The 55,141-nt window shown below is 59.5% G+C and carries 64 protein-coding genes and 1 tRNA gene (2 of these 65 only partly in view); 18 read left to right on the plus strand and 47 right to left on the minus strand.

Translation table 11 applies throughout. The annotated features are described in order from the left end of the window. The 16 genes from tolQ to GH784_RS01105 all read left to right on the plus strand — a co-directional run. Positions 1–74 carry the final stretch of a protein TolQ gene (gene tolQ / locus GH784_RS01030; RefSeq protein ID WP_003511390.1) on the plus strand. 646 nt of this gene lie to the left of the window's left edge, so 74 of the gene's 720 nt are visible here — the last part of the coding sequence; its start codon lies beyond the left edge, outside the window; its stop codon occupies positions 72–74. A gap of 46 nt (positions 75–120) precedes the next feature. Next, the gene (gene tolR / locus GH784_RS01035; RefSeq protein WP_003511389.1) at positions 121–579 is read left to right on the plus strand and encodes a protein TolR; all 459 of its coding nucleotides are present in this window, start codon (positions 121–123) and stop codon (positions 577–579) included. An 8-nt stretch (positions 580–587) separates the two neighbouring features. Further along, positions 588–1,757 carry a hypothetical protein gene (locus tag GH784_RS01040; protein ID WP_013761817.1) on the plus strand — a complete coding sequence of 390 codons (1,170 nt, stop codon included), beginning with the start codon at positions 588–590 and terminating at the stop codon, positions 1,755–1,757. Between the two features lie 20 nt (positions 1,758–1,777). After that, positions 1,778–3,085, plus strand: coding sequence for a Tol-Pal system beta propeller repeat protein TolB (tolB, locus tag GH784_RS01045; protein ID WP_003511387.1), 1,308 nt, complete (start codon positions 1,778–1,780; stop codon positions 3,083–3,085). Positions 3,086–3,295: 210 nt separating this feature from the next. Continuing rightward, positions 3,296–3,829: a peptidoglycan-associated lipoprotein Pal gene (pal, locus tag GH784_RS01050; protein ID WP_003511386.1), complete on the plus strand. Its 534-nt coding sequence runs from the start codon at positions 3,296–3,298 to the stop codon at positions 3,827–3,829. 158 nt (positions 3,830–3,987) lie between these two features. Beyond that, the gene (ybgF, locus tag GH784_RS01055) at positions 3,988–4,980 is read left to right on the plus strand and encodes a tol-pal system protein YbgF (protein WP_003511385.1); all 993 of its coding nucleotides are present in this window, start codon (positions 3,988–3,990) and stop codon (positions 4,978–4,980) included. Positions 4,981–5,010: 30 nt separating this feature from the next. Continuing rightward, a complete protein-coding gene (tilS, locus tag GH784_RS01060) occupies positions 5,011–6,348 on the plus strand; it encodes a tRNA lysidine(34) synthetase TilS (protein WP_035199648.1) in 1,338 nt (445 codons plus the stop codon). Between the two features lie 154 nt (positions 6,349–6,502). Continuing rightward, on the plus strand, positions 6,503–8,467 hold the full coding sequence (gene ftsH / locus GH784_RS01065) for an ATP-dependent zinc metalloprotease FtsH (protein WP_013761814.1): 1,965 nt from the start codon (positions 6,503–6,505) through the stop codon (positions 8,465–8,467). Between the two features lie 188 nt (positions 8,468–8,655). After that, the gene (glmM, locus tag GH784_RS01070; protein WP_003511381.1) at positions 8,656–10,008 is read left to right on the plus strand and encodes a phosphoglucosamine mutase; all 1,353 of its coding nucleotides are present in this window, start codon (positions 8,656–8,658) and stop codon (positions 10,006–10,008) included. A gap of 188 nt (positions 10,009–10,196) precedes the next feature. After that, positions 10,197–11,042, plus strand: a complete 846-nt coding sequence (locus tag GH784_RS01075) for an outer membrane protein (RefSeq protein ID WP_003511380.1) — start codon at positions 10,197–10,199, stop codon at positions 11,040–11,042. A gap of 215 nt (positions 11,043–11,257) precedes the next feature. After that, the gene (locus GH784_RS01080; protein ID WP_003511379.1) at positions 11,258–12,436 is read left to right on the plus strand and encodes a phosphoserine transaminase; all 1,179 of its coding nucleotides are present in this window, start codon (positions 11,258–11,260) and stop codon (positions 12,434–12,436) included. Between the two features lie 83 nt (positions 12,437–12,519). After that, a complete protein-coding gene (gene serA, locus GH784_RS01085) occupies positions 12,520–14,115 on the plus strand; it encodes a phosphoglycerate dehydrogenase (protein WP_003511378.1) in 1,596 nt (531 codons plus the stop codon). 225 nt (positions 14,116–14,340) lie between these two features. Then, entirely contained in the window at positions 14,341–15,423 is a 1,083-nt protein-coding gene (locus GH784_RS01090) for a Tim44 domain-containing protein (protein WP_003511377.1), read from the plus strand. Positions 15,424–15,912: 489 nt separating this feature from the next. Next, positions 15,913–17,103, plus strand: a complete 1,191-nt coding sequence (locus tag GH784_RS01095; protein WP_035199646.1) for an OpgC family protein — start codon at positions 15,913–15,915, stop codon at positions 17,101–17,103. Positions 17,104–17,308: 205 nt separating this feature from the next. Continuing rightward, a complete protein-coding gene (gene mnmA, locus GH784_RS01100; protein ID WP_035199644.1) occupies positions 17,309–18,505 on the plus strand; it encodes a tRNA 2-thiouridine(34) synthase MnmA in 1,197 nt (398 codons plus the stop codon). 135 nt (positions 18,506–18,640) lie between these two features. Beyond that, positions 18,641–18,717 (plus strand) — tRNA-Met (locus GH784_RS01105). Between the two features lie 616 nt (positions 18,718–19,333). Here the strand turns inward: GH784_RS01105 and GH784_RS01110 are convergent. Together GH784_RS01110 and GH784_RS01115 are read right to left on the minus strand one after the other, a co-directional pair. After that, the gene (locus tag GH784_RS01110) at positions 19,334–19,747 is read right to left on the minus strand and encodes a hypothetical protein (protein ID WP_153793134.1); all 414 of its coding nucleotides are present in this window, start codon (positions 19,745–19,747) and stop codon (positions 19,334–19,336) included. 128 nt (positions 19,748–19,875) lie between these two features. Beyond that, positions 19,876–20,385, minus strand: a complete 510-nt coding sequence (locus GH784_RS01115; RefSeq protein WP_153793135.1) for a hypothetical protein — start codon at positions 20,383–20,385, stop codon at positions 19,876–19,878. 184 nt (positions 20,386–20,569) lie between these two features. Here GH784_RS01115 and GH784_RS01120 point away from each other — a divergent pair, with 184 nt between their 5' ends. Continuing rightward, a complete protein-coding gene (locus GH784_RS01120; protein WP_153793136.1) occupies positions 20,570–20,860 on the plus strand; it encodes a hypothetical protein in 291 nt (96 codons plus the stop codon). A gap of 92 nt (positions 20,861–20,952) precedes the next feature. On the opposite strand, the gene GH784_RS01125 is transcribed toward GH784_RS01120, so the two are convergent. From GH784_RS01125 to GH784_RS01310, 39 genes are all read right to left on the minus strand, one after another. Continuing rightward, positions 20,953–22,377, minus strand: coding sequence for an SGNH/GDSL hydrolase family protein (locus GH784_RS01125; protein WP_153793137.1), 1,425 nt, complete (start codon positions 22,375–22,377; stop codon positions 20,953–20,955). Further along, positions 22,377–22,643 carry a hypothetical protein gene (locus GH784_RS01130; RefSeq protein WP_153793138.1) on the minus strand — a complete coding sequence of 89 codons (267 nt, stop codon included), beginning with the start codon at positions 22,641–22,643 and terminating at the stop codon, positions 22,377–22,379. The genes GH784_RS01125 and GH784_RS01130 overlap by 1 nt, the downstream gene beginning before the upstream one ends. After that, entirely contained in the window at positions 22,640–23,218 is a 579-nt protein-coding gene (locus GH784_RS01135) for a DUF4376 domain-containing protein (RefSeq protein ID WP_153793139.1), read from the minus strand. Before GH784_RS01135 ends, GH784_RS01130 begins: the two co-directional genes overlap by 4 nt. 11 nt (positions 23,219–23,229) lie before the next feature. Continuing rightward, entirely contained in the window at positions 23,230–25,065 is a 1,836-nt protein-coding gene (locus tag GH784_RS27595; RefSeq protein ID WP_153793140.1) for a glycine-rich domain-containing protein, read from the minus strand. Next, a complete protein-coding gene (locus GH784_RS01145; protein ID WP_323131460.1) occupies positions 25,065–25,661 on the minus strand; it encodes a YmfQ family protein in 597 nt (198 codons plus the stop codon). The genes GH784_RS27595 and GH784_RS01145 overlap by 1 nt, the downstream gene beginning before the upstream one ends. Before the next feature lie 14 nt (positions 25,662–25,675). Next, positions 25,676–26,815, minus strand: a complete 1,140-nt coding sequence (locus GH784_RS01150; RefSeq protein ID WP_153793141.1) for a baseplate J/gp47 family protein — start codon at positions 26,813–26,815, stop codon at positions 25,676–25,678. Further along, entirely contained in the window at positions 26,815–27,279 is a 465-nt protein-coding gene (locus GH784_RS01155; protein WP_153793142.1) for a phage GP46 family protein, read from the minus strand. Before GH784_RS01155 ends, GH784_RS01150 begins: the two co-directional genes overlap by 1 nt. Before the next feature lie 54 nt (positions 27,280–27,333). Then, on the minus strand, positions 27,334–27,855 hold the full coding sequence (locus GH784_RS01160) for a phage baseplate assembly protein domain-containing protein (protein ID WP_153793143.1): 522 nt from the start codon (positions 27,853–27,855) through the stop codon (positions 27,334–27,336). Continuing rightward, positions 27,852–29,054, minus strand: a complete 1,203-nt coding sequence (locus GH784_RS01165) for a phage baseplate assembly protein (RefSeq protein ID WP_153793144.1) — start codon at positions 29,052–29,054, stop codon at positions 27,852–27,854. The genes GH784_RS01160 and GH784_RS01165 overlap by 4 nt, the downstream gene beginning before the upstream one ends. Beyond that, positions 29,054–30,298, minus strand: coding sequence for a DNA circularization N-terminal domain-containing protein (locus tag GH784_RS01170; RefSeq protein WP_153793145.1), 1,245 nt, complete (start codon positions 30,296–30,298; stop codon positions 29,054–29,056). Before GH784_RS01170 ends, GH784_RS01165 begins: the two co-directional genes overlap by 1 nt. After that, on the minus strand, positions 30,298–32,871 hold the full coding sequence (locus GH784_RS01175) for a phage tail tape measure protein (RefSeq protein ID WP_153793146.1): 2,574 nt from the start codon (positions 32,869–32,871) through the stop codon (positions 30,298–30,300). Before GH784_RS01175 ends, GH784_RS01170 begins: the two co-directional genes overlap by 1 nt. An 82-nt stretch (positions 32,872–32,953) precedes the next feature. Next, positions 32,954–33,091: a hypothetical protein gene (locus GH784_RS01180; RefSeq protein ID WP_153793147.1), complete on the minus strand. Its 138-nt coding sequence runs from the start codon at positions 33,089–33,091 to the stop codon at positions 32,954–32,956. Continuing rightward, positions 33,088–33,561 carry a hypothetical protein gene (locus GH784_RS01185; protein ID WP_153793148.1) on the minus strand — a complete coding sequence of 158 codons (474 nt, stop codon included), beginning with the start codon at positions 33,559–33,561 and terminating at the stop codon, positions 33,088–33,090. Before GH784_RS01185 ends, GH784_RS01180 begins: the two co-directional genes overlap by 4 nt. Next, positions 33,561–33,923 carry a phage tail tube protein gene (locus GH784_RS01190; RefSeq protein WP_153793149.1) on the minus strand — a complete coding sequence of 121 codons (363 nt, stop codon included), beginning with the start codon at positions 33,921–33,923 and terminating at the stop codon, positions 33,561–33,563. Before GH784_RS01190 ends, GH784_RS01185 begins: the two co-directional genes overlap by 1 nt. 16 nt (positions 33,924–33,939) lie before the next feature. Further along, entirely contained in the window at positions 33,940–35,427 is a 1,488-nt protein-coding gene (locus tag GH784_RS01195) for a phage tail protein (protein ID WP_153793150.1), read from the minus strand. Further along, entirely contained in the window at positions 35,427–35,609 is a 183-nt protein-coding gene (locus GH784_RS01200) for a DUF2635 domain-containing protein (protein WP_153793151.1), read from the minus strand. The genes GH784_RS01195 and GH784_RS01200 overlap by 1 nt, the downstream gene beginning before the upstream one ends. Before the next feature lie 8 nt (positions 35,610–35,617). Next, on the minus strand, positions 35,618–36,196 hold the full coding sequence (locus GH784_RS01205) for a hypothetical protein (protein ID WP_153793152.1): 579 nt from the start codon (positions 36,194–36,196) through the stop codon (positions 35,618–35,620). Then, positions 36,196–36,633: a gp436 family protein gene (locus tag GH784_RS01210; RefSeq protein WP_153793153.1), complete on the minus strand. Its 438-nt coding sequence runs from the start codon at positions 36,631–36,633 to the stop codon at positions 36,196–36,198. Before GH784_RS01210 ends, GH784_RS01205 begins: the two co-directional genes overlap by 1 nt. A gap of 62 nt (positions 36,634–36,695) precedes the next feature. After that, entirely contained in the window at positions 36,696–37,205 is a 510-nt protein-coding gene (locus tag GH784_RS01215; RefSeq protein WP_153793154.1) for a hypothetical protein, read from the minus strand. 80 nt (positions 37,206–37,285) lie between these two features. Next, a complete protein-coding gene (locus GH784_RS01220; protein ID WP_153793155.1) occupies positions 37,286–38,179 on the minus strand; it encodes a Mu-like prophage major head subunit gpT family protein in 894 nt (297 codons plus the stop codon). Positions 38,180–38,188: 9 nt separating this feature from the next. Then, entirely contained in the window at positions 38,189–38,578 is a 390-nt protein-coding gene (locus tag GH784_RS01225; protein ID WP_153793156.1) for a hypothetical protein, read from the minus strand. A gap of 1 nt (position 38,579) precedes the next feature. Further along, positions 38,580–39,662, minus strand: coding sequence for a phage protease (locus GH784_RS01230; RefSeq protein WP_153793157.1), 1,083 nt, complete (start codon positions 39,660–39,662; stop codon positions 38,580–38,582). Between the two features lie 73 nt (positions 39,663–39,735). Then, on the minus strand, positions 39,736–40,245 hold the full coding sequence (locus tag GH784_RS01235) for a phage virion morphogenesis protein (RefSeq protein WP_153793158.1): 510 nt from the start codon (positions 40,243–40,245) through the stop codon (positions 39,736–39,738). 106 nt (positions 40,246–40,351) lie between these two features. Then, positions 40,352–41,434 (minus strand): phage head morphogenesis protein, encoded by a 1,083-nt coding sequence (locus GH784_RS01240; protein ID WP_323131461.1) that lies wholly within the window; start codon positions 41,432–41,434, stop codon positions 40,352–40,354. A gap of 131 nt (positions 41,435–41,565) precedes the next feature. Next, on the minus strand, positions 41,566–43,185 hold the full coding sequence (locus GH784_RS01245; protein WP_153793160.1) for a DUF935 domain-containing protein: 1,620 nt from the start codon (positions 43,183–43,185) through the stop codon (positions 41,566–41,568). After that, positions 43,185–44,795, minus strand: coding sequence for a hypothetical protein (locus GH784_RS01250; protein WP_246670442.1), 1,611 nt, complete (start codon positions 44,793–44,795; stop codon positions 43,185–43,187). The genes GH784_RS01245 and GH784_RS01250 overlap by 1 nt, the downstream gene beginning before the upstream one ends. Positions 44,796–44,859: 64 nt before the next feature. Beyond that, positions 44,860–45,036 (minus strand): hypothetical protein, encoded by a 177-nt coding sequence (locus tag GH784_RS27070; protein ID WP_194842939.1) that lies wholly within the window; start codon positions 45,034–45,036, stop codon positions 44,860–44,862. After that, the gene (locus GH784_RS01255; protein ID WP_153793162.1) at positions 45,033–45,698 is read right to left on the minus strand and encodes a DUF3486 family protein; all 666 of its coding nucleotides are present in this window, start codon (positions 45,696–45,698) and stop codon (positions 45,033–45,035) included. The genes GH784_RS27070 and GH784_RS01255 overlap by 4 nt, the downstream gene beginning before the upstream one ends. A gap of 1 nt (position 45,699) precedes the next feature. After that, the gene (locus GH784_RS01260) at positions 45,700–46,011 is read right to left on the minus strand and encodes a VpaChn25_0724 family phage protein (RefSeq protein WP_153793163.1); all 312 of its coding nucleotides are present in this window, start codon (positions 46,009–46,011) and stop codon (positions 45,700–45,702) included. Then, the gene (locus GH784_RS01265) at positions 46,008–46,382 is read right to left on the minus strand and encodes a DUF2730 family protein (protein WP_153793164.1); all 375 of its coding nucleotides are present in this window, start codon (positions 46,380–46,382) and stop codon (positions 46,008–46,010) included. The genes GH784_RS01260 and GH784_RS01265 overlap by 4 nt, the downstream gene beginning before the upstream one ends. Beyond that, on the minus strand, positions 46,379–46,597 hold the full coding sequence (locus tag GH784_RS01270) for a TraR/DksA C4-type zinc finger protein (RefSeq protein ID WP_087745987.1): 219 nt from the start codon (positions 46,595–46,597) through the stop codon (positions 46,379–46,381). Before GH784_RS01270 ends, GH784_RS01265 begins: the two co-directional genes overlap by 4 nt. Then, a complete protein-coding gene (locus tag GH784_RS01275; protein WP_153793165.1) occupies positions 46,594–46,791 on the minus strand; it encodes a hypothetical protein in 198 nt (65 codons plus the stop codon). The genes GH784_RS01270 and GH784_RS01275 overlap by 4 nt, the downstream gene beginning before the upstream one ends. 16 nt (positions 46,792–46,807) lie before the next feature. After that, positions 46,808–47,173, minus strand: a complete 366-nt coding sequence (locus tag GH784_RS01280; protein ID WP_153793166.1) for a hypothetical protein — start codon at positions 47,171–47,173, stop codon at positions 46,808–46,810. After that, complete coding sequence (locus GH784_RS01285) at positions 47,170–47,463, minus strand: NAD(P)+ transhydrogenase beta chain (RefSeq protein ID WP_087745983.1); 294 nt, start codon at positions 47,461–47,463, stop codon at positions 47,170–47,172. The genes GH784_RS01280 and GH784_RS01285 overlap by 4 nt, the downstream gene beginning before the upstream one ends. A gap of 5 nt (positions 47,464–47,468) precedes the next feature. Continuing rightward, positions 47,469–48,212, minus strand: a complete 744-nt coding sequence (locus tag GH784_RS01290) for an NlpC/P60 family protein (protein ID WP_246670440.1) — start codon at positions 48,210–48,212, stop codon at positions 47,469–47,471. A gap of 107 nt (positions 48,213–48,319) precedes the next feature. Further along, entirely contained in the window at positions 48,320–48,691 is a 372-nt protein-coding gene (locus tag GH784_RS01295) for a sigma factor-like helix-turn-helix DNA-binding protein (protein ID WP_153793168.1), read from the minus strand. Then, a complete protein-coding gene (locus GH784_RS01300) occupies positions 48,691–49,341 on the minus strand; it encodes a regulatory protein GemA (RefSeq protein ID WP_153793169.1) in 651 nt (216 codons plus the stop codon). The genes GH784_RS01295 and GH784_RS01300 overlap by 1 nt, the downstream gene beginning before the upstream one ends. Further along, entirely contained in the window at positions 49,338–49,532 is a 195-nt protein-coding gene (locus GH784_RS01305) for a hypothetical protein (protein ID WP_153793170.1), read from the minus strand. The genes GH784_RS01300 and GH784_RS01305 overlap by 4 nt, the downstream gene beginning before the upstream one ends. Continuing rightward, on the minus strand, positions 49,516–49,779 hold the full coding sequence (locus tag GH784_RS01310; protein WP_153793171.1) for a hypothetical protein: 264 nt from the start codon (positions 49,777–49,779) through the stop codon (positions 49,516–49,518). The genes GH784_RS01305 and GH784_RS01310 overlap by 17 nt, the downstream gene beginning before the upstream one ends. An 80-nt stretch (positions 49,780–49,859) precedes the next feature. On the opposite strand from GH784_RS01310, the gene GH784_RS01315 reads away from it, so the two are divergent. After that, positions 49,860–50,609, plus strand: a complete 750-nt coding sequence (locus GH784_RS01315) for a hypothetical protein (protein ID WP_153793172.1) — start codon at positions 49,860–49,862, stop codon at positions 50,607–50,609. Between the two features lie 7 nt (positions 50,610–50,616). On the opposite strand, the gene GH784_RS01320 is transcribed toward GH784_RS01315, so the two are convergent. The 6 genes from GH784_RS01320 to GH784_RS01345 all read right to left on the minus strand — a co-directional run. Next, on the minus strand, positions 50,617–51,276 hold the full coding sequence (locus GH784_RS01320; protein WP_153793173.1) for a DUF3164 family protein: 660 nt from the start codon (positions 51,274–51,276) through the stop codon (positions 50,617–50,619). Between the two features lie 33 nt (positions 51,277–51,309). After that, entirely contained in the window at positions 51,310–51,672 is a 363-nt protein-coding gene (locus GH784_RS01325) for a hypothetical protein (protein WP_153793174.1), read from the minus strand. Beyond that, positions 51,656–51,982, minus strand: coding sequence for a hypothetical protein (locus GH784_RS01330; protein ID WP_060642438.1), 327 nt, complete (start codon positions 51,980–51,982; stop codon positions 51,656–51,658). The genes GH784_RS01325 and GH784_RS01330 overlap by 17 nt, the downstream gene beginning before the upstream one ends. Further along, complete coding sequence (locus tag GH784_RS01335; protein ID WP_153793175.1) at positions 51,979–53,010, minus strand: AAA family ATPase; 1,032 nt, start codon at positions 53,008–53,010, stop codon at positions 51,979–51,981. Before GH784_RS01335 ends, GH784_RS01330 begins: the two co-directional genes overlap by 4 nt. 78 nt (positions 53,011–53,088) lie before the next feature. After that, positions 53,089–55,107 (minus strand): transposase domain-containing protein, encoded by a 2,019-nt coding sequence (locus tag GH784_RS01340; RefSeq protein WP_153793176.1) that lies wholly within the window; start codon positions 55,105–55,107, stop codon positions 53,089–53,091. Beyond that, positions 55,104–55,141, minus strand: partial view of a hypothetical protein gene (locus GH784_RS01345; RefSeq protein WP_112285854.1) — the end only. It continues 427 nt past the right edge of the window; only the last 38 of its 465 coding nucleotides appear in the window; its start codon lies off the right edge, out of view; it ends in the stop codon at positions 55,104–55,106. Before GH784_RS01345 ends, GH784_RS01340 begins: the two co-directional genes overlap by 4 nt.

Below are 55,141 nucleotides of genomic sequence, written 5' to 3' on the forward strand. Positions count from 1 at the left end.
TCGCCGACGAGTTCTCCGCGATCTTGTCGCGCCAGATCGATGAAAAACTTCAGACGCGGCAGGCAGCCCAATAAGCGCGCCGCGCAGTAATTTGCCGCAAGGCAAAATGGAGTAGATGTTATGGGTATGTCAGCAGGTGGCAGCAGCGGCGGTTCCGGTGGACGCCGTGGGCGCGGCGGACGTCGCAGGGGCGGCGCGATCAGCGAAATCAACGTGACGCCACTGGTTGACGTCATGCTTGTGCTTCTCATCATTTTCATGGTGGCCGCACCGATGATGACGGTCGGCGTTCCGATCGACCTGCCGCAGACATCTGCCAACGCGCTGAATTCGGATACGCAGCCGATCACGATTTCCGTCAATGCCAATGGCCAGATCCATTTGCAGGAAACGGAAATCCAGGCGGCCGAGGTGGCCGACAAGCTGCAGGCAATCGCCACGACAGGTTATAACGAACGCATCTTCGTGCGCGCGGATTCCGTTGCCGCCTACGGCGTCGTCGCCGACGTGATGGCGCGTATCCAGGCAGCGGGCTTCAAGAATATCGGCCTTGTGACCCAGCAGAAACAGGATAATTGACGTCAGCGATGAAGGGCAGCCTTACCACATCCGCGATCGTGCACGCATCGCTTCTGGCTTTCGCCCTCGTTTCCCTGGGCTCGCCGGAGCCTCTTGACGTGTCGCAGGCTGAGGCACTGCCTGTGGAGCTGGTGCCAATCGAGGAATTGAGCCAGATCCAGCAAGGCGACAAGAACGCGCCGAAGGCGGAAAAGTCGGCCCCGGTTCCGACTACACGTCCGGATATCGTTCCGAACGCTCAGAATGTCGGCAACAACGTGGCCGATATAGAAGCGCCGCCGACGCCTACTACAAAGCCGAACGACAATATCAGTGCGGCCGCTCCGCCAAAGCAGGAAAAGCCGCAGCCGGTTGTCGACACCAAGGCGAATGAGGTGAAGGAAATCGTCAAGGAAGAGACCTCGGCTCCGAAGCCGCAGGAAATGGCCGCCTTGCCGCAGACCAAGCCCGAGATCGCGCCGCAACCGAAGACGGAGCCGCCGCCGCAGGAAACGAAAGCGGAAGAGCCACCCCCGGTGCAACAGGAACCGGCCGAAATTCCCGTGCCGCCGAATGTGCCGCGCCCGAATTCCCGCCCGGAGCCGCCGAAGCCGGAAGTGCCGAAACAGGCTGAGACCAAACCTGCCGAGCAGAAGCCCGCTGAGAAGCCTGCAGAGACCAAGCCCGATCAGGCAAAGTCCACGGACAAGCCTTCCGACAAGAAGCCGGGTGAGAAAAAGCAGGAAACGGCGAAATCCGCTTCGTCGAAGGAAAGCGATTTTAACGCTGACGATGTTGCCGCGCTTTTGAACAAGCAGGCGCCCTCCGGCGGTGGTGCAAAGCGCTCCACCCAGCAGGCATCGCTTGGCGGCAAAAAGACCACGGGCGGTTCGACGCTCAGCCAGACGGAAATGGATGCGCTGCGTGGCGCAATCCAGAAAAACTGGCAGATCATTCCCGGCATGGCGGATGCCTCGGACGTTCGCGTTCGGGTCACCATGAAGCTTGACCGTGATGGATCCATCATCGGCCGACCCGAGATCGAAGCAACGGGTGGTTCCGAGGGAACGCGTCGCGCCCTTTCCGGTGGTGCCTATCGTGCCATCATGCGTTCTGCTCCGTTCACGAACCTTCCTGCCGACAAATATGATGCATGGAACGAAGTCGTAGTGAATTTCGATCCCAGTGAATTGCTATGAATGCTGAAAGGCCTGGCAACATGAAGATATTTTCGCCGATCCGGCTGGTGCTCGCTGTCGCGGCCCTTATGTCGGTTTTCTCCGCACCGGCTTTTGCGCGGGTGGAAATCAACATCAACAAGGGTAACGTCGAACCCTTGCCCATCGCCATCACCGACTTCATCTCGGGTGACGGCATCGGCGCGCAGGTATCGGCCGTAATTGCTGCCGATCTGCAGCGTTCCGGCCTGTTTGCGCCAGTCAACAAGAGTGCCTTCATCGAAAAAATCGCCAACCCGGATCAGCAGCCGCGTTTTGAGGACTGGAAGGTTATCAACGCGCAGGCACTCGTAACGGGCCGCGTGACGCGTGAAAGCGACGGCCGTCTGCGTGCCGAGTTCCGCCTTTGGGATACTTTCGCAGGCCAGCAGATGACCGGGCAGCAGTTTTTCACGCAGCCGGAAAACTGGCGCCGTGTCGCCCACATCATCGCGGACGCCATTTATGAGCGCGTCACCGGTGAAAAGGGCTACTTCGATACCCGCGTCGTTTTCGTCTCCGAAAGCGGCCCGAAGACAGCCCGCAAGCGTCAGCTGTCGATCATGGACCAGGACGGCTTCAACGTCCGTAACCTCACCAATTCGAACGACATCGTTCTGACGCCGCGTTTTTCGCCGAACCGTCAGGAAGTCACCTACATGTCGTTTGAAGGCCAGCAGCCGCGCGTTTACCTGCTGCAGCTGGAAACCGGACAGCGCGAAGTGGTCGGTAATTTCCCCGGCATGACATTCTCGCCGCGCTTCTCGCCGGATGGCCAGAAGGTCATTATGAGCCTTCAGCAGGATGGTAACGCCAATATCTACACCATGGACCTGCGCTCACGAACCACGACGCGCCTGACGAACACGTCCGCGATCGATACTGCACCGTCATTCTCCCCGGATGGGCAACGTGTTGCCTTTGAAAGCGACCGTGGCGGCCGTCAGCAAATTTACGTAATGAATGCCGATGGTTCAGGACAGCAGCGTATTTCGTTCGGCGACGGGTCGTATTCCACGCCGGTCTGGTCGCCACGCGGCGATCTGATCGCCTTCACCAAACAATCGGGCGGCAAGTTCTCGATTGGCGTGATGAAAACCGACGGTTCGGGTGAGCGCATTCTGACCAGCGGCTTTCATAATGAAGGCCCAACATGGGCGCCGAACGGCCGTGTGCTGATGTTCTTCCGCCAGAACGCTGGTGCTGGCGGTCCGCAGCTCTATTCGATCGACTTGACCGGCTACAACGAACAGCTGATCAAGACTCCCACCTTCGCTTCAGACCCGGCCTGGTCGCCGCTTCTGGACTGATATTGACTGCCATGACGGCGCCGGCCCAACCGGCGCCGTCATGTTTTTACATATGCCGTACGGGAAACTGCCTCTTTCTTGCCGCAAAGTGTTGTGAGGGAGCAAAAAAGTGGGACGTTTCCTTTCTGTTAACCATAAGCGTTTGTCGGCTATTAACCTCGATCCGTTAGTGTCTGGCAACGTTATTGCAATCCCAAGGAGAGACCGGCGATGAGCCGTACACACACTTCGGCACTCAGCCCGATGCAGAAACTGGCCCGTAATCCGGCTGTTATCGCCATGACGCTCGCTCTTGCTCTCGCAGGCTGCGCGAACAAGAAGAACATGCCGAACAGCGCCGGTGAGCTCGGTCTCGGCGGTGCGGGTTCTGCGACGCCCGGCTCCCAGCAGGACTTCACGGTTAATGTTGGCGACCGCATCTTCTTTGATACGGACTCGACGTCCATCCGTGCAGACGCGCAGCAGACGCTGCAGCGCCAGGCACAGTGGCTTGCCCGTTACCCGAAATACGCCATCACCGTCGAAGGCCATGCCGACGAGCGCGGTACGCGTGAATACAACCTGGCGCTCGGCGCCCGTCGTGCCGCTGCAACCCGTGACTTCCTGGCGTCCCAGGGCGTTCCGGCAAGCCGCATGAAGACGATCTCCTACGGCAAGGAAAAGCCGGTCGCCGTCTGCGATGACATTTCCTGCTGGTCGCAGAACCGCCGCGCTGTGACGGTTCTCGGTGGCGCAGGCATGTAATCGCCTGACGCTTTTGTGATCTCGAATGGAAGGCGGTCTATGGGCCGCCTTTCGTTTTTTTCATAGTTTGGCCGAAGTTAAGTTGCTTTTTCGGTTGATATGGAAAAAATCCGGCTTGCGCCATTCCGGTGCAAATCAGTTAAGGCAGGGCAAATGAGATGAAGAAACTTGTCGTGGCGGGAATGCTGGGGCTTGCAGCCTGCACCGGCTTGAGCGGCACAGCCGTTTCGGGTCCGCTGTTCGGTGCGGGGGGTAGCTTCGGCACGATCAACTCTCAGCAGGTCCCAATTGTGCGGGTTCAGGCCAATGAAGCCTATAAGGTTCAGCAGCTTGAAGAACAGATCCGGCAGCTCAACGGCCGTATCGAAGAAATGAGCTTCCAGCTTTTGCAGATGCAGGAAACGATCCGCAAGGCGCAGGAAGACAATGAATTCCGCTTCCAGGAACTGGAAGGCGGCAAAGGCGCGAGTACCACCGCGCCGAAAAAGAAGGCGGAGGCCACTCCGGCCGCTCCGCCGAGCGACGACGTTGCAACGATCATCGAAACGCCACCTCAGGGTGGCGCTTCCGTTTCGCCGTCCTCTTCCGCGAACGCGCCGACGAGTGCACCGGGAGAGACGACGCTTGGCTCCATCGAGCTTGATTCCAAGGGCATGCCGATCGGTGGCTCATTGAACCAGGGTGCCAACAATTCTTCCGGTAGTCTTCCGGGCGTTACCACCGGCAACGGTTCGCGCAAGACCGATCCGGTCAACACCGCAGCACTCACCAGCGAGGGCGATATCTATCAGGCTGCTTACGGTCATGTTCTTTCCGGCGATTACAAGCTTGCGGAGCAGGGGTTCCAGCAATATCTCCAGGGTTACCCGAAAGGCACCAAGGCCGCCGATGCCAGCTTCTGGCTGGGCGAGGCACAATATTCGCAGGGCAAGTTCAACGAGGCCGCAAAAACTTTCCTGAACGGCCATCAGACCTATGGCAAGTCTCCGAAAGCACCGGAAATGCTGATGAAGCTCGGCATGTCGCTTGCAGCTCTGGACAACACCGAGACCGCCTGCGCCACGCTGCGCGAAGTGCCGAAGCGTTATCCCAGTGCTTCAAAGACTGTGCTGAACAAGGTTGCCAGCGAACAGAAGCGGCTGAGCTGCTGATCTTGCTCCTGCCATGGCGGCGGTCTTTCCATGCCGGTTGATGTCCGCATTTTGAACGAAAAGACGGTTGCGCCGCTCGCTGCGGCTAGGTCCTTCGTCGAAAATCTTCGCAAACCCGTCCATATTCTCATCGCAATCTCCGGCGGTAGCGATTCCACCGGTCTGTTGCTGGCAATGCATGAGGCGAGGGCGGAGGCAGACCCCGACCGGGTGCGGCTTTCCGCCGTCACGGTTGACCATGCCCTAAGGGCGGAATCCGCTGATGAGGCTCACAAGGTCTCCCTGCTCTGCGCGGAACTCGGTATCCCGCATACCGTGCGCCGATGGGATGATCCCAAACCCGCTTCCGGCATTTCCGAAGCCTCTCGTCTTGCCCGATATAGTCTGATCGCCGACGTTGCGAGCGACATTGGCGCCGATCTCATCGTGACAGGGCATACTCTTGGCGACCAGCGGGAAACCGTGGCGATGCGTGCCGCCAGAAGCGGCAGCAGCGAAAATCTCGGCCTCGCCGGCATGGCGGATGCTGTATTATACGGTGGACGCCACTGGATCATGCGGCCGTTTCTGACCTGTGAAAGACAGGAGATCCGCGATTTCGTATTATCTCGCTCGCGTGGCTGGTCTGACGACCCTAGTAATGACAACGCGCGCTACGAGCGGGTTCGTGTGCGGCAGTCGCTTTCCGACTCTCCGCCGCCGTTTGATGCGCAGGCCGCCGTCAAACGACAGGCATATTCCGAGAAAACCGCCTTTTTTCTCCAACAAAACGTAGAAGTCTTTCACGCCACGCTCGCCAGATTGTCGATTGAAGGCCTGATGCCCGATCTTCCCGAATTTCGGCACGGGCTAGCGGTGCTCATCGCTAATCTCGGTGGAAGGGCCTATTTCCCGGCGGCCAGCAGCATGGATCGGGTGTTGCAGTTTCTCAAAACCAGCGAGAACGGACGGATAACGGTTGGCCGCGTTCTTTTCGATCGCCGAAAGGACGGGCTTTATCTTTTCCGCGAGCATCGGAATATGCCGGAACTGCAAGTCGAGGCTGGCGGGCAGGGCCTCTGGGACGATCGTTTCTTTGTGAAAAACACATCGGCTTTTCCGGTCAATATTGCGGCGGGCAGGACGGGTGGCATTGCGGATGCGGCAGCGCTTTTTCCAGCGGTGCCGCCAGGGATTGCAAAACAGGCGATGGCGATCCTGCCGCAAATTGCCGCGTTGGTTCCCGGTCGAGCCTCTCCGGAAGGTGCCATCAGTATCGTGCCGAGGCTTGCCCCCTTCGATCTTTTTCTGCCGCGCTTCGACCTTGAGTTGGCGAATGCCATCGCGGTTTCATTCGGCCGTGCGGCCTATCCACAGCCGCCGGTTTAAATCCGGCCTCTTTTTCGTGAATTGCCTTGGAATAGTTTTTACACCAAAACGCATCAGATAACGCCCTTTGCCTTGGCAACGGCAGATGTCGTCCTTATGTTAGGGTCGAGTAATAGCGGGCAGCAAACATGTCCGTGTGAGTTCGGGGAGTTCGATGAACCCAAATTTCAGAAATTTCGCCTTGTGGGCCGTGATTGCCCTCTTGCTGATCGCTTTGTTCAGCATGTTCCAGACTTCGCCGACGCAAACGGGTTCGCGGGAAATTCCGTATTCCCAGTTTCTCCGCGATGTGGATTCCGGGCGAGTTCGCGACGTGACCGTCACCGGTAACCGGGTTCTCGGAACCTATACCGAGAACGGCACGGCCTTTCAGACCTATTCCCCAGTAATCGACGACAGCTTGATGGAGCGCTTGCAGAGCAAGAACGTCACCATCGTCGCGCGTCCCGAGAGCGACGGTTCTTCCGGTTTTTTGAGCTATCTCGGCACGCTTTTGCCGATGTTCCTCATCCTCGGCGTCTGGCTGTTCTTCATGCGGCAGATGCAGGGCGGTTCGCGCGGCGCGATGGGCTTTGGCAAGTCAAAGGCCAAGCTTTTGACGGAAGCGCACGGCCGCGTGACGTTTGACGACGTCGCAGGTGTGGACGAAGCCAAGCAAGACCTTGAGGAAATCGTGGAATTCCTGCGCGATCCGCAGAAGTTCCAGCGACTCGGCGGCAAGATCCCGCGCGGCGTGCTGCTGGTCGGCCCTCCAGGTACTGGTAAGACGCTACTGGCGCGCTCCGTCGCGGGTGAAGCTAATGTGCCGTTCTTCACCATTTCCGGTTCTGACTTCGTGGAAATGTTCGTCGGCGTCGGCGCAAGCCGTGTGCGTGACATGTTCGAGCAGGCCAAGAAGAATGCGCCGTGCATCATCTTCATCGACGAAATCGACGCTGTCGGTCGACATCGCGGCGCCGGTCTCGGCGGTGGCAATGACGAACGCGAACAGACGCTCAACCAGCTGCTGGTCGAGATGGACGGCTTCGAGGCGAATGAAGGTATCATCCTCATCGCCGCCACCAACCGTCCGGACGTTCTCGATCCCGCACTTCTGCGTCCCGGCCGCTTCGACCGTCAGGTCGTCGTGCCGAACCCGGATATCGTCGGCCGTGAGCGCATTCTCAAGGTTCACGTTCGCAACGTGCCGCTGGCTCCGAATGTCGATCTCAAGGTTCTGGCCCGTGGCACCCCCGGTTTCTCGGGCGCTGACTTGATGAACCTCGTCAACGAAGCCGCCCTGATGGCTGCTCGCCGTAACAAGCGCGTGGTTACCATGCAGGAGTTCGAGGACGCCAAGGACAAGATCATGATGGGTGCGGAACGCCGCTCCTCCGCCATGACCGAAGCGGAAAAGAAACTGACCGCTTACCACGAGGCGGGGCATGCGATTACCGCGCTGAAGGTTGCTTTGGCTGATCCGCTGCACAAGGCGACAATTATTCCGCGTGGCCGTGCACTCGGCATGGTCATGCAGTTGCCTGAAGGTGACCGCTACTCCATGAGTTACAAATGGATGGTGTCGCGTCTGGTGATCATGATGGGTGGCCGCGTTGCCGAGGAGTTGACCTTCGGCAAGGAAAACATCACCTCCGGCGCATCTTCGGATATCGAGCAGGCCACCAAGCTTGCCCGCGCCATGGTAACGCAATGGGGCTTCTCCGACGCTCTCGGCCAGGTCGCCTATGGTGAAAACCAGCAGGAGGTCTTCCTTGGCCATTCCGTCTCGCAGTCCAAGAATGTCTCCGAGGCAACGGCTCAGACGATCGACACCGAAGTCCGCCGTCTGATCGACGAGGCCTATACAGAGGCACGTCGTATCCTGACGGACAATCACGACGGGTTCGTTGCTATTGCCGAGGGTCTTCTGGAATACGAAACCCTCACGGGCGACGAGATCAAGGCTTTGCTGAGGGGCGAGAAGCCGGCACGCGATCTGGGTGACGATTCTCCTGGCAGCCGTGGCTCGGCTGTTCCGAAAGCAGGCACCAAGAAGGACGGCCCAAGCGAAGTCAAGGGTGACGGCGAAGCCAAGGGCGACGGCGAGGCTGAAGGCGGCATGGAGCCACAGCCGCACTGATTGCCTGGCCAAGACGACTATTGAAAAAGGTCATCCGGTTTTCCGGGTGGCCTTTTCAGTTTGGTAACAAGATATAAGCCATTTTTGCGGTAATTTACGTGCTGTTTATCGTGGTTTGTGGCATTTAGCCAAAAACGCTTCCGGTAGTTTTATGCTATGCCGGAATGCCCGAAAGATTTGGAGTTCAAATGGCACGCCGTTATTTCGGAACCGATGGTATCCGCGGACAATCGAACGTCTTCCCCATGACGCCGGATCTGGCGATGCGTGTGGGCATTGCGGTCGGAACGATCTTCCGCCGGGGCCATCATCGCCATCGTGTCGTGATCGGCAAGGATACCCGGCTTTCGGGCTACATGCTGGAAAACGCGCTGGTCGCAGGTTTCACCGCGGCCGGCCTTGATGTCTTCCTGCTCGGGCCCATTCCAACCCCCGCTGTTGCCATGCTGACCCGCTCGCTGCGGGCCGATATCGGCGTAATGATCTCGGCGTCGCACAACCCATTTTCCGATAATGGAATCAAGCTTTTCGGACCCGACGGATACAAGCTTTCCGACGAGCTTGAGCTGGAAATCGAAGATCTTCTCGACAAGGATCTCTATGCCCAGCTCGCCAAGCCGAGCGAGATCGGACGCGCCAAGCGCGTGGATGGCGATATCTACCGCTATATCGAATTCGTCAAACGTACCCTGCCGCGTGATGTGACGCTGAGCGGGCTCAGGATTGCCATCGACTGTGCCAATGGCGCTGCCTACAAGGTGGCTCCCGCAGCGCTCTGGGAACTGGGCGCCGAAGTCGTTACCATCGGCAACGAGCCGAACGGCATCAATATCAATCTCGAATGCGGCTCCACCCACCCGGAAGCCCTGCAGAAAAAGGTGCATGAGGTGCGGGCCGATATCGGCATCGCGCTCGATGGCGATGCGGACCGTGTCATCATCGTCGACGAACGCGGCGAGATCGTCGATGGCGACCAGCTCATGGCGGTGATTGCCGACAGCTGGGCTTCCGACAATACCCTGCGTGGTGGCGGCATCGTCGCAACCGTGATGTCCAATCTCGGTCTTGAGCGTTTCCTTGGCGACAAGGGTCTCACCCTTGCCCGCACCAAGGTGGGCGACCGTTATGTTGTCGAACATATGCGCAACCACAATTTCAACGTCGGCGGTGAGCAGTCCGGCCACATCGTCTTGTCGGATTACGGCACGACTGGCGATGGGCTGGTGGCAGCTTTGCAGGTTCTCGCCAAGGTCAAACGTTCGGGCCTCACCGTCAGCGAGGTTTGCCGCAAGTTCGAGCCGGTGCCGCAGCTTTTGAAGAACGTCCGTATTTCCGGCGGCAAGCCACTGGAGAATCCGATCGTGCAGCAGGCGATCGCGGATGCGGAAAGCGCATTGGCCAATAATGGCCGCCTCGTCATCCGCCCTTCCGGTACGGAGCCTTTGATCCGCGTCATGGCGGAGGGCGACGATAGTGCGAAGGTGGAGCAGATCGTCAACGATCTCGTCGGGGTCATCACCAATGCCCGCTCGGCTGCATAAATTGCGCCACCAAATGTGAAAAGAAAAAGCCGGCTTTCGAGTCGGCTTTTTCTTTGAGTATTGCCTAATAAATATAGTGAATGATCGTGGTTAATCGGGACTTAACCATTTTACGCCAATCTCCGTGACTGAACAGTTCACTGGCATTTGCTGCCGCAACGGCAGGTGCCTCTTCTGGAGTGGAAGTCATGAAAAACGCTTTGGCCGGCATTCTGGCCGTTCTGATGACCGGCACGAGCGCCTTCGCTGCCGATCTTTATCAAGCTGAACCTGCACCTGCCTATGTAGAGGCACCCGAAGTGCAGATCACGCAGGCAAGTGGTTGGTATCTGCGCGGCGACGTCGGTTATTCCTTCAACAAGCTTCGCGGCGCCAACTATTATCAGGGTGGACCGGGTGGTTATCTCGCCGATTTCGATACGGCTAATGTCAAGGATAGCTACATCGTCGGCGCCGGTGTCGGTTATCAGTTCAACAACTATTTCCGCAGTGACGTAACCTTCGATTACATGGGTAAATCGGATTTCCGCGGGTCTACCATCGGCGGCTGTGGTTCCGTGCCCGGTCCCTGCGTTTCAGCGGATCTCAGCTCGCTTAGAGCATACACGCTGATGGCAAACGCCTATGTCGACCTTGGTACCTATGGCCGCATCACGCCTTATGTTGGCGGCGGTATCGGCGGCTCCTACGTCAAATGGGATAAGCTGCGCAATACTTCGTGCAGCACCAATGGCCTTGGCTGCGACCCGACCACCGAACACGGCGGCAGAGGCAAGTGGCGCTTCGCCTATGCCCTGATGGCCGGTGCGTCGATCGATGTTACCTGTAATCTGAAGGCAGATGTCGGTTACCGCTTCCGCCAGATCAACAAGGGCGACATGTTCGATTTTGCGAATGGTGGCGGTCCTGGCCGCGACAAGGGTCTGTATTCGCATGAGGTTCGCGTCGGTGGCCGTTATGTCTTTAACGGCTGCGATACCGCGCAATACATGCCGCCTGCCGATATTCCGCTGCAGCCTGCCGTTTATAAATAAACGTCACGCCCGACTGTTAGCTTCAGCCGTTCGCATCCTCCTCCGGTGCGGGCGGTTTTTGTTTTCAGCGGTATCCAGTTCGTCGCATGACGCATATGGACTAAAATTCTCATGCGTAGCGACATATTCCGCTTGACGGAGGCCGGTGAGAGGAATAGCAACGGCGTCAGGACACCTCTCCCTAACGAGAGGCGCCTATCTGAAAGGGTAGTCAAATGACAGATATAGTGAAGCCGGACCTCCGTCCGGGCAATACGCATTTTTCTTCTGGTCCCTGCTCGAAGCGTCCCGGTTGGTCGCTAGATGCTCTCTCCGATGCACCGCTCGGTCGCTCGCATCGCGCCAAGGTTGGCAAAGCCAAGCTGAAGCAGGCCATCGATCTCACCCGTGAAATTCTCAATGTTCCCGCCGATTATCGCATCGGTATCGTTCCCGCGTCTGACACCGGCGCCGTTGAAATGGCCCTTTGGTCGCTGCTTGGTGAACGCGGCGTCGATATGCTTGCCTGGGAAAGCTTCGGTGCCGGCTGGGTTACCGATGTCGTCAAGCAGCTGAAGCTGAAGGACGTACGCAAGTTGGAGGCCGATTACGGCCTGCTGCCGAACCTGGCGGAAGTCGATTTCGACCGCGATGTGGTTTTCACCTGGAACGGCACCACCTCCGGTGTCCGCGTTCCCAATGCCGATTTCATTCCTGCTGACCGCAAGGGTCTGACGATCTGCGATGCCACCTCGGCGGCCTTCGCGCAGGATATGGACTTTGCAAAGCTCGACGTCGTAACCTTCTCCTGGCAGAAGGTTCTGGGCGGCGAGGGTGGCCACGGCGTCATCATCCTTTCGCCGCGCGCTGTCGAGCGTCTGCTGAGCTACGCGCCGGCATGGCCGCTGCCGAAAATCTTCCGCATGGTCTCCGGCGGCAAGCTCATCGAAGGCATCTTCACTGGCGAAACCATCAACACCCCGTCCATGCTCTGCGTTGAGGATTATATCGACGCGCTGCTGTGGGCGAAGAACCTTGGTGGCCTGAAGGCGCTGATTGGCCGTGCTGATGCCAATGCCAAGGTCATCTACGACTTTATCGAGAAGAACGACTGGATCGCCAACCTGGCCGTCAAGCCGGAAACCCGCTCCAACACCTCCGTCTGCCTGAAGATCGTCGATCCCGACGTACAGGCGCTGGATGCTGCTGCGCAGGCGGATTTCGCCAAGGGCATCGTTGCCCTGCTTGAAAAGGAAAATGTCGCCCTCGATATCGGCGCTTACCGTGACGCACCGTCCGGTCTGCGCATCTGGGCCGGCGCAACCATCGAGACGGCCGATATGGAAGCCGTCATGCCCTGGCTCGCCTGGGCCTACCAGACGCAGAAGGCAACACTTTCCAAGGCTGCCGCCTGATTTTGATACCGGCCCTGCGTTGATGCAGGGCCGCCGATTTCCCGCTTTTAAAACTGCACCGTTTTTCAAGGAGCCCCTGAACCATGGCACCTCGCGTACTCGTATCCGACGAACTGTCGGAAACCGCCGTCCAGATTTTCCGTGATCGTGGCGTCGAAGTCGATTTCCAGCCGAAACTCGGCAAGGACAAGGACAAGCTGGCTGAAATCATCGGCAATTACGATGGTCTTGCCATTCGTTCCGCCACGAAGGCGACCGAAAAGCTGATCGAAGCGGCGACCAATCTCAAGGTCATCGGCCGCGCCGGCATCGGCGTCGATAACGTCGATATCCCGGCCGCTTCGCGCCGCGGTATCATCGTCATGAACACGCCGTTCGGCAACTCTATCACCACTGCCGAACATGCGATTGCGCTGATGTTCGCCGTCGCGCGTCAGCTTCCGGCTGCCGATAGCTCCACGCAGGCGGGTAAGTGGGAAAAGTCGAAATTCATGGGTGTCGAAATCACCGGCAAGACGCTCGGTGTCATCGGTGCCGGCAACATCGGCTCCATCGTCTGCTCGCGCGCACTTGGCCTGAAGATGCACGTTCTGGCCTACGATCCCTTCCTGTCGCCGGAGCGCGCGCAGGAAATGGGCGTGACGAAGGTTGAGCTGGATGAGCTGTTGGCGCAGGCCGATTTCATCACCCTGCATGTGCCGATGACCGACAAGACACGCGGCATCCTCAATGCCGAAAACCTTGCCAAGACCAAGAAGGGCGTACGCATCGTCAATTGCGCCCGTGGCGGTCTGGTGGATGAGGCGGCTCTTGCCGACGCCATCAAGTCCGGCCATGTCGCCGGTGCAGGCTTTGACGTTTTCGAAGTCGAGCCCGCCACCGAGAGCCCGCTTTTTGGTCTTCCCAATGTCGTCTGCACGCCGCATCTCGGTGCTTCGACCACGGAAGCACAGGAAAACGTTGCACTTCAGGTTGCCGAGCAGATGTCGGATTATCTGGTCAAGGGTGCCGTCTCCAACGCCATCAACATGCCATCGATCACGGCGGAAGAAGCACCGCGCCTGAAGCCTTTCATCCGTCTGGCGGATGTTCTCGGCTCCTTCGTCGGTCAGGTGCAGGAAAGCGCCACCAAGGAAATCGAAATCCTTTATGATGGCGCAACCGCCAACATGAACACCAAGGCGCTGACCAGCGCGTTGCTGGCGGGCCTTATCCGCAGCCAGGTTGCGGATGTGAACATGGTTTCCGCGCCTGTTATGATCAAGGAAAAGGGTGTTATCCTGTCCGAGGTCAAGCGTGACAAGACCGGCGTTTACGACGGTTACATCAAGTTGACGGTCAAGACTGAAAACCAGGTTCGCTCGGTTGCTGGTACGGTGTTCTCGGATGGCAAGCCGCGCTTCATCCAGATCAAGAACATCAACATGGATGCGGATGTTGGATCGCACATGATCTACATCACCAACACCGACGTTCCCGGCATGATCGGCTTCATGGGCACCACGCTTGGTGAGGCTGGCGTCAACATTGCCAACTTCCAGCTCGGTCGTGAAAAGGAAGGCGGCGACGCCATCGCGCTTCTTTATGTCGATGGTCCGGTTTCCGAAGACGTGCTGGACAAGCTGCGCGCCAACCCGGCAATCCGCCAGGTCAGGCCGCTGACATTCAACATCGACTGATACCTATCGTTCCTCCCAAGGGGACAATAAGGGCCGGTGCAGGGGAAACCCTGTGCCGGTTTTTTTGTTTCTGAACCGCCGGTTTCACCGAAATGTGTGCGTGTTTCTCTCTCTGGTTGCATATCACGAAAAATTTAAGGCGGGCATACTAAAAATGATGATCATGAGTTGCTATATCGCGTGCTGATATGCCGCTCATGGGAGGGTGGCCAACAGGAGATAGTGATGTTTGCTGCCTTTCGGCGCTTCAAAGGTTTGTTCGCAGTCGCCGCGCTTGGTATCGCGGTATCTTTCGTAGCCGTCGATATGGCGGAAGCACGCCGTGCGAGCGGCGGTTTCGGTAGCCGCGGCACAAGGACGTTTTCCGCGCCGCCGTCGACCAGCACCGCCCCCGGCCAGACCGCGCCGATCAACCGCAGCATGACTCCTAACACCCAGCAAAACCAGGCGACGCCCGGTGCTGCACAGCCGGCGCGTCCCGGTGCGCAGGCACCGCAGCAGAGCCGTGGCCTGTTTGGCGGCATGATGGGTGGCTTGATGGGCGGACTGCTGATGGGTGGCCTGTTCGGCATGCTCATGGGTGGCGGTTTCGGCGGTATGGCCGGTTTCTTCGGTATGTTGCTGCAGGTGGCGCTGATTGGCCTTCTGGTCATGTTCGCCATGCGTTTCTTCGCATCGCGCCGTCAGGGCCAGCCGGCTTTCGGTGGCGCAGGCGGATCGCAGCGCACGGATCATTCCGGCTCCTCCTTTAATGGCGGCCCGCAGGCAGGTCCTTCCGCATCCTCGTTCAAGATTCCGAAGATCGGCGCGCTTGCCGGTGCTGCGGGCGGCGCAGCCGCGGCCACTGCCGCAACCGCAAAGCCGGTGGCACATGCCAATGCTATGTCCGAAGGTGACGAAATTGGCATTACCCAGAGCGATCTCGAAGTCTTCCAGAAAATGCTGCAGGATGTTCAGGCTGCCTATGGGGCTGAAGATTACGGCACGTTGCGCAAGCTGACGACGCCGGAAGCCATGTCCTATCTTGCTGAGGAACTGAGCGACAACGCGACGAGCGGCGTGAAAAACGACGTGCGCGACGTAACGCTGCTGCAGGGCGATGTTGCCGAAGCCTGGCACGAAGAGGGCCAGGACTATGCAACGGTAGCCATGCGCTACTCCGCCATCGACATTATGCGCGACCGCACCTCCGGCAAGGTGATCGAAGGGGACGAGCAGCATCCGTCCGAAGCGGTGGAAATGTGGACCTTCGTGCGCCGTGGCGGTAACGACAACTGGCAGGTCGCCGCCATTCAGGCCGCTGCCTGAGACGACGCGTAGTCTTGTCTGAATGAAACAGCCCGGAGGTTTTACCAACCTCCGGGCTTCTGCGTGCCGCGATGCGTGATGCCGCGACATTGTCTTTCGTCGATAATTCAGTGATCGCGGTGGCAGATCACAACTCTCCAAAAAAATGACTGATAAATCTAACGGGTGATATCTGTATCGTCCCGCGAGTGGCTGTCCGCGTTTTCCCTGCCATGCAGGGGTTTGCGCCCTCTTCGTCGAGGTTTGGCGCTGACGCATAGCTCTTTTGCTCCACGGAATTGCCGTTTTTCATTCATCCGGTGTTCAGTCCGCGCATCCTAACCAGCATGCGTACACGTCAATGTTACTTTTCGCGCCGGTTCTAAACCGCTTTGGGAAGGGAACCACAGGCGCAAAACAGCGTTGACAATCCAATTCCCGGCCCGCCTCCCGCAAGCCGGGCTGGGTGGCCGGGCAATGCACGGCCCGCGAGAACGGAGAGCTATCGAGATGAAACGCTTTGACCTGATCGACGGGATGCGTGGTTACTTCCTCGTCTTCATGCTGATCAACCATCTGGTGTTTGCAGGCGGTTTCTGGCTGGTGGAAATCAATCACCGCCAGTTTGCCTTCGTGGAAGACGCGCAGGGTTTCGTCTTTCTGTCTGGTCTGCTGATCGGCATGGTCTATGCCCGCAAGATGATGAAATATGGCTATGACGCCGGAAAACAGATGATCTGGAACCGGGCGATGGAGCTCTATCGCTATGCGATGGGTCTCGTCATCGCCGTGCTGTTCTTCCGCATGGTCATCCCGCATGCGCCGTACATCTGGTACAACTGGCTGGGCATGACTTCGTTCGACGATCCGCTGCGTCTGGCGGCGATCGCCACATTCCTCTTCCAGCCGACATTCATGGATATTCTGCCGCAGTACATTGTTTACATGCTGTTCGCACCCGTCCTCGTTAAACTCTGCCTCGACGGCAAATGGGCTTATGTCATGGCAGGCTCGCTGCTGGTCTGGATGGCCGGCCAGCTCGGTCTTCAGCAGATCGTGACGACGCCTCTCAATGAACTCGTCAAGGGTGCCGACGAGCAGGGTATCCGTGTCAGCTTCAACCTTCTCGGTTGGCAGCTTGTATTCTACTCGGCGCTGGTGCTGGGCGCGATGACGGCGCAGAACCGCATTCCGTGGAAGGCGATCTTCTCACCGCAACAGACATGGCTTCCGAAGGCGGCACTTCTCATCTGCCTGTTTTTCATGCCGCTTCGTATTGCAACCGCCTGGGGCCTGATGCCGGAATTCGTGATGGGCAAGTTCTCCACGATGGAGATCCGTGCCGATTTCGGCCCGGTCTACCTCATCAATTTCCTTGCTGTTGGTGTGGGTCTCACTTGGCTGGTGATCGCCGGTCCGAAGCATCACCGCCCGATCGTCCGCTCGATTGCGCAGGGCGTGATCTGGGTGCTCTCGCTGAAATTCCTGCAGCTGCTCGGCCGCCATTCGCTTCAGGTCTATGTCTGGCACGTGGCTATCGTCTATGGCGTCTATTATCTGGATGGCCGTACGGCCGAACTTTCGCAGGTCAGCAAGACGCTGATCGCCCTTACCGCAATAGGCTTGCTGGCTTTGCCGGCCCTGTGGAGGGAGCGCGACAAGTGGATTGGCAGCAGCGGCCAGAAGACGGCGGGCGCTTAACAACCGGTCACCACTTCACTCTGATTGCTTTACGGGGCGGTTTTCCGCCCCGTACTTGCGTGCGCGGCCATTCCTTTCTATATGCAGCCCTTAAATCCGCATGGTGGCGAGGCCGGACAGTCTTTTTCGACTGAGGCTTCCCGCAGCGGATGACCGACAGGCGGCGGGGCCTTTACCCCCGTTATGACTGACGATGGGAAAAAACGTGAATACGCTCGATTTTGACAAGAGGCCGGAAGACACCCGGATCGTTGTCGCCATGTCCGGTGGCGTCGATTCTTCGGTTGTGGCCGGTATCCTCAAGCGCGAGGGCTATGACGTCCTCGGCATAACTCTCCAGCTTTACGACCACGGTGCGGCTGTGCACCGCGCCGGCTCCTGCTGTGCGGGACAGGATATTGACGATGCGCGCAGGGTCTGCGAAACGCTCGGCATTCCCCATTATGTGCTGGATTATGAAGCGCGGTTCCGCGAAACCGTCATCAATCCCTTTGCCGAAGCCTATGCGATGGGTGAAACACCGATCCCCTGCGTTGCCTGCAACCAGACGGTAAAATTCGCCGATCTGCTCGCCACTGCTCAGGAACTCGGCGCAGATGCGCTGGCGACCGGCCACTACATCCGCTCGCGTCCTAATCCCGTTGCCGGCCAACCGGGACGCCGCGCGCTCTATCGCCCGATCGACAGTGATCGTGACCAGAGCTGGTTCCTGTTTGCAACGACGCAGGAGCAGATCGACTATCTGCGGTTTCCGCTCGGCGGCCTCTCAAAGGCCGAAACACGCGCGCTGGCGGAAGACATGGGTCTCGTCGTCGCCAAGAAGGCCGACAGTCAGGACATCTGTTTCGTGCCGCAGGGCAAATATACCGATATCATCAACAAGCTGAAGCCAAATGCGGCGTTGGCGGGCGATATCGTCCATCTGGACGGGCGTGTACTCGGCCGCCATGACGGTATCGTGCATTATACCATCGGTCAGCGCCGGGGTATTGGTGTCGCGACTGGAGAGCCGCTGTACGTCGTGCATCTCGATGCGCGTGGCCGCAGGGTTATCGTCGGTCCGCGGGAGGCGCTGGAGACCCGCCGTGTCTATCTGCGAGACATGAACTGGCTTGGCGATGGCGCGCTTGCGGACGAGGCCGGGCAGGGCTTTGCATGCTTCGCCAAGGTGCGCTCTACCCGCCCGCCAACCGAAGCGATGTTGCATGCCGATGAAAACGGCATCTACGTGGATTTGATGACCGGCGAGGCGGGTGTCGCTCCCGGTCAGGCCTGCGTGCTCTATTCTGCACCGGGCGCTGATGCCCGCGTTTACGGTGGTGGTTTCATCGAACGTTCGGAACGCTCGGTGGACGCCGAGGCTTCGCTGAAGGCGCTTTTGGAAAAGCCGGTTGCTGCCTGAAACAATTCGGTTTTCACCGCCGTGTGGAAAGCGAATTTTTTGCGCGTCATGCGCTTGACACTTTGGGGAGCGGCACCTTATAAGCCGCTCATCCTGATGGAGCGGACGGTCACATGGCTGTCACGTTTTCCCTGTGGCGGGGTAGCTCAGGTGGTTAGAGCAGCGGAATCATAATCCGCGTGTCGGGGGTTCAAGTCCCTCTCCCGCTACCATTCATCTTCAATGAGAAAAGCAAAGTTTGCGTCGTCTTCTGGACGTACGTTGAGAATTTGCGGCATTCCTCGCACTGCCTGTGGCTGGCCGGACGCCAATGTACCCTGTAGCGCGATTTCGGAATTTTGACACGAGAAATCGGAATTTCATCCGTTTCCGATCGTAGTGTCAAATTGGCGCTTGGCGCTAATTCCCGCATCGCTGTTTTCATTACAAGTTGTTCTCTGTTAGCGTCTATGCCGAAGCGGTAGCAGGGGAGAATGACGAGATGAGAGTTCAAAAGCGGTCGGTAGTTGCATTGTCCGCGCGAAGTAGGGTGATTGCCACTTTGGCTCTGATTGCGAATTGTGCGGCTATATCGAGTGCGTTGGCTCTCGACAGTGATCAAAAGCAGATAGCACAAGGTCTAGCTAATATCCTATCCAGCGCGCCCTCTTGTGGCTTCGAAGTCGATACACCTGCGCTTGAGGCGTACTACGCAAAAACCGGCTTGGACACGCCTGAGGGTCTCGCCTACTTCAACCATATGATGACAGTAGTTGCCGGAAGCGGGGGGGACAAAAACGCCTGCGCCCTAGCGAAGACCACAGCCAAATCCATCGGCATACTGCAAAATTAATCTCCGCCACCAAACATCGGCTTCAGGTTGATCGCATCGCTCGGCTTGTAGGTCCACCGCCATTTATCCGATAGAGCCTTTGCCAAACGCGCCGCAATCTCGTTGCGAGCAGGCTCCGAATAGAGGGTGAGTTTGTTGGCATAGGTCTTTGCGAGATCGTCAGGCACAGCCGTCAATTCACCAGCGAGGAAAATTTCCACGTCTCGTTTCTCAATGACCTCTGCGCCTCCAAAGAAGGTGTATGTGCGGCCGAGAAAGCGGGCGACGATGACTGCCACCTCCATGGTCGCGTGTGGCATCCTCCGACGATGAACACCTGTCCCACCGAACCCGTTGCGAAACGTCCTCGGCACCACCGCTAGAGCGACGCATATAGATTTTTCAATATTGTCTTCCAGCCCCGGAGCCATGGCCTTCTCCTGAAGGCTCAACGCGGTTTTGAGGCCGCGTTGAGGATGTTTTGAGGGGTCTTTAATAACCGCTTAAATGGGCATTTTGAGAGTTCGCCACGCATACGCTGCGCAGGCCCTTTGATCATTCAGTTTTGGTCGGTGGTTTGCTCCAATATGGGTGAAACAAAAAGCGGTTTTCGGCGCGTGCTATTCCGGTCAAACTCACTCGCCCACAACACCCAATGTTCAGTTGCTGTCCCAACGTACTGAACTGCCCGTTCTGATTCCCCCGATCTTAAATTAAAGAAGGTCAAATCGTTGTGTTGCTGGTGATCATAGAGCGAGAGAACCGGCTCGCCCGTTTCGCTGAAAGTCAGAAGTCCTTCTTGTTTCACAGCCTTAGTACCGTCGACAAACTTTTGCGAAATGTCGACCGGCTCGATGAGCCAATCGCTACCGAGATCCAGGGCATCTCGATCAAAATTTACTTCTCCGTGGCGAAAAGATTTTTTGTGCAAGTCAACTATGACTAGCCTCGACGTTTGGCTTGCCTGCTCACAAACAATCGCAAGATAGGAATTGCCTTCGTGATCAAACCGAATAAGTGATCCGACCTTGGCTTTCTTGGTGGTCGTCGATTTGATGTTCAATGTCATGCGTTAATACCCCCATTGACTGAAATTTGCGAGGGTATCCTAACCGTGAAACGGCAGACTGCAAGTTGCAAAAGCCGCTCCGCAACCAACGGCAATTGATGTAAGAGTAGCGAGACCGATGCGTGTTGACGCACGCATCGGTCTCTATAATCCCCACATGAACCGCTCACATGGAGATAATGGCATGAAAAGCAAGATCGAAGCGTTACGGGCCCGAATGGAGGGCGCGCAGAGCAAAGGAGCAAAATCCATGTGGTATATGCTGTTCGCAAATGCCGTTGCCGATAGACTGTGCGAGGTAGAAACCATCACCCGGCAGGATATGAAGGCGATTTTTGAACGACGCCTAAACGAGGTTCGGGATGGGCCTGAGGCTGGTTTGCTCGGTCCTGGTTATGAAGAGTGCCTTGCCCGCCTCGATGAATTCACACCCGACGGTAAAAGCGCAAACGGCTATGAACCGTCTGGCCTGTAAGCGAGATTCAGTTTTCGAAGAACAGGAACCATCAATTGGGGTGTTTCGGCACCCCGGCCACCCGGTCTTGGCCGGAAGGACATTCGCAAGTTCTACGGCCTCACCAGTCCGAGGCGAGGCACCAGCCCCTCAATGATCACGACCCGCTGAAGCCATGCAGCATCAGCGGTGGGCGGTGCCGAAGCACCAAACGCCGGAACAAACTTGTAACTCGAATTGGCATCGGTATTGCCCGCATCACAGGGAATGCCGCCATAGACAATCGGCATCCACCCGCCTAAACCCGACGCGCCCGCTTGGGGACTCCACAACAACCCACCCCCGCTGTAGGTTCGAAGCCCGTTGTTAGCTCGCGTCACGAAGCTGGTGAACGGATGGCGCTGCAAGGGATTTGCCTTGGCGAGCATGATGGCGGTGACCGTTTTACCGGACATCGATGCCCGCTCGGTAGCATCGAACGAATTCGATATGGACGAAAAATGACCGTTCGTGTCTGCTGGCTTCACCTTGGCCGAGTAAGCCGCACCCGTGCCGGGGTGAATGTTTTCCGGATCGGTGTCCTTGGTTGCCGAACCATTCGACACAGCAGAGAAGTTCACCGGAAGTGCACCAGACCAGGTTGCAATATCGCCGTTGACGAACAGGTTTGTGCCGATCGGAAGTTCGAACCAGCTGACTGTCGAAAACGCCGCTTTCTTGGCCTTCCTGAAGGCAGCCATAAGCGCATCAGCAGCGAGCCTCGCGCCCTCGTCGTTACCCTGGGTGTCAGACGGGTGATAGGTGGGGAAGACATCGTTCGTCCGGTAAAGGATCGGGTCTTTGCCCGCGTCTATGTAAAGCTTGTGGGTGTCAACGATGGTGAGGCTCGGGAAAACGGAGGCAACGGCCACGATCGCACTGTAGACTTTGTCGTACCCGGCATTGTCACGCCACGGGTTCTGCGTGGTTATGACCTGCGGCACGCCCTGCCATTGCCAGCTAATCTGCCCGATGATCGACCAGAATAGACCGCGACCGATGGCTAGATCATTCCCAGGCGTTTCGAACGAAGACATGTTGTGGCCGTGATGAGTGATGGCCAAATCCGGTTTCGGAATGACATCGATAGCCTTGGGCTTACGCGACGCCTCAAACATGCAGCCAGCGACTTGACCAGGAAGAGCGGCAAGCCAGAAGTCAATTGTCTGAGCCGTTCCATTTCGCAGAACGACAGGAGCGGCATATTCCTTGGGACCATTGGCAGACGATCCACCCCACTCGGCCCAGCGGTGCATGATAACCGTGCAATTGAAGAGATCGCCGAGAGCCACGGCGAATTTGTAGTATGGGCCATATTCCGAATAGCCGGTGCTATCCGTTCCGGCGAAGATGTTGACGCTGTTCCCCGCTCCCAGCCTCGTCTTCAGAGGGCCGAAGGCCGAACTGACCTGATCAACTGAGAAAAAGTCACGCTCGTTGGTAGGCAGGGCTAACGGGCCGCTCTGCGGCAGTACAAGGGGCAGATTCCCGAACTGCATCAGGTGTTGTCCCAGACGGTCAGCGTCTTGCCGGCCGGATTGTTCCGCGCGACCAGGCGCAAGCTCGGCAGCTTAGCGATCCGGACGATGGGCGTGGACGTGCGATGAAGGGTGGCGACGGAAACCCAGGCGGCATCGACGGAAACGCGCGCCTGAACGTCCACCGTGGTCAGGTCACTGGTCGCAGCGATCTGAAGGAATGTTTCGTCCGCCGGCGTCCAGGCGTTGCTTTCGAGGCTTTCTGCGATGGTTGTAAGCTTGATCATGCGTTGTCTCCTTCGGGCCAGACGATGGATGTGACGGCCTCGGCCGTTGTGGCGGCCAAAACACTCACGGACAGTTCGCCGAGCAGCGTCTGGCAGCTGACGACATGCGCCTTACCGTCGCGGCCGGCTTGCTGGATTTGAACCGCGTCGTGCATCTTCCAGCTCCATTCGCCATCAGTGTCGCAAACCCAGAATGGCGTCTGCCAGTTCGCAGGCAGGCTCGGCATCAGGCTATCTGTTACGGACCCCATGAGGTTGATTTGCGCCTTGATGTCGCTCGGATAAGTGTGAATGGTTCCAAGCGCGCTGGATTTGAAACCGCCTGTAATGGTGGCTTCGCAAGCGGTTCTAAGAGCTTCGATGCGAGCGGCTTTAATGGCGTCAAGCGACGGCGCCTGCGCGACAGGCGCTTCGAACTGATCGCCCGTGAATAGCCAGCCGGGCAGTACCTGCTGGCCGCATTCTTTTATCGTAGAGGCAATATCCGGGTGAAAGGCGTCAGATGGCGCAATGGCGTCATCCAGTTCGATGATTTCAACGACGACGTTGTCGGCGATGCGAGCATAGGTCTTCATTTCGTTTCTCCTTACCAACGCACGATGACGAGGCCGTCTGCGCCGAGTGCGCCGAATGCCTGGGTATTTCCCCACGCGCCACCGCCGCCTGTTCCCGGCGCGGCTCCGTTGCCGAGGCCACCATCGCCCGACATGCCACCGCCTCCGAACGCCGAAGCCCCGCCTTGGCCTCCTTGGATATTGGCCGAGCCTTGATTGCCATCACCGCCTGGTCCTCCTTGAATGTTGAGATCACCGCCAACGCCGGCACCGCCAGCGCCACCGGCGCAACTGCCTGTCTGGCCCCGCCCGCCGCCGCCGCCGGTCGCCGAGACCTGCGAACCGAAAGAAGTGGTGCCCCCGGTGCCGCCAATCGTGTCACCTCTTGCCCCACCCGCACCAATCGTCACGGCAAAAGAAGCACCAGGCGTGGTGGAAATGTACTTTTCGGCGTAACCACCAGCACCGCCACCGCCACCCGACAGGGCATAGGCCGTGCCGCCTCGGCCACCGCCGCCGCCACCACCCACGACGCGCACAAACAGCTTCGTTACGCCGGCCGGGACTACGAACGTGCCATTTGCGCTGAACACCTGTTGCTGACCGATGGAGGCAAGCTGCACCTGCGACAGCGACGGGCCGACGAGAACCCAAGCAGTGCCCGAATAAATCAACATGACCGGGACACCTGCGGGAAGATCACCCGCCGCCAAGGCCGCTCCGTTTATGGAAGTGATAGAGCGAACGCCCTTTGCATTCAGGTTGAGGGTCGCGGCACCCGTATTCGTCGTGGCAATCCGGATTACGACCACCATGCCAGCGGTTAATGCTGCCGGAACAGGCGCAAGGGCAGCAGTCAAGGCATTTGCGCTACCGCCAGCCACGGCGTAGCCCCACTCATTATATTGCGTGGAAACGGTGAGAGCATCGGTCCGCTCCTTCAGGCGCAAAGGCGTGACGGCACGAGTTGCATCCGTGCCCGCTGTTACTTCAGCGGATGTAGCAAGCTCGATAATCCCGACCACGGTTTCGGTCGCGACCCGCGATATGTCCACTTTGCCCGCGAGCGCGGTGGTCACCGTCGATGCGAAGTTTGCGTCGTTTCCAAGTGCTTCAGCCAGCTCGTAAAGTGTGTCGAGGGCGGCAGGGGAGCCATTGATAACATTTGCGATCGCAGCGGTGACCGCCGCAGTCAAACCGGCCGGCGTAACTGCGCGAGCCGTGTCCGTGCCAGTCGTCGCCTCCGCAACCGTTGCCAGCTCCACCACGCCGGTGCGGGTTTCCGTCGCGGTGCGGGCCGCCAGTCCGGCAGGCGTTACGGCCCGCGTCGCATCTGTTCCTGTCTGGACCTCGGCACTGGTTGCCAACTCGACCATACCTTGCCGGGTGTCCGTCGCCGAAAGCTGTGTGTACGCCCCGGCCAAGCGAATAAACACCCGCCCGTCCGGCAGGCTAAAGCCGTGGCCATCGGGCGGCGTTACATATGACCAGGAGGAACCGGACCATTGAGCGATGTTTCCAATGTTTGCAGCCCAAAGGCCAGTCGCGCCTGTGGGCACAAGGTATGTGTCACCCACTGCCGGTGAGGCTGGCGGGCTTGCCTGGGTCATGGAGTTGATAACAAGCCAGCGACGGCGACGATCGGGAGCCAGCCCCAGAATTTGCAATGCCTGCCAGAACTGGGTCCAGTCGCCCTCGCTCGGCACGATACCCGCCTCCGTGATGACACGCAGGATTTCCTCCTGGATCATGTTGAGGAAGAGGGCTGTGACTTCGGTTCCCGGTGTTCCGGCGACAAGGTTTTCGTCGCGGAAGCCACGACGGCCGCCGCCAATATCGGTAGTGTCAGCGCCATTGATGCGATCCATCAGGCTTCTCCGTACTTAAAGACAAGTTGAGTGTGGGCGGGCTTGTAGCGGCGCAAAACGCATTCGATGGCCGAGATTTCGAACGAGCCGAGCCGATGGTGAGCGCGGCTGGTGCCTGTTCGGAAATTGGTAACAGTGATGAGGCCCGGAACGTTGACGCGCCAGACGAACTGGCTACCTTCCGGCCGCAAACGTTGGCCTGCGCGCAGAACGCCCGCCCGCGATGGCCAGAATTCCTCGATCGTGATCGTCACGCCAAGGGCAGCGGCCACAGAGACAAAATAGGGGATCGACTGGCCACCGCGCGCCGTCCAGCGCTGAAAGGCCAGCTGGCGGCGCTGTTGATAGGTCAGCCCGTCATTGTCGCGGCCGCACGGATCGGGACCAAGGCAACGCTCGAAATCGGACAGCAGCTTGTCCGCCAGACGGGGGTCTGTTTCGTTCATCATCGCTTCGGCCGCGCTCTCGGCGTCGGCGATGGCCCCGGCGATCGCGCCGAGGATCACGCCGAGAACGCCGTCGCGATACCGCAATGCCCAGCCGGTCGGCAACTTTGAGAAGAGGCTTTGAAGGACGGTTGAAGGAGGTCTTGCCACGCTTTTAAGACCCCCTAAACCACAAAGTTGATCACGGTAGAGACGGGGCACTGTTTCGCGCCGAGCTGGTAGCGGGCGGCAGGAATGGTGAGGTCGTGCGAATATTCGCCATCTGCGGCTGAGATCGCCTCGGAGATACGTGACGGCTCGATCGTCGCGCCGATCGGGCTGCTGTTGCCTGTATCGTCCTCGTCGCCGATCGTGGCAATGAAGCGATCGTAAGCGGCCTGCACGGCTGCCCTGGTCAAAGCGCCATCGGGACGAAGACGGACGCTGGCCGGCAGGTTCACCAGTTCCGCTGCGATCGGAATGACGCGTGCGGTTACTGGACGAACGCCAGTCTGGCCACCCTGTGCACCGATGTAGCTGCCGATTGCGGAAAGCTCCAGTTCGGTCGGGATACGCGGCGTTCCGTCATCGTTCTTCAAGGCAATGATGAGACCGACAGAGCCACGCCCTATCCAATCCTCAACGACCTTGACCGCGTATACGTTGGCGACGTTGCCGACCCACGCCCTGTAGTCAGGAGCTGAACCACCCATCGGCGGCTCACGAATGCGCTGAAGATAACGCACCTGCACTTCTTCCGGCGTTTCGTCGTCAGCACCACCGGCGAAGGCGGTCGCAACGGTTATCTTTGAAATCGCGGGATAGGCTGCAACCGTAGAAAGCTGCACACCGCTTTCGAGGTTTCCGCCACTACCAGCCGTCACGGCCTCGGCCGTAACGACTGCAATTCCGTTTGCGGCGATGGTGCCGCCTGCGGTGGTGATGTAGGTGCTGGATGCCGTCGAGCCGAGCACGATACCGGAAGCGAGAACCGTTCCGGCCGTCCCCTCGATCGTTACCGACCCGACTGCCTTCTTGGCTGCTCGCGGCTCGACACCCCATATCGAGGCATGCCGTAGGATCATCGCCTCGTCATCGGCGCTGTCCGGCATCCATTGCCGCGCCCACCAGGCGACATGGTCATGGGTTTCGCGCACTTCGGGAGCAACCGCGCTCCAGATCACGGCGAACATGCCGCGTGCTGACCGGACGGCGCGGGAAACTGCCTTCACGTCCGCATCCGGACGAATGGAAAGAATGCCGACCTCGGCCGCAGCGGCAATGCGGGCGAAGATCGTTTTGGCGGAAGGGACAGGCCAGACCATCACGCCACCTTCCGCGTCAATTCGAGTGAGACATCCTCGACCAGGACACGATAGGCGAGCACGCCGGCGCGCAGCCACCAGACCTCAATTTCTGCTGGCGTGCCGGTTTCCGATCCCGCCCAGGCAAGACCCTCGGCAAGATAATATTCGCCTAGCTGGCGGGTAATCTCCGTCTGTTTGGCGCGTTCAAGCAGCCACATCTTGCATCCGGACATGTCGCCGGCAGAATTGAGGCCGTCGAGCAAAGCGCCACGGCGTTCGGAAAATGACACAGGGGCCAGAAACTGCGAGCGGCCGTCCGGCAAATCATCATCCGGAGAGGCGCGGCGATCAACGCCGACAGACAGAAGGATCGGCGTCACTGGCGTTTCGTCGAGGACGAGGTTGAATTCGTCATCGAGCACCAGATCGCAGCCGCGCCGCGTGGCGTCATAGGTCAGGGCAAGGTCGAGAAATCCAGTCATGGCGCGAAATTATCGCGCGCGCGCAAGGCTGATCAGGCCCGCCGTGGCGGGCGGTCAGCCGCCTACAGGCACATTGGTAATACCGCCGCCTGGTACAACACCCGTGTGCTTGTGGGTTTTGTCGATCACCACGCCGTCGTGTTTGATGCTACCGCCATTGACGTTAAGCCCTGTTGCATCAATCGTCATAGTCACCCCACCCACCTTGAAGGTGATGGACGATTCGGCCTGCACTTCGATACCGCCACCGGCCCGGATGATGATGCGATCGCCGAACTTGTTCGACAGGCCGACATCGCCCTTGCCGAGACCGCCCATGCGCTGCGACGGATTGGAAAGCGGTAGGATAACCATGTCGCCTTCGTCGCCGCCGATCGCCAACGCAACACCGACTGCGCCGTCGTCGTCAGGGACCGACAGGAAGCCGTAGGGATGCATGATTTCGAGATCGTCGCGCCAGACGCCTTCCGCGACCTCGGCCGAGGCGGTCTGCATCTGACCATTGTCCTTGATGTCCTTTACGGTAACGCGGCGGATCAGTCCGCGCACTTTGTTGACGGTCTCGGTGTCGCTCATAGTGCCTCCGCAGTGCCATCCAGCGGGCCGGAACCTTTGTTTGTCACGTTGCCCTTTCCAGCCTTATCCGTCCGGCGCTTGCCGACCGGCTCCTTATCGAAGGCCTCTGCCGAGCAGACGGAGATATCCGTGGTGATTTCGTCAGCCTCGCCATAGCGGACGGCCGAGATCAGCAGATCGCGCTCGATGCCGTGAAAGGCATCGGAAACGGCAACGATCTGGTTGACCGTCCAGAGCTGTCCGTTCGCCTCGTGGCCCTTGACGGTATAGGTTTTTTGGTTGCCCTCGGCACGTGAGGTCCGGTTACGCCAGTCGGCCTCGTCCTGGGCGCTGGCTGCGCCTGCCTTGCTGCGGGCGAGGTGAACAACGGGACGATAACGCTTGATCTCGTCATCCTCGGCCCTGCCGGTCGCGACCGTTCCCTTGCGCTCGCGCTCACGTGCCGAGCCGTCACCATCGTTGCGCCCGGCCGCGCCGATCGGCTCGGCCGTTGCATCGAGGACGGCAGCGCCTCGGGATTTTCCGGATCGTTCGGACTGGCCGCGCACCACGGTCTTGCTGAAGCGGTTTGCCGTGCTTTCGCTCGCGCGGATCCCGGTCACATTACCCGGAAGATTAATCCCATCAGGCGCGCGGGTCTTGCCTGTTCGGGTGATGACGATGTTGCCGACGCCGTCCGAAAGGATCAGAGCGCTGCGTTGCCGCGCGCCTTTTTCGATTGCGGAAAACGCGGTCTCGCCAAGGTCGATCGAGTATCGGTCGAAAACCTCGCCGGTGTCCACTTCTGTGCGGACCTTCAGGCCGAACGGCTCGGCAATCTTGGAGGCCGCTGCTTCCAGCTTGACGCCCTTCAGCTCGGCCGGACCTTCCGCCAATGCCGAGCAGTCGATCAGATCACCGGTCTTGTCCCGACCGGAGATCGTCACCTCCGCATTTCCGTCCCTCATGTCCCAGTTAAGCTCTTCGACATGGCCGAGCAGGACCGTGCGCTTTCCGATCATGATCTTCGCCTGCATCTGGGCATGAAGGCGGGGCAGTTTCGGCATCGAGGCGAAAGGCAACGTCGCGCCGGACGCTTCACCATCGCGAAACGTGAAGCTGAAGCTGCCGGAAAAGTCCTTCAGGTCACGGGTGACTTCGCCGGATGTCCACTGATCGTAGGCTGTGCCGTCGAGAAATAGCTTGATGCTTTTGGCCATTAACTGCGCTCCAGAAACTCGATATCGCCGGCCGAAAGCCGGGCCGGATGCGCCGGATCATTGCGCGCGACGATGTCGGCATAGACGGTTTCGAGCAGCGCCGGCGTATCGCCGGAAAGATGCTGTGCGATCAGCCAGGCGTCTGCATCGCTATCGACAGACAAACGGCGGACGGCAGGAAGACGGCCTATGACTTCGTTGAGATCGGAAACGATCGCCGCAGTTAGCGATCGCGCGGACGAAGAGAGCGCCGAACTGGCGGCCTGCATCGTATCGGGCGCTTGCTGCTCTACCTGGTCAACGAGGGAGGCGAGCGCTGAGGTCATGGCAGCGCGGTAGCGAAGAGCTTCCTGCCGTGAAACGAAATCGGCATAGGAGGATTGTTCGGCGGTCGCTGCGATAAACTGACCGGCCGCGCCGGCCAGCAATAGCGCATCGATCGCGGAAGGTGCCTCGGCCGCTTCCTTCAGCAGCCCCGACGCAATGGCAAGGCCAGCACTCATCAGTGCCTGGGCGCTTGGTGTCGAGGTGGCGATTGTCGTCGCTGGAGCAACGGCCGGAACCTCGATCGTCTGCGCAACAATCGTCGCAGCCGAACTGGCCCAGGCATTAAACGTCACGGGTGACGACGGCGACGATGCCGCCAGTGCCGAACGTATCTGACTGACGGCGGAGCGTGCGTCCGGACGCGCCGTGACCGTATCAATCACCGAATGTGTGATGCGCCGGCTGCGGATTGTTGCGGCGGTTCTGGCGCTGGAAATAACTGTCAGAGCGATCGAAGCGGCGAGTGAGGTCAGTGTCGCGACAAAACCGGACAGAGCGGCGGGCATCAAGCCACCGGCAAAACCTGCGAACGAAAACGTCGGGGTGCGCTTGAACCGTGCTGAAATCCGCAGCACGCGCAGTTCACGTTCCGAAAACCGGATTTGCGCCGGCTCCTCCATGATGACTTGCATAGGGCCAAGCCACGGATGGATGAGCAGTGCCGGACCGGGCGTCTCGAAAGCTCTGGCAAGCAGCTTTGCCTGTGCGCGATAGTCGTCACCGACGTAAAGCGCCTCGATGCTGATACCTGAAGGTCCGACGCCGAAATCGTCGTAGGCGGGGGTATCAACACCGGGGAACAGGTATTCGAGAACCCGCCGTCCATGGTCGCTCGACACATCAACGATAGAAATCGGAATGCCGCGATAAACGCCCGGCAGCAATCCTTCAGCGGAACCTAAACTGTCCAGACGCATCAGGGCCTCCCGACGGCACGGCCAGTGTTGACGTTCGGCGACGGCGACGTGACGATCGTTGTCTGGCCGACGACCTTGCCAGGACCTTCGACAACAACCTTCGCTTCGGTTTTGACGTTGAGCTGCTGCGGCGCGGCAGGCGCGGTCGGTGATGCCTGCGCCGGCAGGACACCATTCTGGTTGGCAGGCGGCATGCTGTTGCGGCCGATCGTGGTCATGTTGCGCTGGCCGGAAACGCCGAGGGCGTTCGAAACACTTTCGATGCTGAGTGCGGCCTTCACGCGCTCCAGTGCTGTGGCGACACTGTTCCAAGCCTCGGCTATGCCGTCCGGCATTAGCGCGCTCCAATTGATACCGCGATTGATGGCCTCGACCAAGGAAGCGATTCCTTTCACGACCCACTCGATGGCCTTCGCGAGATCTTCAAGGATCATAACAGCCGCTAGAACCGTCTGGCCGCCAAGGTCTCCGATAAGTTTCATGACACCGGTAAACATGCCGGACATTTTGCCGCCTTCGCCTAGCCCGACGAGTTCCCGAATGGCAACTCCAAGCCGCATGAAGCCGGTCGCGATGCCCGCGATCGATCTGACTGCGCCGCCTGCCGCCTTTCCGATCGGCTCCAGCCAAGGCGCAAATCCCGCGCCAAATTCCTTCATGCCCTGCCACGCCCTGGCAATACCGCTCAATGCCGCATCAAGCCCTCGGAAGCCCGCGAGCTTGGCATCGTCGATCGTCAGGCCGGAGAGAGCGGATTTGAGATCGAGGCCTTCCGCGAAGCCTGATATGACGCCCTTCAGGTTTTTCCAGCCCGCGATGACATCATCGAGCGCAGAACCGAAGCCTGAACGGATTATCGGCCCATATTTGCTGGCCGCTTCACTGGCTACGCCAATCAGTTGCTCTCCGATTTTCCGGATTTTCGGAATGGCCGCAGCGGCTCTGGCGCTGACTGTGTTCCACGCGTTGCCTAAGCCCTCACGAATAAGCGGAACGTAACGGTTTACGAGATTGCGACCGACGTTGACGATCTGGTCACTGATCCTGCGCAGGTGCGGAACGGCAGCCGTGGCCTTTTCGCGGATTGTTTTCCAGGCATCGCCAAGGGAACCCCAAAGCCGTGCAAGGCGCGGAGCAAAGTTCGTCCAGTTGCGATAGATGTAGACGCCAGCAGCAGCGATGCCCGCCAGCGCGATGCCCACCGGGCTGAAGAGTGCGGCCAGAACCGACAGACCCGCGCCGATCGCGGGCAGGACAACGCCGAGGACGCCGAGACCAGCGGCCGCCAGGACAGCCACGCCGGCGAAGGCGAGGCCCTGCTTGACCATGCCGCCCGTCGCCGCGTCGAAGTCGCGAACCCACTTCAGGCCATCCATCAGGTAGCCGTTAATCGCGGGCATCCATGTGCCGAAGGCCAGACCGACTTCGCGGGACGCCTGCGTTCCAATCTCGCGGAAGATGGTGAGCTGGCGATTGAGGCCCTGCATCTGGGTTTCGAAGTCGGCATCGATGGCACTGCCGGTCGCCTTGGCAACCTCGTCCTTGATCGACTTGTATTCGTCGATGTTGCCGAGCATCGGGATCAGGAAGTCCATCACCTGCATGTCAGAGAACAGTTCGCCGAGCTTGCCAGCGCCATAAATCTTCTCGAGTTGCTCGCGCACGGTTGCGAGCGCATCGGCATCGGACATGCCAGCGGCCTTCGCCTTGCCCATCAGCCCTTGAATTTCCTTGCTGGAAACGCCGGTCAACTTGGTGATCTTCTGCACGACGGCTTCAATCGGGTTGATGCCCTTCGTGACGGCGTCCTGCATCACACCCTGAATATCGACACCCATGTCGGCAAAGTTCTTGACCGTGGTCGGGGCCAGCACTTTCGACAGGAAGTTTTTCAGGTTGTTGGCGGCCTCGGCCGGATCGGACGTGCCCTTGCGGGCGATCTGGAGGGCAGCACCGAGGAAATTGACGGCCTCGCGGCCGGTCACGCCGAACTTTGCCATCTGCCCGGTGAGTGTCGGGAAGTACCGCGACATGTCCTTCAGCTCGAAGGAACCGAGCTTGCCGGCCGTCACCAGCGCGCCCATGGCGTCATCCAGTTGCTCGGCCGGGAGTTTCAGCGTGGTAAGCAGCGACGTGGCGACGGACGCCATGTCGTTCATCTCGGCATTGGCGGCGGTTGCGGCGCGGCTGATCGAACCTATTGAGCGATCGACCAGGTCATTGTTGACGCCGGCCGCAATCATCTGTCCCGCGCCTCGGGCAACAGTGTCGGAAAGCTGGCCGACATCGAGGGCGAGCTGCTCGAATTTCGCCTTGGACTGATCGACGAACGCAAAGGCCGCTTGCCCCGTCAGGTTTGACGTTCCGGCTATATCGAGCAATTGCTGCTGAAAGGCTGCGGCCTCCTGCATGGGGCCGAGAAAAGAGATGCCGGCGACGGCGGCACCGACGAAACCGATCTTTCGAGCGGTATTAATTACGCCGTTGAGCGCCCCTTTGATGCCACGCAAAGGCCCGCTCAAGAGGTCCTTGAGGCGAACGATGACATCAAGGTTCATGTTCCGATTGGCCACGGCGCGCCCCGCTTCAAAATAAAACGGAATTTCTCACGCGCGCGTGAAACTGATCAGGCCCGCCGTTGCGGGCGGGCCTGATCTAGGTCTTTGCGAGGTCGTTTACATGTTTTCGGTAGGCCATGATGCAGTTCCACCAGAACTGCACTTTGTCGATCGTCATGTTGGCGATCTCGGCCTCGCTGAACCCGGAGCCGTCAGCGATGCCGCCGAGCTTCACTGGCCAGTCTTCGTCCCACTCGTCAAAAAACTCATAACAATCCTGTGGCCGTCGGCGACATCGACGCCATCCATTCTGTCGAAGAGCTTGTCCATTACCATTTCGGAAATGCGGGTCGAGCGTGAAAACATCACGACAGATGCCTTAGCGTCGCTGGTCGCCTGGATGGCTCGCAGATCAGCGCCGTTGAAGCGATGGAAGACCAGCTCGGTGAAAACACGGTCCCTGACCTTGCCGTCCTTGCGGGTGGTGAGCGTTACCGTCTCAAACAGCGGAAGCGTCACCGAACCATTAGCGTTCGGGCGAGCGCGCTTCGGCAGTTTGGAATCGGCGCTGGCGTCTTCGTCGATGATGTCATCGTCCGCGTGTGTGCCAGCGTCCTCATTGATGACGGTTTCCGTACCCGAAACAACCTGGTCTTTCGTTGCGTCTTCATCGAGATCGATGGTGATTTTCGTCTGGGTGCCCATTAGAGAAGTTCCTCGGGCGCGGATGCCGCCCACTTGAGTTCGATCTTGCCGCCATCGCCGCCCGTGACCTCGGGGATATCGTCCACGAGAAAGGCATCGTTGAAGACGTATGACTGGCCGGTGTCACAAAGCACCTGCAGTTCCCCTTCGCCGGGGTCAAACAGATTACCCAGGCGCTGCCCCCTTTCGAGGTTGGTTGTGGCGGTGACCTCCGACCCCTGAAACTCCTGAGCGCGGCCGACCTTGCGGCCATAGGTCACTGCGTTGTTCTTGATGCCGCCGACGCGCAGTTTTGCGCCCTTCTCGACAGGGATGCCGCGCCCCCGCCAGACGATATCGACGATGCCCAATACCTGTGTCATCGCTTAAAAGCTCCTGCTAAACCTGAAATTCGATCCGGCCGGCAAAGACCATGAGGTTGCCGACCACCATCACTTGCTGGCGGCTTTCCAGCCGCTGTCGATCATCCGTGGACCTCTGGAACACGCTTTCCTTCACGGTGCGCTGAACGTCCTCGATCCAGACCTTTTCGCCGTAGAGCTTGCATCGTGCAGCCCACGACCCGGCCATGCGCTTGGGCGTCACGACTGCTGTGCCTGGGTCTTGGTCGTCATCGTGCCGGGAGGCGAAAGCAGCACCGCTTTCGTCATCGGCGAGCTTGGATCGCGGATACATCAGGCTGACATAGACAGCCCAATCGTAGCGGATGCGGCTCATGGTGACCGGCACCATGATGTCCAGCCAGGCGCGATCGGCGACATCGAGCGTCGTCTTCTTGTAGGTCGTGATCATGCGCGAGATCGTGACGGAACCATCAGAAAGGCAGTCGAAGGTGGAAATGCCGTTGCGCAGCAGCAGATCGTTTTCCTCATCAAGGAACTGATCGGCCTCGGCAGGTGCTTCGACACCGGGCAGGATGAGAGACCGCAACTGGCGGGCAGGATCGTTTGTCAGATGGAACGAGGCGACGCCAAGCGCCGAGGCGGCAATTGCCCACGCTGGCGTCGGGCTTTTCTTCAGGCCGGCCGTGGTGAGGAATGGCGAGTTGGTCAGATTGCCGAAAGTGGTGAGCTGGCCATACGTGCCACCCATGAACACGAAGCCATGGCAGTCGAGCTTTGAGGTCGCGAGATAGCGCGTCCGCAACCACTCGGCCGTCTTTGCGAGGTTGGTCGCATCGGACCATGGATGCGAGATTTTCGTTGCCCAGGTGCTGGCCAGAAGATCGAGCGCCGGCTGTACGTCCGGGTTGCCGGAGCCGCCTGCCATGGCGACAACCGTGCAGGTGAGACCGGCCGGAAGTGGCTGTGCCTTGGTATCAACGCGCAGATCGATCTCGTTGCCAACTTCACCGCCATGACGGGCCGTGACGGTTACAACGCCAAGTGCGGCCGTCGCGGTCGCGACCATATCGAGATCCGCGTTGATCGCAGCGGCAAGCTTGGTCGCCAGTGCAGCGACGGCATCGGTAGACAGCGCCGTCATGCGCACCTGCCGTCCGCCAATCTTGAACCGGAGTACGACGGAGCTGGTGGGCGCACCGGCAAAAGTGAAGGTGCCGGTGGCCTTCACAGCGCCGCCGGCGTCGGCGGCTGCGATGACGAATAGCGGCGTATTGCGATTGGCCTTTTTGAAGTAGGCCACCTGTTCCGCGCCGATTGAGCCACGGCCGAAGAGCGCAATCGCCTGGTCGGCGCGGGTGACTTCCTGCATAGCGCCTGCGGCAAGCGTGCCGGTGGCGAGCTTCTGGCCGATGATGAAGACTTTTTCCGGCCATGGAAGAATGCCGACGTTACGATAGTTCGGCGCGACCTCCATCAGGGTCGCGGGTTCAAGGCGATCGACGGGGATTTCGTTGAAATCCATTATTTGTCTCCTTCAGGCTTCTTGGCCGGCTCACGCGGCTTTTCGATGAGATCGCCGTCAGCAATGCGCCGGCGCGTGAAATGCGTGTCCGGATCGGGCAAGCCGTCCTTCGGCCATTCTGAGCCGTCCGGAAGGTGGACCGTACGGCCCTCGGCCGCGATGAGTGTTTTCTGAGTGGCCATGGCCGGGGTTACTCCTGGGGCGGTTGAATTTCGTCGGTGACGGTTTCTGCCGAGCCGTCCACAGACCAGGTGATGCCGAGCGCCCTGAAATCGTCGGGCTGCAACTTCCCCGTCGCAGCGGCGCGGCATGCGAAGCTGAAAGTGAAGTCGATCTGGGCAATTGCGATGTTGTCGTCGCTCCAGCCATCGGCAATGACGCTGTTGGACAGGGTGATGTTGGTGACGCCCTGGCCATCGAAGTTGACGCCCTGGAGCAGCACCGAGGCGACATCGACCATGGCGTCCATGCCGATATCCTTCAGGTCGCCTTTAAAGCGGGCTTCAAGGCCACTCGAAACGCTGTTTATGAGGATCAGACGCCAGAGCATGTTGCCCTTCAGCATGCGGCCATTATCGGCGTCCGGCTTCATTCCCGTCCAGGCAAGACCTATGAACGGCGTGGAACGAGCGATGCGAGTGAACTCCTTGATACTCAAGGACTGTGGCACACGCTCAATCGTGAACAGCTTTTTGGGGAATGCGATCCGGAGCCGCTCGATGATGAACGGCTCCTGGTTGCGGATCGGCATCAAGGGGAACTGATCCATCAGAAGCCCCTCAACGTGTCGAAGGTCACGATGCGCTCACGGTCGGAAATGCGGGGGCCGGAACCGACCGCATTCCCGCCTGTCGGCGATGCCAGCTGAATGTCCAGATGCACCATTTCCCTGGCGATGTTTTCCAGCCACTTGATGACCTCGGCGCGGTCCTTCGTCATGCCTTCCGATGGGCTGGAGCGTTCGGTGTTGGCGAGATCGTAAAGCGCAAGGATGCAGGTGGCGCGCACCATGTCCTTTGGCGGGTTGGCGATTGGCGTCAGGTATCGGCCGCGAATGTAACCGTTGATCAGCTCGGTGGCGTCGATCAGCGCGGTATTGACCTTTTCCACGTTCGGCGTCTCAGCCTCGCGATCTTCCGTATTGGACAGGCGCACGATCTGCACCTCTCCAAAGCGGGCGATCATGTCGGTGACGGTGGCGTACATGGGAAAGTCTCCAGTTTGGGGCAAGGGCTGGCCCGAAGGCCAGCCCCTCACAGATGGAAGGGTTACTTCTTGGACTTGGGCTTTCCGTCGCCGCCGTTGGCCTCGCCAGCGCCGCCCGCATCGGTGCCGGACTGCTGGCTTTCAGAACCGTTTGCCTGGGCAGATTTCAGCGCGGCGATTTCCGTTTCAGCGGCCAGAAGCTTCTTGCCAAGTTCATCGATCGCATTGTCGTGGGCCGCCTTCGTGTCGGCGAGCTTTTCCGCGACGGTGTCTGCAACGGTCTGGTTGAAGCTGTTCTGGAGCTTCCGGCGCTCGATCTCGACGCGGGCCTTCAAGGCCTGCTCGATGTCGGCGCTGGAGACTTCAGCGGCCTTGCCATGGACCTCCTGGACGATGAATGCGGGATCGGCCTCGAAGGCCTTAAGCTGATCTTCCGTCCAGTGGCCGGGTTCGTAGGTTTCCTGAGCGGGATGCACGACACCGTTGCGGCGAAGGCCCGGTATCGAGCAAATGATCTGGATTTTCGACATGTGTGGTTCCTTGGGCTTCGGGGTTCGGGAAAGCGGCTGCATGGCCGTTTTCCGGAAACCCGCCAGCAATCGGGAGGATGACTGCTGGCGGCGCGGTCAGGCGATGTGGAGCGCCCGGCCGGTTACGCGAGGTGCGGGATGACTTCGACGCGGGCGGTTTTCGCCCAGACGTTGGTGTCACCGCCGTTGATCAGGGCGGCTTCAACGACCTGACGGGCCTGATTTTCCAAGGTGGCCGGAACCATCAGGACGGTCGGGCGGATAACCTTGATCTGGCCGTCGCGCTGGCGAATACTCTGCATGGCGGTACGGGCGGCCGTGTAGTTTGCAACGTTCAGCGCGGCCTTGGACTTATAGGCGAGCTGCCACAAGCCAAACCCGGCATTGCCGCGCGTGTCTGCACCCCAGACGAACTCGTTTTTCCAGAAAACGTTCGAGTCTTTTTCGTCGAACATTTGGGTCAGCTTGATCGGCTTGCGGCTCTGCCAGACCATGGGCTTCAGAACCTGCGTATCGTCGATCAGATACCAGGCGGGTCCGGCGCCATCGGTGAAGTTCGAAACCGAGATCACATTGCCCTGCTCGTTATAGCCGGGATGGTCGATATCGAAGTAGTACTGCCCGTCATAGCAGAGCGTGGTTTCGCCCTTCTTGAACAGCGGCCACACCAGACTGTCAGGGAACGCGCCGCCGTCCTGGCCGAACTGTGCCGCGACCGGCGTGAAGATGCCGACCTGATCGTCCTCGATCTGTTGGCGCCCGATCTTGATGGTCTTTTCGAAGGACCGGTTCGCGATCTGGTAGAGGTTCGCGCCGATATCATGGGCGACACGGTCACCGATCCATTCGCGGAAGCCGGGCAGATCGTCCAGGCGCGGGTACTGGTTGGCGAAGGTGGTGGAGGTCACCGTCATCGCGATCTTCTGGTAAAACGGCGTGACCGTGGCCATCGACTGGTTGAAGATGGTGGAAAGCGAGGTGTAGATGCCCCGCAAATTGGCGACGTTAATGTCCATCGTGGTTCCTTAGAGGGGCTTCAGCCAGACGCCGTCAGCGTCGATGGCATCGATTTTTCCGGCCGGCAGCAATGCGCCGGCGACGAGCGTGAAGGTGTCGTCGGCAGACGCATAGACGGTCTTGCCGATATCGGCCGGGGTCGCGCCCGCCAGCGGAATGAGCCTGATTTCTTTTTTCAGGTTGATCAGGCGATCACCGGTTGCGCCGTCGCGATTATCGACAGCCTCCTGGGCAAAGCCGACCAGGGCGACACAAGACACATGGCCCGCCGGCACGGCGGCAAGAGCAGCCGTCACGCCACACATCGTGCCACCAAAGATGCGGACGCCGGCCAGAACGGGATAGCCGTAGGCATTGCCAGAGCGGGTTTTAGGGCGAATGTCAGCAGTAGCCGTCATGTCACATGTCCTTTCCGAAGAGCGCCTTGTGCTCCTTCTTGAAGGCTTCCGGATCGACACCCATCAGGGCGGCAACATGAAGCTCTTCGCTGGTTGCGGTCTCGCCCTCCTTGGGCGGCTGGCGGCCGCCGAGACCGCCGGCATTGAGCGACGGCATGACCTTAAGCTCCGCTTCGACCTCGGCCGGGTCCTTCATGTGGCGGGCAATCATGTGCTCGCGTAGGGAAGGAACGACCTGCATCTTGGCGATCGCAGCGTCGATCACGGTGGTTGCCCTTTCCTTCGCTGTATCCGTGACGAGGGTTTCGACACGGGTGTTGAGCGCCTTGACCTGAAGTTTCAGCTCGGCGTTTTCCTGCTCGACGCCGGTGGCCGGCTTCGCCTTCGCCTGAAGGGCGGTGACGAGGGCGTCAGCGCCGACTGCCACTTCGAGGCCGGCAGCTTCCGCCAGTCTCGCCATCAGGGCCGCATGTGCGGTCTCGGCAGAGTGAGCCGCAGTGATGGCCGCAAGGATCGCGGCTGCGTCTGCGGTTTCCGGCAGGCCAAGCGCCTTCCGGAGAGCTTCCAAATCCATGGTGGTCTCCAAATTTTGAGAGTGAAGCGATTTCAGGTTGAGGTTGGGATCGTTGGTCAGCGCCACGCGCAGCAGCTTGTGAACCGCAAAGGGAGCCTTGGCGCTGTGGGTGAACACCGGGGAAATGTAGCCGTAGTCCTTGCCCTGCATCATCGCGAGGCCGACGGGCGTCCACTCGACTTTCGCCCAGACGCCATCGTCGCGGCGCTCAAGTGCTGTGAGCCAGCCACGGGCGGGCGCGGAAAAACCCTGCTTTGCCGCAAGGTCGGTCGAATGGTTTTCATCGACCGGCAGCTTCTTGCCCTCGGCATTGAAAGCCGAGATCAGGGCGTCGGCATTGTCCAGGACGTAAGGGCCGCGACCATCAACGCCAGAGAAACGACCGGTCGGCAGAACGTGCAGCCATTCGGGCACTGTGGCGGCCGCCTGCAACGCGACAATATGGGTCGAGACCGGCACAGCCGAGGCCGAATGAAGTGCAACAACAGTGGTCGAGATCAGGTTTCGCATGGTCCGGATATGCCATGCGGGCAAAATTCAATTCATGCCTGCGCCTGCGGGCGGGCCTGAAGCAGAGTGAATTTCAGCGGGAGGAATAGCGGTCCACAAAACCGAAGACGGTTTCGGCGATCATCGCTTCGTCATCCGACGATATACCGAGGAAGGGACGCGCGGGCAAGGTAACACTGTCGGCTTTGATCAGGTTCCCGCCCATCCGGAACCAGAGATGCGTTGCCCGAACCGGCACGATGGTTGCGCCGAACTGGTGCGCGGCCGCGTAAATAACATCGGTGCCCACCTGCACCTCGTCATTACCAGCCTTGGCGTTGATACTGTTTCGCAGCCGGCCGCTTTCCGTCAGGATGCGAGAATTGCGCTTGCCCTCGGCATATCCCGTGTTCAGGGCTTTCCACGCCTGGCCGTCCGGATCGGTCTGGGTGACGAAGCGCATGTGCGTCGAACCGACAAGGCCGACGCCGATCGCGCGCATGACGGGCGTCGTGTTCGTCATCAGGCCTTCGAGCTGGCGAAAGCCGCGCCTGACTTCCGAATCGAGAACCTGTGCCGTGATCGAGATCGACGCGCCGCTCATATTTGCCTTTCGGGCCGATTGGGCCTATATTTCGACGTGACGCGCCGAGCAGGAAGCGCCGCCTTCAGGCGGATTGGGATCAGGCGATTTCCGGCCCCCCGGCGTGTCATTTCCATTCCACCCCGAAATTCCGCAGGATGTTGCGCCGCTCGGTACGCCGCAGCGATGTCAGCCACACTTCCTGACGGTTGTCCTTCTTCACGACCTTGACGGCGGCGTGGTACAGCTTGCCGTCGTATTCCCCGACGAACGCCGGACGCCCGTTCCTATCGCGGAGCAGTTTTCCACTCTTGACGAGTTGGCCTGGCAAAACGCCGTAACCGTCCGGCGTGATCGTTTCGTGGTGCATGTGGCTTCTGATTGTGTCTGCCGACAGGCGGATTTCCGTGCCGGCCGCGACATCGAGGGCAGCGCCTACCGTTTTGTTTGTCGTCGCGACTGGCGTCCAGCTGCCGTCCGGCCACTTTCCCTTTAGAGCTGATTGAACGAAGGCGGCAACTTGCGCCTGGTCGGCACTGACAGCCTTCGGACCAGGTGCTGTTTGCGACAGCCAGGCAGCACCCGGATTGTAGGCGAACGACGGATCGATGCCCCGCGGCTGATCGGTGCCGAGCTGGTCAAGGTTCGGGGGCGTATCCGGTCCCGACTTTCCGAGGCGTCGAAGACCAGGACGAGACACCGGCGTCACGAAGCAACCGCACCGGTAGCCGTTCGGCGGGTACATTTTCGCCCAGACAGGATCGGTGGCTTCGTAGCATTCGCCGTCCCAGGCTTTGTGCTCCAGGCGCGGGTGGATCGCGCCGGAATGATTGTACATCCAGTAGGGAAACACTTCGAGCGTTTCCGGAGCCGACATCTGCGCGTAACGGCCGGCCGCGTAGGCGGTGCTGAGATTGGTTTCGAAAATCAGGCGGGAACGCCAGCCGCGCGAACCGTTGTACTGCCAGCCATGGCGCGCGACGATCGCATCGAAGTCGGCGCGGAAATCTTCAAGCGTCAGGCCCTGTTCAGCGGCCTTGACGATCGCCGCCTGGAAATCCTCGACTAGCGCCTTTTTATTTGCGCCGGCCACCATGAACATCTTGGAATGCGCGGCGTCCCAGACATCGCGATAGCTTTCGGTGGGGACGGCGGTTTTCTGGCGAAGAAAGTCGATCGCCTCATCAAACGGCAGATTGATCGCGCCCACCGTCGTCGCCATCAGAGCAACGACCAACGGCTTAAAAATTGAAGGCGGTTTAAAGGCCGTGGAAGCGTTTTTCGGGCCTGAAGCTACGGATGCCGCAAAAAGCCCCCTGAAGCGCGCCAGCGGGCCTCCTGTCATGACTGCCCCTTGAGGTCATCGATGAGCGCGGCCTGCCCGATCAGGTGCGCCATCGTCATGCCCCTCGCCATGGCTTCCGCGAGATCCTCGGCCGACAATTTGAGATCCGCGAGTTTGCGCGCCGCGTCCCGAAGATCCGTGGCCGAAAACAGGATATCGCGGACTTCATCGATCATGCCGTCCATAGCGGCCGCCGCGTCCTTCTCCAGGCGGTCGGTCAGCTTTTCCAGCAGATCGGGTTCCTCGCGGGAATGCGCCGAGGCGAAGAGCCGATCGAGGCTCTGCTTTGCGGTCAGCGGTTTTGGCTGTGGCTTGTCCTCGGGCGGAACGACCGTCGTCTCGCGTCCGCCGACCAACTCGGCACCCGTCGCGGGCGTGGGAATGCCGAGGCGATCACGGAGAAAACTGGCCTCGGCCGTCAGGCCATGCTTGGCGAGCTTATCGAAAGCTTCCGAAAATTCCTTCAGTGGAACTTCGTCCGGGCGACCGACATGGATGGTCGGGTATTCGTCCTGGGGGCCGAAGTTGAAGGCGATAATGTTGGGGGCAAGCTGCGCATTAAGCGTGTCGGAAGCGTCGAGCGCATCGGAACGCTCGATATCTTCCTGGACGAGGCGGTGTTCCTTGGCGACGGCATGGCCACCGGAAACAGCGTCCGTCGTTGTGGTCTGGCCAAGGATCAGCTTGGAAATCTCGCGATTGTGCCAGTCGGCGCGACTTTCATACATGTCCGTTGAGCTGCTCTTGGAACCAACCTCGTGGAACTCGATCAGCATCTCGCGCGGTATGATCGCAGCGCAGTCACCAGCGATGCCCGATACGGCTCGCCACAACACATCCTTTTCCGGTTCGGTGGCGCCACGGCCGTATTTGCCGATGCGGATCGGCTGGCCGTAATTCTGAAGGAAGATAGCCCAATCCTTGACCGTGAAGCTCTTGAACATCCAAAGCCAGACGGCAACGCGGGCAATGCCGGATCGGATGGTCAGGCCGGACTTTGCCTTCGAACGATGGACAACGAACTTGTGCGGAATGAGCGGCTCACCGGCAACGCCCTCGCGCAGCAGCAAGGTTTCTCCATCTGTCCGGTCAAACGTGAACCAGCGCTGCGTGCGCCAGACCAAAGCGCGTGGGAGCACCTTGCCGTTCTTGTGATGCCAATCCACCTCCATGACGGAAATGCCCTTGCCGATCGCATCGAGCATGTCGAAGAGGCCGGAGCGCAACACGCCTGTCTTGATCCACTCGCGCAAGAATTCGGCATGTTTCTGGTGCTCTGGACTTTCCGACGCGGGGTTGACGGTGATTGGCAACTGCGAAACCGATCGGCGGCGCGTGGCGAGCTGCGCGAGATAATGGCTATCGCGCTCCTCGATGTCCTCGGCCAGCTCGAAATAGGCTTCCACCTCGCCCTGGTCAGCTGCGCGCAGAATGGACGCGAGTTTTATCGGCGTCATGCCATCGGCAGGGTGTCCGGAAATCCACTGACGGACACCGCCCACATGCGCGCCGGCGACGTCTTCCTCCAACTCGGCCGCGCTAACGACCTTGCCGTCCTGATCCTTCAGGGAGTTGGCGAGGTGACGAGAAATCTTCTGCTTCTTCTTTTTCGCCATCAGAGCGATCCTCTCAGGTAGACATTGACGGTCCCGCCACGGCGGTCATCGTCATGCATAGGCGGGCCACCATTGTGGCCCTGCATCGGATTGTTGGGCTTGCGGTTGGTCTCGTACTCGTAGGCGATTGCCTCTTGGTTGGAGGCAAACCACGCCAGCGCGCCGGCGGGCGCGGTATCGCCGTGGCGATCGTAACCGTCTGCGCCCTTGGTTGAATGTTCGTCCGGAACCTTGATGATGCCGTTGACGTAGGCCAGTGCCTGGTGGTCAGCCAGGACATCGTTATCTTTGGGGAAAAGCACGCTCTTGTCGCCGAACGCCTCGATGTAACCGGGCATGTTGGCCCCGTACCATTTGGCCGAAAGCATCACTTCGTGGATGCATTCCCCCCAGCGCTGGCGGGCCTTTTCGGCAAGGTACTGGCCGTTGCCTCGCGCATCGAGCGCGCCGCCGATCAGACGCGGCAGGGCATCGCCGACATAGAAGAGAATATCGCGCTGCTGGTCGAACGGGATGTTCTTCAGTTCGACGATCAGGCGAGCACGGCGAATGAGATCAGGCCCGATCTCGAAGACCACGATTGCCGTCTTGTCACCGGAGCGGGCGAAGTCTTCACCGAAGCTGTGTTCGCGGTCTTTGTCGAGCCGGTCTAAAAGCGGCTTCAAGAGGCCTTCACAGAACTCTTCAGCCTGTTCGGCGCGCTCGAAATCGTCAAGGTTCTTGAACTCGTCCGGCCGGTCCCACCGAATGACGGCCGGCAGATCGGCGCTCATGCAGCGCTCGATCAGGACGCGGGTCAGTGCCGATCCTTCCGCCTCGGCCGGGATTGCGTCCAGCTCCTGTTTCATCTTGGAGGTGCGCGTGCCGTAAGCCGAACGGATTTTCGCTTCCCAGGCGTCTTCTTTTTCCTTTGACCATTCATCACCCTTGATCAGGCAGACGCGTTTGAACAGGCCGTTCTTGACCGCGTCGCCGAAGGTGAAGGTATGGAAGTTGAAGCCGTTCTTTTCGGCCTCCGCTTCCTTAATCAGTTCGTTGAACGGGTTGCTGACGCCATTGTGAGACGAGATGATGCGGACCTTGCCGCCCCAGATCAGAAGTGCGGCGACGGAATCAATGACGGCGCGAACATCACGGTGGAACGCGGCTTCGTCGATGCAGACCGTGCCCTGAAGACCGCGAATGTTTTCCGGGCGCGAGGATAGCGCCTCGATGCGGAAACCGGACTTGAAGCGGATGATATAGCTGGAGATCGCGTTCGTGGTGCCGTCGTCGCGCTGATCGAAGAAAATGCCATCCTCGATCGTCAGCAGTTCCTTGGCGACAGTCTTCGCGAAATGCGCGGCATAGCCGATGAACTCTCGGCCCTTGGGCTTGGTGTCGGGAATATAAAAATAGTTCTGCCCGCCTGCCGACCGCTGGGCGGCGGCAATCAGGGTCGCGTCGAGCGCCTCGGCGAAAGTGATGCCCGTGCGTCGGCCCTTGGCGCAGCCTTTCAGGATACTGTCATCAGCAAGCCACTCGGCCTGATGTGCCATAAGCACGCCTTCGGCCAACGGGTCGAGGTCGGCCGGAATATCGGCGCCACGAGGCAATTCGACCGGCAACATGGCCGGATCGATCGGAAGCACTGGCGGGTCCGTCCATTTGCCTTGCGGCAAACCGGGCAAGGCTTCAGCCACGCTGTTCCTCCATGCACGCAAGACCGGTCCCTTTGCAGGACCGGCAATCGTTCTTCAGGTCATAGACGGTGCTGGAAATGCTGCCGTCGCGTCGGCGGTTGATCCGCCTGATGGCCCGCCCCGTGCCATCGCACCTGGTGCAGGGGTCTTTCGGAAGGCTGTCGTTCATTGACCGGCGTCCTTCTGGTCTGTGTCCGGAGGCACTTCAGGAACGGATTTCGCTTTCGGCCGCACGCCAAGGAAGTCACGACGGGCGCGGGCGATAGCCTCTTTCGAAATGCCGGGTTCGTTGGAAAGCACGTCCAGCGCCTGTTCCGCCTTGGCCTTCATGTCGGCCTCGATGCGGCGGACCTTCTCTTCGGCTTCCAGCTTCAGGCGGCGGTTGGACGATGTTACCTGGGCAGCTGAAGCAGCGCGCAGCGCGTTCGCCAGCTCCATGGCTCCCTTCGGTGAAATGCCCGCATCACCTGCCGATTGCAGCAGCTCGAAAATCAGCGTCTTGATCGCCTCGGCCGCGATCAGCGTCAAATCGTCAGAACCGGCCGCGTCCATGCGCTCGGAAATAGTGGCGGCGATCTCGCGCGTCTGTTCTAGTCGGCGTGTCATCTGTGACAGCCGGATGGCAAAGCGGTTGAACGCCGAAAATGACGGGATATCGAAATCAAGACCGATTTCGCCCTGAAGCGCGATCAGCTTGGTTTTCCACTCGGCGTAAATGTCGAGCTGGCTGCGATCACGGTCGGCAAGTTCCTGCGATGCCCAGGAGATCGCGTCGCTGCATTCCTCGGGCAGAAGATCGATTGCTGAAAGTCGGCCGCGTGCTTTTGCCATGTCAGGCACCCACGCGCGACGGACGCTTCACGCCCTCGATGGCGGACTGGCGATCGACGTGGCGACGACCGAGATCAGTCAAGGAAGCAATCTTGATGCTTCCAGCGCTGACGACGACAACCGCGCCCATCGTCTCCAGATAATCGATTTGCTGATGCACCCAGGGCCGTTCCTGGTTAATGCCAAAATTGGCAAGAACCGGTTCAAGCATGGAGCTGCTCAGGCTCTCATTCACCTGCTCCGCCAAGGCCCTCAAGATGATGAGCCGCGCTTCCTCGCGCATGATTTTCATATAGTCGATGCCTATGCTCATTGTTTGCCTGCCGTTTCCACCAGTAGCTGGTTCATTCTTTCGTTCGTGGCTTTGATGGGCTTGAGGGTTTCGTTTAGAGTGTCGAGGCGGCCATTCACCTTCTCCAAGGCAAGCTCCAGACGGTGCTGGCTTTCCCGGTCGGGCAGGTGGCGCATTTCCCCCTCGATCGCCTGGATGCGGCGGTCATGGCTGGTCAGCTTGGTTTCATGGGCCTCCACGTCTTTGCCCAGGAGCGCGATTTCCTCGCGACCGCTTTTGATGTCAGCCTCAAGTTTCTTTTCGCCACTGGAGAAAAACCCTTTGAGGTGACCAAGGAGAGCCACACTGGAAAGAACCAGTGTCAGCCAGGGTATGATTTCGGTCGGAGTCATCGACGGGCCTTCTCGAACTTCGTCTGACAGACGATGCAGCGTGTGGCAGACGGCAAGGCGATACGACGCTCGCGGGCGATGTCGTTCCCACAATCCTCACATTCCAGCGTGCCAGGCGTGCGCAATGCCCGCGACGCGGCGGCGATACCTGCCTCGCGTTCCTGTTCAGTCCGTTCGGCGGCTAGATCGAAAGCGGCGTTTCCACCGAAATTCATGGTGAGGTCTCCGGCATGTTGTCGATAGCCGCGACGGCAGCAGCTCGGCGCGCGTCACAGGATAGGATTTCGGTTCGGTCAGCACTCCAGCGGGTCGCGACCTCGCGCTGGGAAAGGTCACGATCGGGTAGATCGCCAACCGCGCAGGGCACACGGGACGCGGGCGGCACGGCGGGCTTGACGGTGCGAAGCACGAGAGGAGCCTTGCTTTCAGTGGGGGAGCAAGCGGACGCGATCACGGCCAAGGCCGCAATCATCGCCATTCGGCAAAGCCGCATTCTGTGTCTCCAGTTCTTCATTTCGCGCTCGCAGCGCATCGATCTTGGCGGAAGTGCTGCGCTCCAGGTCGAGCGCATAACGGGCTTGAGCCGCCTCGGCGTTGGCGGCTTTGGTGTTGGCGGTCTCGATCGCGGCCGTCCAACGGGCATCGTTCTCGGATTTCGTTCTGCTGACGGCGCGGTCCACCATGCTGTTGACGGTGGCGATGGTGAGCCATCCGAGGAAAAGGGCAGCTCCGATCAGGAGCAGCACGATGATGACAGGCCTTGCCGCCTTCGTTAGCCAGGCTGAAATCATCGTGCAGGCTCCGACATGTCTTCCGGCTGGTCTCGGGGCATATAGGGAGGTTGTGAAGGCGGAACGTTTTCGTTTTGGGCGGCGGCCTCAAAATCCTTGCTACCGTAGTGGCGATGGACGCCGAGCATGGCTGCGATCAGCGTCAGCAGGGATGGCAGGGCTATAGTCGCCATGCCGGTTGCCTGGGAAGAACCAGCGAGTGCGCCAGCAATGAGAAGATAAACGCCGCCCCACGAGGCCCAGAAGGAACCCCACAGATAGCGTTTCGAGGTGCCGTAGGTCGGTTTCATCGGCGTCAGGCCTCGCTCTTCGCGACCGGCGCGCCGGTGCTAGAAAGCTCGACCTTGCCGGCGATCGGCGCATCGGCGGTCTTCGGCCAGCGGACGCCAGCGCTCACGAGGCGGCTTTTGTCCACCCGCGTGATCGAAACGGAATTGCCCTGATTGCCCCCGAGGACGTGATAGTGCGTCCGGTCCTCGCCAACGTAAAAGCCGACATGTCCGCCGCCCTTCCGCTCGAAAACGAGGATCGCACCGCGCGCAACCCGGCTTTCGACGCCGAACTTCTTCCAGTTCAAAGCGCCGAGCGGATTGGCCAGCAGCGGCTCTTTCGGAAGCGTGTTGGAAATCATGCTGCCGACAAATAGGCCGCACCACGGAATATCGTCGTCGGTATAGAAGCCGGCGATCCAGCCGCCGAACTTCTTGGCCCAGCCAATGATGGTCGGATTGGATTTCGGGCCTGGAATTTCCTTCAGGCCCATATAGCGGCGCGCTTCACGCATCCACACCGGCTCCGCCGGCACGGGCACCTTCTCGTAGGTAACGAGATTGCTGTTCGGGTTTTTGCTCTGCACCTTGCGGAGCGCATCAATGGTGGCTTGATCGGCGCGGCTGGAAATCGGCAGGTCGTAAGCGCCCTGGAAGCGTTCAAGCGCTGCGATCACTTCGCGGCCATGCACTCCGTCCATTGTTCCGCCGTAAGCGCCGGCAACGCGAAGGCGAGAGATCAGCCATTCATCAAAGGTCTGGGAGGTCAAGGAAAGCCCCGTCATGATGGCAACTGGCGGAGATCGCGCGGGCCGATATGGGGGCAAATTAGAGTTTGGGCCTGAAACAAATCAGGCCCGCCGTGGCGGGCGGGCCTTTAGAACATTTCGATCTGGCGGGGGTCTGTCTTTCGCCTGGACTTAAGCGGCTCCCGTTTTCGGGCGCGCTTCAAAAGTCTTTCAACACCGCTTTCGGTCAAACCGAGCCTTTTAGCAATATCGCGGTTGCTCATTTCAGCATCGACATAACGGCGGGCCCGAAACTCGCGTGCCAGAGGCACTCTTATATATCCGCCCGGATAGGCTTTGGCTAGACGGTATGCAGCATCAACGCCGATCGTCGAGGGAAGTTCACTTCGCTCGGGATCGGCAGGTACATAAAGCCTGACGCCAGCATGCGCTTCGACCAGGGAGAAGAAGCCCTCTTCGCCAAGCGTTGTCAACAGATCAAGGGTGAGGTCATCGGCCATCACTTTTGGGCCTTCATCTCGCGGCGAACCTGCGGCCCGAAATGGTTCATAACCGTAATCCACTCGGCATCGCTCAAATTCCGATAGCTGATGCTTTCATTGGTGACGTGCGTAACAGCCTGCCAGAAGGCGTTCGGCTCGGCCGGATGCAGGATCGCCCATTGCGCGCGGGCGATCTTGTAACCGTGGCTTTTCTCGAAAGGCTCATAAGGCACCCGATCAGCCCAGATGACACCGGCGCGCGCAAGCATTCCCTTCAGCGCCTCAACGACACTGGCGCCGTCGCTTGCCGTATGGACAAAACGCATATCGGAAATGTCAGGCAACTGCCGGCCCATCGCGAAGGCTTCCAGCGCGCTATCGCGGCGGTCCTCGATGACTCCGAGATTGTAGCAGGCGATCCAGAGCGCCCGCATTTTTGGCAGGTACTTGCCGGAAAGCTTGCGCTTGCCGTCGCGGCCGTCCTGGCGAACCGGGACGGGTCGCGTCACAGTGCCGCGAAAGTTGACAAGGACCTTCTGGCGCTCGACCTCCGTCATGTCCTTGATGGATGTTTTGCCTGTCAGAATGTGTAACTTGGCGCGATAGGTGTCATCGTCCAGGCCGAGTTTCTTCTGCTCGATCTTGATTGCGGCGATGGTCTTGCTCATTTTGACAGCCTCCCTGCTAGGTCGGCTGCGATGTCGGAAAGGCAGAATTCCGAAGAGCGGCTTTCGTCGCCTTCCTCGGTCACAACCAGGACGAACATCTTGCCGCCCTTGGCGTGAACAAAATGGCCGTCCTTCAGAAATGCGTCGATCAGCGCCGTCAGCAGCTGGTCGGGTTCAAATGTCCTCGGCATCGTAGGCCTCGCTGATTTCGGCGGTGGTGAAGGTGGCTTTGAAAACCGGGATGAAAAACCGCACATAGACGAACTGGACGGACCAGCCCCGGCGTTGTGCATTTTCCCACGTTTCGCGTTTGCGGTATTTAGATGCGATCGCCTTGGTGGCAGTCTCGCTCCATGCCTTCGGCTGAAGCTTTCCGGAGGGAGAGCAAAGCACATAGCCCTTCGCGAAGGCCGCAGGGATTTGGCGCTTACTCGTCATGCCGCACCGCCTTTCACACTTCCAAACCGGAACGAAAGGTGCAATTTTTCGGGTGGGCGAATTGGGTTTAGGGGAACGAATTGTCTGAATTGCACAAGAAACGATTGTTGACTTTGGCCGGTTTGGTGTTGGCGTCGGCCATTTGTCTTCCAGTAATCTTTGGTGAGCCTCGAAAGATAAAAGACCAAAGTGGCGGTGATAGCTGGCGCAACGTGATTTACGATTTTCAGACGCTCATCACGGGTTTTTTCGCAATTGGCGCTGCTTACATGACAGTGCGCTACGCGCTCAAAATTGACGACCGTCAACAGCGGCGCCATCAACAGATCATGTCTTTCACTGTTCGAAAGGAACTTGGTACACTCGAAAGGGCTCTTTATCCGCAGCTGAGCGACTTGGCAGAAGCGGTTGAAAGCCTCTGGGATACAAACCGCGACCCTAAGGACAAGTCTCCACTCAGCAACTGGAAATGGTTTACGCAGCTGACGAACGAGTATCGCGACCAACTTCACCGCGTGAATGACGTCACTCAGCGGCAACAATTCACGGACGCCTTGCCTTACTTTGATGGCAGGCTTTCTAGAGCCTATTTTGAGTTTCGAAGCTCGTATAGTGAGACGGAAAAACAATTCCAAGAACACGTACAGGCACTCAGCCTGTTGGACGCGGGCTATGACAACCTCACCTACGAGCACATTTGGGCGGCAAACCACGTATACATTGCTAGCTGTGCTGTTGGCTTTGTCATCAAAGCCGAAGCTTTGGAAAGGGAGCTGAAGAGGGCAAGCGGAGAGTATCAAAGCATGGTTGAGCGGTATCGACATATCTGACCTCGCTTCACGCATCAGCAATATTGAGTGAAATGCGTGTCCACTCTGCGTCATGCGATTCCCGGATGCTGAAATGCAGGTACTCTTTCGAGCCGATTACCCGCACGGCGGCATTGATCGCCTCCATCGCATTGATCCAGCGCGGATCATCGCTTTCGATCTTGAACAGTTCGAACACGGCGTCTTTGCTGATTTTGCCGGCCTGATCGACATTGAAGGCGCGGGTGACCAGGCCACGGATTTCAGCGCGGCCATCCTCTGTCCATTCGTTCAGGCATTCGTCGATCAGCCCTTTCGCGACCTGTAGCTGCGGCCCGAACTCGATCAGCTTGTTTACGCGGGTCTCAACGGACATCAGCCCGTCGATCGTGCGATACTTCTGGTTTCCGGCTCCAGCTCGACCGCGCTTGATGAGGCCATATTTGGCCTCAAGGTTGCGATCGAACTCGGCGATATCGGCGCGGGTATGCTTCTTGAACCGGCCCAACTCGGCCGAAAGCGTCTTGGCAAAACCGATGATCTTGCGGACCATCTGATCTTCAAGGAAGTCTTCGGGCTTCACCAGGGCGAGAGGCGTCAGGCCGCCGTCGCCATTGGTGACGTATTCTTTGCCGTTTACGACAGTGATGCCGGCTGCGGCCTTTTCTTCCAGAATTACAGCTTCCATGGCTTTAACCTCATAATTTAATGTGAAAGGGGATCAGGCCGCGTCGCCACCGGACGGCGCGGAAGGTGCAGGAGAATTGGAGGGTTTGGGGCGGAACTGGACGACCTTGCCGCCGTCCATGGTGTCGGGTCGCATTAGGCAGAGGACCTCGGCCGTGATGGCGTTCATGTCGGAGAGCAGCTTGACGCGATCCTCAGACGCGCGGCGGTTCCACTCCGCCTGCGACCAGGCGTTTTCAAGCTTTCGCGCCAGATCGGCTATTCGGCCGAGGTGAACGATGAAGCTGGCGGACGTGACGCGATCGAGATGAATCAAACCGTGCTGCGCGACGACGCTATTCAGGTCGCGCTGCAACTCATGCAGAAAATCGGAAACGCATTCAGGCTTCGCCGTCATTCTTCTTTCCTCCAAAGTTCGGGCGGATGATGTTGCCTTCGGCCTTTTTCAGAAGGCCGGTGAGTTCGCCTGTGGCGAGCTGCTCGGCCGTCTTTGCGAGCAGCTTCCCGGCCTCGCTGTCGCGCAGAATGGAAAGCTCCAGCTCAAGATGGCCGGCCTGCTGTGACAGGGCGCGAAGGGTTTTCAGGACGGTTTGGGCGGATTCCGCGTCCAGCGTCAGTTTTTCGTCCGGCGTCATCTTTTTGGCTTCCGCGAAGATGCCCGCGAGGTAATCCAGATGAGATTTCAGGTCGGGAATTTCCGGCGTCATAGGCTGTCTCCCATGTCGCGGTTCTTCCAGGCAGCCTGAAGATGCTCCAGACGCACACCTTCCTCGCCATCTCCGATGGCAAGCATGGAGGCGGCTTTCATGGTGCGATCGATCTGGCGCAGCGCGCCCGGCTTGCTGGCAATGCCTTTCAGGAAGGTGGCGCAATCGGTGCCTTCCTCAACGCCCCACGCCTTGATGAGCATTTCAGCGTCCGCAGCCGGATTGCGCGCCGTCCTGACCTGTCGGTCAAACCGGGAAAGCACCTGCGCGCGGCTTGCGACTGAACGCCCGACGTCCTTTATGAAGGCCGTGGCGGTATCCTCATTGCCGAGCAGGGCAACGCCGCAATGGTCGTTATCGACGAAGTGGCGCAACTGGTTGACGGCTTCTGGCACGGCGTTCTGTGCCTCGTCGATGATCAACAGGGAGCCTTCACCGACACGTTTCAGCTTGGCGCCGATCGAGCGGACGAACCGCGCGGGGTTATGCTCATGCACTTCAAGTGCCGCGCAAAGTTCAACGAGCATGCCGTGAACGGTTTTGGTGCTCGGGCTAAGTGTGGCCATGAAGACGTGCGGCCGCGTGTTCAGGAAGTGCTTTGCAGCGGTGGTTTTACCGGAGCCTGCGGGCAGCGTGACGCGGATGAAACCGGATGTCACCTGGGCAAACAGCAGGGCGTTGTAAACGTCCATCCCGACCGCCGTGCGCTGGAATGGAGGCGACACCGGCATTGTGGCCGCCATGTTCTGGCTCGCGTCGAGCGCATCGAGCCAGTTGGCAACCTTCTGGTTGATGTTCGCCAGGACGCCGAGATATTTGCCGCCAAACCACGGCGACAACGTGCCGTCCGGTACATCGGTGCGGCGGGACACTTCGGCTTTCGTCCAGCCAAATTCCGTCGCAGCGTCAACCATCCGCGATGTCAGCTTGCGCCACTCGTCTACGTCAGGCGCAGGGTGCTTTGCGATAAACTCGATTGTCGGTTGAGACTGGTCCCACACGCTATTTGTGTTGGTCGTCTTTTTCATGCTAAGGTTCCTTTGTTCAATTGCGGGGCGGCCTTCGGGTCGCTCATTTTTTTTCGCCCTGTTGGACTGGAACCGTACTCAGTACTTTTCGGCTCTTCTTTTGCGGGCAGGCTTGCCGCCTGCCTCGGTATTCCCTGTGGGGAATTGGATGATCGCGCTTTCCCCGCCCGCCAGTCGGGCAAGTCCTCGCGCGAAGCGATCTTCGAATTCGTTGATGTCCACCGCCTCGACGGGCGCGTGAGCCAGATTGCCGGTGACAAGGCGCGTGACAACCGGACGAACCGGCGTCTTCGGGCGCTTGTCCGCCTCGGCCTTGCGGCCTTTTTCCATGATCTCGCCAAGCTGCATCGGCGACAGCGCCGCGTTGCTCTTCGCCACGGCCTGAAGGTTCTTGACGTGCGTCTTGCGCGCCTTCTCCTGGCGACGGGCGGCACCCGTATCGGCAAAGCCAGTCATGGCAAGGCAATCGGCGTCACAAAGGAAACGGCCTTCCGGATCGTAGATCTTGACCGGCTTATGCAGGTCGGCCGGATCGAAGCGAACGGTCAGCTTGCGACCGATCCACTCGTTAAGCACGGCGTTCCAGTAACGGTTTCCGTGCAGGTGGATTGCACCATCCGGCTTGCGGGCGGTAATGGCCACGGCCGAGAGCATCCAGAGTGAACGCTGCGCCATGCTGGCATAACGAACGATGGTGGACGGCTCCGCGATCGATGCGTCGAACGTCTGCGCAAAGCTGCGACCGTTGGCGGTTTCCGTGGTGCGGTTCAGCCGGTGATTATGCTCGTCAACGCAATGCGCGACATGGCGCTGAAGGGTTTCGAGCGGAACGGCGCTGGTGCCGTAGTTTTCCGGCTTCGCGTCCGGCCGGTTGCCGGTGTAGCAACCGGACATGGACGGATGCTTGGAAATTTCCTCGGCAAGATCGCGCCAGGCGCGTTCGATCGGCTTCGACTGACCGGAGCGCGGCTTCACGAAATGCGGCTCGATGTCGAGGGTTTTCAGGAGGCCGGCAACGTCGTCCTCATTCACCTTGAAACGGTGGCGGGTCTTTGCCCCGCCCGAAATCATCTTGCCCGCAAACGCGCGGCCGTTGTCCATATAGATGTGATAGGGCAGCATGCCTTCATGGTTCTCGATCATCGAACCGATGCAGGTCCGGACGGCCTCCCAAGTCTCGGCCTCGGCCAGCGTCCACGAAAGCACCTTGCGGGAATAGATGTCCTGAATACCGATGAGTATGATGCGCACCGGCGTTTGAGACCACGGAACCCGAACAAACAGATCGAGCTGGTGACCGTCGGTGTTGACGATCTCCATGGCGTGCAGATGCGCAACGGTACGTTTCTGCGCCGGGAAAAGCTGTTTCGCCTTGTCCTTGCCTTCGCGGGCGATGATCTGGGCGGCCTTCGGCACTTCCGCGTCGAGGCGGCGGCGCAAGGAACGCTCCGAAGGGATCGGTGACAGGTTCTGGTCACGAGCGACCATCGTCATGCGACGGTAGCAGGCGCTAAAGGATGGACGTTCCGGCCGCAGGAAGTCAGATTTCAGGATTTTCCATGCTTCCGGGTGGCAGGGGGTGACATCAGCGGCTTCACCGCTGGCGCTGCCCGAAAACGCTGGGGCGAGGGCGGCAAGCCAGTCCTGGCGGGAATGGCCTTCGACCATCTTGCGCCACTCATAGTAGGTTGCCGGCACGATATCGGCCCTGCGGGTAACGTGGGCGACGGCATGTTTCATGCTGATGCCCGAGGCCCGCAGTTCCTCAACTTCCGTCAGTACGGCGAAGCGGGTCTTGCAGATGGCCTTATGGGCATGCGAAAGGGCTTCAAACCGGTCCCAAAGCATCTTTGAGAGTTTCGTTGGGCGCGGATCGGATGGCTCCGCATTGAGAAAAGCAAGCTTCGCCTGCGCCACCGGAGGCAGGAAGGAATAATGGTACTCAAACCCGCCGCCCTGACCGGCCTTCGGGCGGGCCTTCGCGGTGGACCGCACGCCAGAGCGGTCGATAAAAAGATCGATGCCTTTGCGCGACTGCGGCATACCGGGAAGCGCTGCTGCAGCCAGCTCGGCGGATGTGAACCATTCTTTCTTCATTTGCGCACCCGACGAATGTGCACTGGCGTCGCCT

Source organism: Agrobacterium tumefaciens (assembly GCF_009649785.1).
Lineage (GTDB): Bacteria > Pseudomonadota > Alphaproteobacteria > Rhizobiales > Rhizobiaceae > Agrobacterium > Agrobacterium tumefaciens.

Excerpts from the sequence above, each read along its gene's own strand:
- tolR (WP_003511389.1), top strand. The coding sequence starts at position 121 with ATGGGTATGTCAGCAGGTGGCAGCAGCGGCGGTTCCGGTGGACGCCGT.
- GH784_RS01040 (WP_013761817.1), top strand. The coding sequence starts at position 588 with ATGAAGGGCAGCCTTACCACATCCGCGATCGTGCACGCATCGCTTCTG.
- tolB (WP_003511387.1), top strand. The coding sequence starts at position 1,778 with ATGAAGATATTTTCGCCGATCCGGCTGGTGCTCGCTGTCGCGGCCCTT.
- pal (WP_003511386.1), top strand. The coding sequence starts at position 3,296 with ATGAGCCGTACACACACTTCGGCACTCAGCCCGATGCAGAAACTGGCC.
- ybgF (WP_003511385.1), top strand. The coding sequence starts at position 3,988 with ATGAAGAAACTTGTCGTGGCGGGAATGCTGGGGCTTGCAGCCTGCACC.
- tilS (WP_035199648.1), top strand. The coding sequence starts at position 5,011 with ATGCCGGTTGATGTCCGCATTTTGAACGAAAAGACGGTTGCGCCGCTC.
- ftsH (WP_013761814.1), top strand. The coding sequence starts at position 6,503 with ATGAACCCAAATTTCAGAAATTTCGCCTTGTGGGCCGTGATTGCCCTC.
- glmM (WP_003511381.1), top strand. The coding sequence starts at position 8,656 with ATGGCACGCCGTTATTTCGGAACCGATGGTATCCGCGGACAATCGAAC.
- GH784_RS01075 (WP_003511380.1), top strand. The coding sequence starts at position 10,197 with ATGAAAAACGCTTTGGCCGGCATTCTGGCCGTTCTGATGACCGGCACG.
- GH784_RS01080 (WP_003511379.1), top strand. The coding sequence starts at position 11,258 with ATGACAGATATAGTGAAGCCGGACCTCCGTCCGGGCAATACGCATTTT.
- serA (WP_003511378.1), top strand. The coding sequence starts at position 12,520 with ATGGCACCTCGCGTACTCGTATCCGACGAACTGTCGGAAACCGCCGTC.
- GH784_RS01090 (WP_003511377.1), top strand. The coding sequence starts at position 14,341 with ATGTTTGCTGCCTTTCGGCGCTTCAAAGGTTTGTTCGCAGTCGCCGCG.
- GH784_RS01095 (WP_035199646.1), top strand. The coding sequence starts at position 15,913 with ATGAAACGCTTTGACCTGATCGACGGGATGCGTGGTTACTTCCTCGTC.
- GH784_RS01110 (WP_153793134.1), bottom strand. The coding sequence starts at position 19,747 with ATGGCTCCGGGGCTGGAAGACAATATTGAAAAATCTATATGCGTCGCT.
- GH784_RS01115 (WP_153793135.1), bottom strand. The coding sequence starts at position 20,385 with ATGACATTGAACATCAAATCGACGACCACCAAGAAAGCCAAGGTCGGA.
- GH784_RS01120 (WP_153793136.1), top strand. The coding sequence starts at position 20,570 with ATGAAAAGCAAGATCGAAGCGTTACGGGCCCGAATGGAGGGCGCGCAG.
- GH784_RS01125 (WP_153793137.1), bottom strand. The coding sequence starts at position 22,377 with ATGCAGTTCGGGAATCTGCCCCTTGTACTGCCGCAGAGCGGCCCGTTA.
- GH784_RS01130 (WP_153793138.1), bottom strand. The coding sequence starts at position 22,643 with ATGATCAAGCTTACAACCATCGCAGAAAGCCTCGAAAGCAACGCCTGG.
- GH784_RS01135 (WP_153793139.1), bottom strand. The coding sequence starts at position 23,218 with ATGAAGACCTATGCTCGCATCGCCGACAACGTCGTCGTTGAAATCATC.
- GH784_RS27595 (WP_153793140.1), bottom strand. The coding sequence starts at position 25,065 with ATGGATCGCATCAATGGCGCTGACACTACCGATATTGGCGGCGGCCGT.
- GH784_RS01150 (WP_153793141.1), bottom strand. The coding sequence starts at position 26,815 with ATGGTCTGGCCTGTCCCTTCCGCCAAAACGATCTTCGCCCGCATTGCC.
- GH784_RS01155 (WP_153793142.1), bottom strand. The coding sequence starts at position 27,279 with ATGACTGGATTTCTCGACCTTGCCCTGACCTATGACGCCACGCGGCGC.
- GH784_RS01160 (WP_153793143.1), bottom strand. The coding sequence starts at position 27,855 with ATGAGCGACACCGAGACCGTCAACAAAGTGCGCGGACTGATCCGCCGC.
- GH784_RS01165 (WP_153793144.1), bottom strand. The coding sequence starts at position 29,054 with ATGGCCAAAAGCATCAAGCTATTTCTCGACGGCACAGCCTACGATCAG.
- GH784_RS01170 (WP_153793145.1), bottom strand. The coding sequence starts at position 30,298 with ATGCGTCTGGACAGTTTAGGTTCCGCTGAAGGATTGCTGCCGGGCGTT.
- GH784_RS01185 (WP_153793148.1), bottom strand. The coding sequence starts at position 33,561 with ATGGGCACCCAGACGAAAATCACCATCGATCTCGATGAAGACGCAACG.
- GH784_RS01190 (WP_153793149.1), bottom strand. The coding sequence starts at position 33,923 with ATGACACAGGTATTGGGCATCGTCGATATCGTCTGGCGGGGGCGCGGC.
- GH784_RS01195 (WP_153793150.1), bottom strand. The coding sequence starts at position 35,427 with ATGGATTTCAACGAAATCCCCGTCGATCGCCTTGAACCCGCGACCCTG.
- GH784_RS01200 (WP_153793151.1), bottom strand. The coding sequence starts at position 35,609 with ATGGCCACTCAGAAAACACTCATCGCGGCCGAGGGCCGTACGGTCCAC.
- GH784_RS01205 (WP_153793152.1), bottom strand. The coding sequence starts at position 36,196 with ATGGATCAGTTCCCCTTGATGCCGATCCGCAACCAGGAGCCGTTCATC.
- GH784_RS01210 (WP_153793153.1), bottom strand. The coding sequence starts at position 36,633 with ATGTACGCCACCGTCACCGACATGATCGCCCGCTTTGGAGAGGTGCAG.
- GH784_RS01215 (WP_153793154.1), bottom strand. The coding sequence starts at position 37,205 with ATGCAGCCGCTTTCCCGAACCCCGAAGCCCAAGGAACCACACATGTCG.
- GH784_RS01220 (WP_153793155.1), bottom strand. The coding sequence starts at position 38,179 with ATGGACATTAACGTCGCCAATTTGCGGGGCATCTACACCTCGCTTTCC.
- GH784_RS01225 (WP_153793156.1), bottom strand. The coding sequence starts at position 38,578 with ATGACGGCTACTGCTGACATTCGCCCTAAAACCCGCTCTGGCAATGCC.
- GH784_RS01230 (WP_153793157.1), bottom strand. The coding sequence starts at position 39,662 with ATGCGAAACCTGATCTCGACCACTGTTGTTGCACTTCATTCGGCCTCG.
- GH784_RS01235 (WP_153793158.1), bottom strand. The coding sequence starts at position 40,245 with ATGAGCGGCGCGTCGATCTCGATCACGGCACAGGTTCTCGATTCGGAA.
- GH784_RS01245 (WP_153793160.1), bottom strand. The coding sequence starts at position 43,185 with ATGGCGAAAAAGAAGAAGCAGAAGATTTCTCGTCACCTCGCCAACTCC.
- GH784_RS01250 (WP_246670442.1), bottom strand. The coding sequence starts at position 44,795 with ATGTTGCCGGTCGAATTGCCTCGTGGCGCCGATATTCCGGCCGACCTC.
- GH784_RS27070 (WP_194842939.1), bottom strand. The coding sequence starts at position 45,036 with ATGAACGACAGCCTTCCGAAAGACCCCTGCACCAGGTGCGATGGCACG.
- GH784_RS01255 (WP_153793162.1), bottom strand. The coding sequence starts at position 45,698 with ATGGCAAAAGCACGCGGCCGACTTTCAGCAATCGATCTTCTGCCCGAG.
- GH784_RS01260 (WP_153793163.1), bottom strand. The coding sequence starts at position 46,011 with ATGAGCATAGGCATCGACTATATGAAAATCATGCGCGAGGAAGCGCGG.
- GH784_RS01265 (WP_153793164.1), bottom strand. The coding sequence starts at position 46,382 with ATGACTCCGACCGAAATCATACCCTGGCTGACACTGGTTCTTTCCAGT.
- GH784_RS01270 (WP_087745987.1), bottom strand. The coding sequence starts at position 46,597 with ATGAATTTCGGTGGAAACGCCGCTTTCGATCTAGCCGCCGAACGGACT.
- GH784_RS01280 (WP_153793166.1), bottom strand. The coding sequence starts at position 47,173 with ATGATTTCAGCCTGGCTAACGAAGGCGGCAAGGCCTGTCATCATCGTG.
- GH784_RS01285 (WP_087745983.1), bottom strand. The coding sequence starts at position 47,463 with ATGAAACCGACCTACGGCACCTCGAAACGCTATCTGTGGGGTTCCTTC.
- GH784_RS01295 (WP_153793168.1), bottom strand. The coding sequence starts at position 48,691 with ATGGCCGATGACCTCACCCTTGATCTGTTGACAACGCTTGGCGAAGAG.
- GH784_RS01300 (WP_153793169.1), bottom strand. The coding sequence starts at position 49,341 with ATGAGCAAGACCATCGCCGCAATCAAGATCGAGCAGAAGAAACTCGGC.
- GH784_RS01305 (WP_153793170.1), bottom strand. The coding sequence starts at position 49,532 with ATGCCGAGGACATTTGAACCCGACCAGCTGCTGACGGCGCTGATCGAC.
- GH784_RS01310 (WP_153793171.1), bottom strand. The coding sequence starts at position 49,779 with ATGACGAGTAAGCGCCAAATCCCTGCGGCCTTCGCGAAGGGCTATGTG.
- GH784_RS01320 (WP_153793173.1), bottom strand. The coding sequence starts at position 51,276 with ATGGAAGCTGTAATTCTGGAAGAAAAGGCCGCAGCCGGCATCACTGTC.
- GH784_RS01325 (WP_153793174.1), bottom strand. The coding sequence starts at position 51,672 with ATGACGGCGAAGCCTGAATGCGTTTCCGATTTTCTGCATGAGTTGCAG.
- GH784_RS01330 (WP_060642438.1), bottom strand. The coding sequence starts at position 51,982 with ATGACGCCGGAAATTCCCGACCTGAAATCTCATCTGGATTACCTCGCG.
- GH784_RS01335 (WP_153793175.1), bottom strand. The coding sequence starts at position 53,010 with ATGAAAAAGACGACCAACACAAATAGCGTGTGGGACCAGTCTCAACCG.
- GH784_RS01340 (WP_153793176.1), bottom strand. The coding sequence starts at position 55,107 with ATGAAGAAAGAATGGTTCACATCCGCCGAGCTGGCTGCAGCAGCGCTT.